We start from the raw sequence: 55,083 nt of genomic DNA, 5'->3' as shown, positions 1-55,083 counted from the left end.
CCTACGGGAGCCGGGCGGTGACCAGTTCGCCGGGCTCGGTGCCGGCCTGGGCGGCCGGCGCGCCGCCCGGCGCCCAGAAGCCCGATCCGCCCGAGGTCGCCGGGAACTCGCCGCTGGCCCCGGCGGAGGTGGAGAGCACGCTCCACACCCCGTGGGCGGCGGAGCGGTCCCGGAAGTGGCCGTCGCGGCGGGCGGCGGACTCGGGCGCGGCCCCGTACAGGGTGGACGCGACGTAGGCGTCGATGCCGAGCGCGGCGGTCTCCTCGGCGTGCCCGGGGTCGGCGGCGTCCGCGCAGATGGCCAGGCCGAGCCGGACCCCGTCCACCTCCAGGACGACGGGCTTGTCGCCGGCGGCGAAACGGTTCAGCTCGTCCCCGTGCAGGCGCATCTTTCGGTAGGCGACGGACGCGCCCTCGCCGGTGACCGCGAGCGTGGCAATGGACTCGCGCCCGTCCGGCGCCGCCACCGGCGCGCCGACCAGGGCGGTGGCGCCGGTCTCGGCGCAGGCCGCGACCAGCGGCGCGAGGCGGGCGTCTGCCGGGTCGAGGGCGGGCGCGGAGAGGTCGTAGCCGGTCAGCGACAGCTCGGGGAACACCACCAGCCGCGTCCCGGCCTCCCGGACGGCGTCGGCGTGCCGCCCGACGTTGACGGCCACGGTGTCCGGGCGGCCGCCCTCCGCGCAGGCGGGCTGGGCGACGGCGACGGTCAGGGACGCGGGCATGGCGGTGCCTCCGGGGGCGAGGGTGGAAAAGATCAAGGTATGCGGTGGTCCGGGCCGTGGACAAGAGTGGACAACGAGACGAGGGGGCGCTAATCGGGTGGCTGTGCGCCCGTCAGGACGCCACGATGGGCGGCATGACGAGCAACGAAGACGCCACCGCCCGATACGAGGCCATCGCCGACGAACTGGTGCCGCGCGGCGCCCGCCGGAGCCAGATGTTCGGCATGCCCTGCCTGAAGGACGTCAACGGCAAGGCCTTCGCCGGGCTGCACAGGGGCGAGCTGGTCTGCCGGCTCGGCCGGGACTCGGCGGAGCACGCGGAGGCCCTCGCGACGAAGGGCGCGCACCTGTTCGACCCGGCGGACGGCCGGCCGATGAAGGACTGGGTCTGCCTGCCGGGCTCGGCAGCCGGCGAGTGGCAGCGCTACGCGGAGGCCGCCCTGGCCGCGCCGCGCTGAGCCGCTGCTCCGGGAGGCCGGTGGGCGCTTCGGCCGTGATCACTCGTACGAGTGATTGACCGGCTGGAGCGCTTCAAACGGCCGTACGTCTCTTCGTACGCTCCTGCCCGGGCCGGGTGGACACCCGGCGGCGACGAGCGCAGGGGGGCGGGACGGTTGACCACGGGACGGCGCGAGGCAGGCGGGGGCCGGGGTGGCGGAGGGGCCGACGAGGAAGGGGCTCACGGGGGAGGGGCTGATGCGGGAGGGCCGCACGGCGGCGGGCTGACGAGGCGCCGGCTGCTCGGCGCGTCGGCGGCGCTCGGCGCGGGCGCGTGGCTGCTGCGCGGCACGGTCGGCCCGGACAGCGCCGAGGCCGTCACCCCCGTACCGCCCGGGCTGCCCGCCGGTACCGAGCTGTACCAGCGGGTCTTCCAGAACTGGTCCGGCGAGATCTGCACCGACCAGCTGTGGACGTGCGGGCCCCGCACGCCCGAGGAGGTCCCCGCCCTCGCCGACTGGGCGCACGCCAACGGCTGGCGGCTGCGCGCCACCGGCTACCGGCACACCTGGGCCCCGCTCACCGTCGCCAACGGGACGCCCGCCGGCGCCCGCGTCCTCCTGGTGGACACCAGCCGCTACCTCACCGCGATCACCGCCGACTCGCCGACCACGGTCCGCGTCCAGACCGGCGCCACCATGGAGAACCTGCTCGCCCACCTCGCCGGCCGGGGCCTCGGCCTCACCGCCTGCCCGGCCCCCGGCGAGCTCACCGTCGGCGGCGTCCTCGCCATCGGCGGCCACGGCACCGCCGTCCCCGCGGTCGGCGAGACCCGCCCGGACGGGCACGGCTACGGCTCGGTCAGCAACCAGGTCACCCGCCTCACGGCGGTCGTCCTCGACCCGGCCACCGGGCGCTACACCCTGCGCACCTTCGACCGGTCCGAGGCCGACAGCGCGGCGTTCCTGGTCCACCTCGGGCGGGCGTTCCTCACCGAGGTCGTGCTGCGGGCCGGGGCAGACCGGCCGCTGCGCTGCGTCAGCCGCCTCGACATCCCGGCCGGCGAACTCTTCGCCCGCCCGGGGAGTGGCAGCGGCAGCGGCGGCGGGTTGCTCGGGGGCCTGCTCGGCGGCGGTGGCCCGCGCACCTTCGCCGACTTCGTCGACCGCGACGGCCGCGCAGAGGCGATCTGGTTCGCCTACACCGAGTACCCCTGGCTCAAGACGTGGAGCGTCACTCCGGCCAAGCCGCTCGCCGCCCGCGCCGTCGACCAGCCCTACAACTACCCCTTCTCGGACAGCATTCCGGAGCCCGTCGCCCGACTCGCCGGCCAAATCGTCTCCGGCGCCTGGGGATCAGCCCCGCTGTTCGGCCAACTCCAGTACCTCATCGCCAAAGTGGCGCTCACCGGCGACCTCACGGACGTACTCCTCTCCGGTGGACTGCTCCGCGACCTGCTCACCGGCGACCTCGTCACCCACCTGCTCGCCGGCGGACTGCGCTCCGACCTCTGGGGCCCCTCGCGCACCCTGCTGCAGTACGTCCGGCCCACCACCCTGCGGGTCACCGCCAACGGCTACGCGATCCTCGCCAAGCGCGCCGACCTGCAGTGGGTGGTCGGCGAATTCGCCGCCTACTACCGGCAGTTGCTCGCCGACTACCAGGCGCGCGGAGAGTATCCGGTGAACGGCGCGGTGGAGATCCGGGTCACGAGCCTCGACGACCCGGCCCACTCCGGCATCCCCGGCGCCCGGCCGCCGCTGCTCTCCGCGCTGCGCCCGCGCGCCGACCGCCCGGAGTGGGACACCGCCGTCTGGCTCGACGTCCTCGCCTTCCCCGGCACCCCCGGCCTGGAGCGCTTCGCGCGCGACCTGGAGCAGTGGCTGCTGTGCACCTTCGACGGCACTCGGGCGGGGCTGCGCGTCGAGTGGTCCAAGGGCTGGGCCTACACCGCCGACGCGGCCTGGTCCGACCCGGACCTGCTCGGCCGGGTCATCCCCGCGAGCCTGCGCGACGGCGGCGGGCCCGGCTGGGACGAGGCGGTCGCCGTCCTGAACCGGCACGACCCGCACCGGGTGTTCGGAAACGCCTTCCTGGACGGGCTGTTGAAGTAGCTGGTTCTGTGTGGGTACTTCTTGACGATGCGTCAGATGTGCGTCAGATGTGCTCCATCACGATCACTGCCAGGGTGTCCGGGGCGAGCGCGCGGAACACGTGCGGGGCGTCGCCCGGGTAGCTCACATAGTCGCCCGGGCCCAGCTCGACCGGGGCCTCCGTCGGCCCGGCCAGCGCCCGGCCCGCGCCGAGCATCACATGCTCCACCGTGCCGGGCATGTGCGGGTCGGACGCCCGGGTCTCGCCGGGCTGCGCCTCGATCCGGTAGATGTCGCGCCGGGCGTTCGGCGGGCAGGAGGACAGTACGGTGGCCGCGTAGTCGGCCCGCTCGGAGTGCGTGACCGGGCCCTCGCCCGCCCGGATCACCCGCACCGCCGGACGCGGTGGGTCGACCAGTCGGCTGAACGGCACGTTCAGTGCCACACCGAGCGCCCAGAGCGTCTCCACGCTGGGGTTGCCCGCGCCCGACTCCAGCTGCGAGAGCGTCGACTTGGCGATCCCCGCGCGCCGGGCCAGCTCGGCCATCGACAGTCCGCTGCGCTCGCGCTCGCGCCGGATCGACGCGGCGATCAGGCCGATCAGCTCCGTGCCGGAGCCTGCTGGTGGGGTGGGGGTCGGGTCACTCATGCTTGCCACTCGCTTCCTCGCGCCTTCGCGTCTTCTCGCGCCCTTCTGGCGCCTCCGCGGCGCTGCTCATGCTGCCATGTGTGGCGTTCGCGGTGTCGGTCCATTCGTTCGCCTTGACGAACGCAGCCCGCGGGTTCATTCTAATGGACATGCGTTCGTTCCTCCGAACACTGGAGCATGCCACCCTCCGTGACATCGCTCTGGTCTGCCTGGCCGACGCCCTCGTCGGCGCCTCCTTCGGCGCGATCAGCGTCTCTGGCGGCCTGCCCCTGTGGGTGCCGGTCGCCATGTCCCTCCTCGTCTTCGCGGGCGGGTCCCAGTTCGCGGCCGTCGGCGTGGTGCTCTCCGGGGGCGGCGCGCTCGCCGCCGTCGCCACCGGGCTGGTGCTCAACGCCCGACTGCTGCCGTTCGGCTTCACGGTGGCCGACGTGCTCGAAGGGCCGTGGTGGCGGCGGCTGTTCGGCGCGCAGCTCATCACCGACGAGACTGCTGCCTTCGTGCTCCAGCAGGATGATCGGCGGCGTCGCCGGGCCGTGTTCTGGTTGTGCGGGATCGCGCTGTTCGCGGTGTGGAACGTCTCCGTGCTGCTCGGCGCCGTCGCGGGCGGGCTCATCGGCGACACGGACGCGCTCGGCCTCGATGCTGCCTTCCCCGCGGTGCTGCTCGCGCTCGTGCTGCCTTCGCTCACGGACCGTCGCATGCGTACCGCCGCCGTGGTGGGCGCGGTCGTGGCGGTCGTGGCGGTGCCGTATCTGCCGGCCGGGCTGCCGGTGCTGTTCTCCCTCGTCGGGCTGGTGTTCGCAGGGAGGCCCCGGGTGTCGGAGGCCGGGGGCGTCGGGGACGGCGAGAGGGTGCCCAACATCGTGAAGGAGGAAGTCCGTTGATGCCGCTGTATGCCGTGCTGCTGCTGGCCGTCGGGACGTACGCCTACCGTCTCGCCGGGCCGCTCCTCGGGCACCGGCTCGCTCTGTCCGAACGGGTGCGACACCTGCTCACCGTCGCGGCTGCCGTCCTGCTGGTCGCTCTGGTCGCCACCGGCGCGCTGACCCAGGGGCACGGCTTCGCGGGGTGGGCCCGCCCGGCCGGCGTGCTGGTCGCCGGCGTGCTCGCGCTGCGCCGCGCGCCGTTCCCGGTCATCGTCGTCGCGGGCGCGGCGACGACGGCGGTGCTCCGGCTGTGCGGGGTGGGGTGAGCTGCGGGTCGGCGAACAGGTAACAGATGACAGATTTCGAAATCTGTCACCTGTCATCTGCTGGGCGTGCCGCTGGACATGTCGCTTTCCTCACTCGCTCGCGCCCACCCGTCGCCCGGCCGCGTACGCGATACTCGCGGCGTATCCCGCCGAGATTGCAAGGAGCTTCAATGAGGAAGCCGACCCGGATCGACCCGGCCGACCTGCTCGCCGTCGGCGACCTCCTCACCGACGAGGAGCGGCTGATCCGCGACACCGTCCGGAAGTTCACCGACGAGCGGATCCGCCCGCACATCGGCGACTGGTTCGAGCGCGGCGTCTTCCCGGCTCGCGAACTCGCCCCCGAACTCGGCGCCCTCGGCGTGCTCGGCATGCACCTCGACGGCTACGGCTGCACGGGCGCCGGCGCGGTCGCCTACGGCGTCGCCTGCATGGAACTGGAGGCCGCCGACTCCGGGCTGCGCAGCTTCGTCTCGGTGCAGGGCTCGCTCGCGATGCGCTCCATCCACGCCTACGGCTCCGAGGAGCAGAAGCAGCGCTGGCTGCCCGGCATGGCCGCCGGCGAGCTGATCGGCTGCTTCGGCCTCACCGAGCCGGACTTCGGCTCCGACCCGGCCAACATGCGCACCCGGGCGGTGCGCAAGGGCGGCGAGCGCGGCGACTGGGTGCTCTCCGGCAGCAAGATGTGGATCACCAACGGCAGCATCGCGGACGTCGCCGTCGTCTGGGCGCAGACCGAGGAGGGCGTGCGCGGCTTCCTGGTCGAGCGCGGCACCCCCGGCCTGACCGCCACCGACGTGCACGGCAAGCTGTCCCTGCGCGCCTCCGTCACCAGCGAACTCGCCTTCGACGACGTGGTGCTGCCGGCCGACGCCGTGCTGCCCGGGGTCACCGGCCTGCGCGGACCGCTCTCCTCCCTCAACGAGGCCCGCTACGGCATCCTCTGGGGCACCGTCGGCGCCGCCCGCGACTGCTACACCGCCGCCCTCGACTACGCGAAGAGCCGCATCCAGTTCGACCGCCCGATCGCCGGATTCCAGCTGACCCAGCAGAAGCTGGTCGAGATGATGCTGGAGGTCGAGAAGGCGTACCTGGTCGCGCTGCGGATCGGCCGGCTCAAGGACGAGGGCGCGGCCCGTGCGCCGCACATCAGCTTCGGCAAGCTCAACAACGTCCGCGCCGCGCTGGAAATCGCCCGCAGCGCCCGGACCGTCCTCGGCGCCAACGGCATCACCACCGAGTACCCGGTGCTGCGGCACGCCAACAACCTGGAGTCGGTGCTCACCTACGAGGGCACCAGCGAGATCCACACCCTCGTGCTCGGCGAGGCCATCACCGGCGAGTCCGCCTACCGCTGACGGGCCGCAGTCCGTCCGGGGAGTCCGCCGAGGGAAAACCGGTGGCCGGGCCGGCGCGCGCCCGGCTACCGTCCCGATCATGAACAGCCAGGCCACCGACAGCAGCCCGACCACCACCCTCTGGCGCCCCATCGGCCCCGAGGAGCTGGCCCTGGTCGAGGCCGCCGACTGGCGCGCCTGGCCGCCCCGCCTGCCGGAGCAGCCGATCTTCTACCCGGTCCTGAACGAGGACTACGCGATCCGCATCGCCCGCGACTGGAACGTCCCGGCCTCCGGCGTCGGCTACGTCACGCGCTTCGAGGTCGACGCCGCCTTCCTCGCCCGATACCCGGTGCAGCAGGCCGGCGGCCGGACCATCCTCGAACTCTGGGTACCGGCGGAGGAGTTGGACGAGTTCAACCGGCACATCGTCGGCCGGATAGAGGTCGTCCACGAGTTCCGGCCCCAGCCGTGACGGCCCCGGAGGTGGTGCCGGTTCCAGCCGCGACGGCCGCGGCTGCCGCAGCCATGACTGCCGCAGCCGTGACGGCAAGCACCCCGGTCCTTCTGACCTCCGCCCAGGAGACCAGCACCACCACCCTGCTCACCGAGGCCGCCGCCCGGCGCGGCCTCGCCACCGCCGTCCTCACCGGCCCCGCCACCGTCGAACGGCTCACCGGGCGGCCCGTCCACTGGTACGGCGGGCCGCTCACCGCCGCGCGCGTCGCCGCGCCGCTCGGCCTCGCCCTGCTCGAACCCGACGACGACTGGCTCACCCGGCTCCCCGCCGAGTTCACCCGCCGTCGGATCGAACTCACCACCCTCGCCGAGGCGTGGACGCTGCGCCGGCCCGCGTTCGTCAAGCCGCCCGCCGACAAGTCCCTGCCACCCGCCGTCTACCCGGACGGCTCCCGGCTGCCGCGCACCGGCGAGCGGATCGGTCCGGACACGCCCGTCCTGGTCAGCGAGCCGGTCACATTTGCGGCCGAGTACCGGCTGTTCGTCCTCGACGGCGAGGTCCGCACCGGGAGCCGCTACGCCCGCTTCGGCCGTCTCGACCCGGGCCCGCTGACCGCCGAGGCCACCGTCTTCGCCCGGCGCCTGCTCGCCGCCGCCGGCGACACCCTGCCGAGCGCCGTCGCCCTGGACGTCGGCCCGCTCGCCGACCCGTACGACCCGGCCGAGCACTGGGCCGTGGTCGAGGCGAACATGCCGTGGTTCGCGCACTGCTACGCCGCCGACCCCGACGGCGTCCTGGACGTCGTCCTGCGCGCCGCCGGACCGTCCGCCGCCCTCACCCCCGCCGATCGGCGGTTCGCCAGGACAGCTGCCTGACACCTGGCGGACACCACGCGTACGGTGACCGGACACCGGACGGTACGGCGGGCGGTGAAGCATGGCGCGGTCGGCGGCGCCCTCGGCGGGCGCGCCGGGTGTGCACGACCGAAAGGAACCCCCATGTCCACTGCCTCGTGGCCCCGCCCCCGGGTACTCGTCGTCGGGATCGACGGCGTCCGGTACGACTACCTGGAGCGCGTGCCGATGCCGCGGCTCACGGAGGTCGCCGAGGCCGGGTTCCTCGTGCCGGTGACCGTGGCGGACTCCACCCCCACCATGTCCGGGCCCTGCTGGGCCACCATCGTGACCGGCGTCGAGCCCGCCAAGCACGGCGTGTGGGGCAACCACCTGGCCGGCAACCGGCTCGACGTCTTCCCCGACTTCGCCACCCGGCTCAACCGCGGCGACCGCCGCCGCACCTTCGTCGCGGCCGGCTGGGACCCGCTGATGATCAACGAGTCCGGTGGCCCGCTCTTCCGGGCCCCCGGCCGACTGTCCTACATAGCCCCCGCCGAGGACACCCCCGAGGCCTGGGAGGCCGTCGACGAGGAGGTCACCCGCGAGGCCGTCCACGTCCTCGGCACCGCCGACCCGGAGGCCTCCTTCGTCTACCTCGGCGCCGTCGACGAGACCGCCCACTTCCTGGGCTGCGGCGACGAGTACCGCGCCGCGATGCGCACCGCCGACGAACGCCTCGGCCGCCTCCTCGACGCCGTCCGCAGCCGCGCCACCTACGCCGACGAGCAGTGGACCGTCATCGTCGTCACCGACCACGGCCACGTCGACGCCGGCGGCCACGGCGGCCGCACCGTCGAGGAGCGCACCGCCTGGGTCGCCTGCGCCGGGCACGACATCCCGGCCGGCCCGCCCACCGGCGAGATCCGCCACCCCGACGTCGCCGCCCAGGTGTACGCCTCGCTGCTGCGCCCCATCGACCCGCACTGGACCCTCGACGGCCGCCCCTTCCCCGTCTTCCGACCGGTTCCCGCCGCTGTCTGACGGGTGTACGGTGCGGCCGATGCATCCGTGTGCAGCACGCCGGGCTGCGCCTGGGCCGGACCTGAGTGACGCTCTATCGGGGCTCGGGCTACGGTCCGGAGCGGCCCGTAGCCCCGAGGACGGGTGGCGGCACATACCTCTGAAGGTGGAGAAGCCACCCCGTGGGATGGAGGCGTGAGCGCTACCTCGTGGTGACGCTACGACGAGGTGGCGCGGGCCAGGATGGTGACACCGGTCGGCGGACCCCGCGGGCCGGACACGGACAGCGGTATGCACGGCGGTACGGACAGCGGTTCAGACAGCGGTACGGACAGCGGTACGGACACGGAGAGGGCAGGCGGGCATGAAGGGCATCGTGAGCAAGGTCGCGCTCGGAGTCGCGGGCACGGGCATGGCCGTCGCCGTGGCCGCCGTGGTCATCGGCCCACGGGTGTCCGAGTGGTACGACGGGCGCCACCAGGAGCAGGCCTCGTACGCCACCGGCAGCGACGCCAAGGCCGACCGCCGCTCGATACCCACCTGGCTGCCCGACAACGCCGCCTCGGTGCACTACCTGATGTCCACCACCGGCGACGACCGCCTGCTGCGCGCCACCCTCCCGGAGGGCCGGCTGCCCGCCGGGTGCACCACCGGCCTGCCCGGCAAGCGCGCCCACCCGGTGCCGGAGTCGCTCAAGGCCGGCTGGTTCCCGGAGGGCGTCGCCACCAAGGTCAGCGGCACCTGCGGGCACTACAACGTGACGCTCACCGGCAACCAGCTCTTCGCCTGGCAGGACGGCGCCGCCGTCCAGGCGGCCCTGCGCGCGGAGCGGCCGGCCAAGCACTGACGGGGGAGCTGTTCGGGGGGCTCCGGCGGACCCCTGCTGTCGGGACAGGGCGCGGCTGCGATAGGACGGGGCGTGGACAAACCCGTCCCGCGCCCCCGTCCTGTCCGTCCAGCAAGGAGCTCCATGCCTGGCCCTGGCCCGACCGCCGGCCCGTCCGACGACACGTCAGCCACCCCCGACGCCTCGGACGCCTCCGACGCCTCCGTCACCGGCTGGGCCGGCTCCGGCCGGGGCACCGTCGCCGTGCTCGGCGGCCTGGTCGCGCTCGGTCCGCTGACCACCGACCTCTACCTGCCAGGGCTGCCCGCCATCGCCGACGATCTCGTCGCCGAACCGGCCGCCGTCCAACTCACGCTCACCTTCTCGATGTTCGGCGTGGCCGCGGGTCAGCTGCTGTTCGGGCCGCTCAGTGACCGCTTCGGCCGCCGTCCGCCGCTGCTCGTCGGGCTCGTCGTCTACACGCTCGCCAGCGTGGTGTGCGTGATCGCGCCCACCCTGCCGGTGCTGATCGCCGCCCGCTTCGTCCAGGGCGCGGCCGGGGCCGCGGGGCTTGTCATCGGACGGGCCGTCGCCCGGGACCGCTTCCAGGGTGTGGCGATGCTTCGCTTCCTCGCCTCGATCACTCTGATATCGGGGCTGGCGCCGATCCTCGCGCCGATCGTCGGTGCGCAGCTGCTCCAGGTCACCTCGTGGCGCGGCACCTTCGGCGCGCTCACCGCGCTCGGCCTGCTGCTCGTGCTGGCCGCGCTCGGCGCGCTGCGCGAGACGCTGCCGGCGGAGGCCCGGCACGGCGGCGGGTTGGGCGCCACGCTACGGACGATGGGAGGGCTGCTGCGGCACCTGCCGTTCCTCGGGCTGATGCTGACGAGCACGTTCGGGTTCGGGGCGCTGTTCGGTTACATCAGTGGGTCGTCCACGGTGCTGCAGCACGTCTACCACGTGTCGCCGCAGACCTACAGCCTGCTGTTCGGGGTGAACTCGCTGGCCATAGTCGCCATGTCGCAGCTGAACGGCCGGGTGCTCGCGCGCCGGTTCACGTCGGGGGCGCTGATGCTGGGCGGGCTCGGTGGGGCGGTGGCGGCGGGGGTGGCGCTGGTGCTGGTGACGGCGGTGTGGGACCTCGGGCTGGCCGGGGTCTGCCCGGCTCTGTTCGTGCTGATGGGCAGCATGGGCGTGGTGCTGCCGAACTCGGCGGCACAGGCGCTCAGCCTCGTCGAACCGCGGGTGGCCGGGACGGCGTCGGCGCTGCTCGGGACGGGCAACTTCCTGTGCGGGGCGGTGGTCGCGCCGCTGAGCAGTCTCGGCGGGCAGCCGTCCGCGGTGCTGCTGGCGGTGGTGGTGCTGACGTCCGGGGTGCTGGCGGGCGTGGCATACCTGGTGCTGTGCCGGCCGTGGCGGGAGCGGGCGGCGGACGGCGTCGAGGCCGCGCAGGGCGTTGAGGCCGCGGCCGGGAGCTGACGGGCGACAGCGAACAGCTGACAGATAACAGATGTTGAAATCTGTTATCTGTTAGCTGTCATCTGAAACCTGTTACGTGTTAGCCGCCGACGGCCACCCGCCGCCCGCCCCCGTCAGGCGATCGCGAAGTCGTCCCCGTAGACGTTGCCCTGCCCGTACCACCCGTGCAGGTACACGGTGACGGTGCCCGAGGCACCAGTGGTGAAGGGGACGGTCAGCTTGGTCCAGCCGGTGGAGTTGGTCCAGGTGCTCGCGTTGGCCCCGCCGCCGACGCCGAGGTAGGCGTAGTTGCCCTGCACCCAACCGCTCAGCGTGTAGCTGGCGTTGGGCTTCAGGGTGACGGTCTGGGAGCAGTCGCCGGTCTGGCTCTCGGTCGGGGCGGACTGCAACGCGTACGAACCCGAGTGGACCGGGGTGGAGACCACGGCGCCGCCGCTCTGGCAGGTCCACGGCGCGAGGCTGCCGGTCTCCAGGCCGCCGTTGGCGAGGCCGCCGGGCGGCGGGGTGGTGCCGGTGACGGTCAGCGCGTAGGTGGCGGTGTGGGTGCCGGACGGCGCGGTCGCGGTCACGGTGAGCGGGTAGGTGCCCGCTGCAGCCGCCGAGGCAGTGGCGATGTTGAGCGTGGCGCTGCCGCCCGCCGTGACGCTGCCGGGGGTGACGGTCGCGGTCACGCCCGCCGGGGCGCCGCTCACCGACAGGTTGACGCTCTGCGCCGAACCGGCGGTCACGGCCGTGGCGATCGTCGCGGACGCGGACGAACCCGCCGTCACCGTCGCCGAGTTCGGGTTCACAGCCACCGAGAAGTCGTTGGTCACCGGCGAGCCGCTGGTGAACGCCGCGAAGATGTGCGTGAAGTCCCAGGTGCCCTGGCTGATTCCGGAGCAGGCGTCGTTTCCTGCCGTGCCCGGGCAGCCCCCGTTGTCGCGCTGGAGCGCCCAGAACGACAGCGTGTTGATGCCCTTCGACGCCGCCCAGTTGTACACGGTGGTCGCGTTGGCGACGGTGAACGTCTCGGCCGCGCCGTAGTCGTCGATGCCGACCATCTCGGTGATGCCGATCGATCCCCACAGCTGCGCCGGGGTCTTGGCCGGGTAGAGCGCGGCCAGCTGGTTGTACAGGCCCTGCGCGGAGGTCTGGGTGTCGGCCGCCATGTCGTGGGTGGCGCCGTCGTAGTAGTCGAAGGTCATCATGTTGACGACGTCGATCCGCGCGTTGTTGCTGACCGCGTTCTTCAGCACGGCGAGCCCGCCGGCCGCCAGCCCGCTCGTGGTGGTCGGCAGCGTGTAGGAGAACTGGACGGACCGGCCGTTGGCGGCGGCCCAGTCCTGCACCAGCTTGATCGCCTTGTTGCGGCGGTCGATGCCCGCCGTGTTGGTGAGCGAGTTGTCCTCGATGTCGAGGTCGATCCGGCTGATGTCGTACGTGGAGATGACGTTCTCGAAGGCCGCCGCGATCTGGGAGACGTCGGTGCAGCTGTCGGCGATCTCGGCGCCGGTGTTGTCGGCCGTGTAGCCGCCGAAGGAGGGGATCACGTCCCCGCCGTTGGCCCGGATGGTGGCGATGTCGGCGCCGAAGGTGGACGAGGCGACCGGCTTGGCGGTGTCCCCGTTCCAGTACGGGGTGCACGAGCCCTTGGTGGCGGCCTGCAGGAAGGCCATCGTCAGGTGCTTGGCGCCGGACTGCGCGGCCAGGGTGGCGGGGTTCTGGCCGGTCCAGGCCTCGAAGTAGGGGGCGAAGACTCGGCTGGGGAGCGGGGTCGTGGCGTGGGCGGAGCCGGTCCCGGCGGCGACCAGGCCGGCCGAGGCGGCCAGCGTGGCACAGGCCGTCAGGGCCGCCTGGATGGTTCTGCGTAGACGCATGGATTCTCCAACAGGCGTGGTGGGGCAGGACGTTGGGGAGCTGCAGGACGTGCGTGACGTACAGCGGGCCACCCTGGGGCGGCAGGGGCCCACGGACTCGCACGGCGGCGAACGGCGGTGCGGATGCGCGCACGCCGGGCGGGTCGGGGGTGGAGCGGAACAGGGCAGGGCGGTGCCTCAGCCGCCGGTGGTCACACCCCCACAGTGCATCCCGGTCGGATCGACATGCTTATGGTTGGACTAGACCACTTCTCTGTCAATACGCCTGACAGTTCGCCATCGGACGGCCCGGTCGCCGCCGCGTACGACTGGCTCGGCTGCGGCCGGGCAGGGCCGGCAGCAGCGGTCAGGTTATTGGTTTGTAGGTGCCGGGGCCGGTCCGTCATGATCGGACCTTTGACCGACACCACCCCCGGAGGACCACCCCTGTGACGACCCCTTCGCTGGACACCGCCTGGCACCACCTGGAAGCCGGCGACCCGCACGCCGTCCTGCGCGAACTGCGCGGCCTGGCCGACGACGTGCCCGCCGCCCAGGTCGCCTCGCTCGTCCAGCGGCTGGCCGCCGACAGCGGCTTCGACGACCTGGCCGATGCCGCCGGCCGCCTCGCCGCCGGAGCCGGCGGCCCCGTCGCCCTCTACAAGTACGGCTACGCCTGCGTCGAGCGCGGCGTCTCCTACCTCGCCGCCCCCGCCCTCGCCGAGGGGCTCGGCCTGGCCGCCGCCGAGGCCCGCGAGGGCGAGAAGACCAAGCGCGGCCTCTTCGGCCGCAGCAAGCCCCGGCCCGACAGCCGCCTGCCGATCCTCAGCGAACTCGCCACCGCGCTTGAGGACGAGGAGCGGCACGCCGAGGCCGCCGCCGTACTGCGCGAGCACGAGCCGCTGCTGCGCGACTGGCCCGGCCGCTACCTGCTCGCCTACAACGCGCTGATGTCCGGCGACCGGACCACCGCCCGCGCCACCCTCGACCGCCTCTCCGCCCCCGACGACCAGTGGCGGCCCGCCGCCGACCGGGTGCGCCGCGCGCTGGACCGCGCCGACGCCGTCGAAGCCGGAGCCGGAGCCGGATCCGCCGAGGTCGCCACGCTCACGCCGACCCCGCTGAGCCACCAGGACCTGCGCGGCTGGCACTTCGCCCTCACCGGCGGCCTGCTCGCCACCCTCTCCCCGTACGGCTTCGCGGCGGGCATGACCGGCCGCTACGCGTTCCTCCAGGACTCCTACGGGCTGTGCCGGCACGGGCTGGAGCGCCTGCGGCTGGTCCTCGACGCGACCGGCACCCGCCCGCGGTCGGTCTCGCTGCTGCCGGGCCGGGCCGACCGCGCCCTCGGACTGGCCGCGGCGGAACTGTTCGGCCTGCCCGCCGAGTCGTACCGGCCGGGCACCGGGCACACGCTGGTGGTGGCCTACGACCTGAACGACGTCGACGGCATCGGCCACGAGACGCTGGCGGCGCTGCGCGAGCGCGCCACGGGCGAGGTGCTGTACGAGCACGCCACCTGCTGGACCGACACGCCGCCCGTCACCGCGGACGTGAGCGGACTGCTCGGCCAGACCGTCGCCCCGCCGTGGCGGATGCTCGGCGACGAGCCCGACGAGCGGCCCGCCGAGGCGCTGGCGGCCGAGATCGTCGCCGCCGACCCGACCCAGGACGAGGGCGACGGCGACACTCCGCCCGACCCGGACGACGCGCTGACGGCCTTCGCGCGCGTCGCCCGCGAGCACTGGCTGAACGGCCCGCGCGACCGCTGCCGGTCGAGTGGCCCGGTGCCCAGTTCCCGTTTCCGGTAGGGGAGTTGCCGAAAGGTGCCGTGGCCGCGTGCCTGCTGACGGCACACGGCCACGGCCGCCCGGCGCTCAGGACACCGGGCCGTTCGAGGCGCCGCGCAGGGTCAGGCCGGCGGCGGGCAGAGGGTGGCGTGCAGGGCGTCGTTGATCTTCGCGGCCTTGTCGGGGCCGAAGCCCTGCGGGTGGTCGGGGGAGGTGAAGCGCTGGTTGGCCAGGTCGACCAGCTTCGCCTTGTCCTTGGGGAACTGGTACATCGACTGGCACTGGGTGCGTGCGCGGTCCATGGCCTGGTCGGGCTTGCCGCCGACGATCGCCGGGTCGATCGCGTCCAGCGCGGCGACCAGTTTGCCGGTGAGGTCGGCGCCCGGCTTGCCGGGCATTCCGGCGTCGGTGGGTGGCGCAGGCTTGGCAGGCGCGGTCGCACCGGGTGAGCCGGGTGAGCCGGGCACGCCGGGTGAGCCGTCGGCGGGGGCGGGCGTGGAGGCGGGCGCGGACGCCGTCGGGGAGGCGACCGTACCGGACCCGGACGCGGAAGGCGTGCCGGCGGCGGCCGAGGTGGGGGAACCGGCCGCGGCGGTGGACGTGCCGGAGCCTGGTCCGGAGCTGGAGCAGGCAGCGAGGCTCACCGCGGCGAAAGCCGTGAGGGTGGCGGCGAGGAGACGAGTACGCATTGCGCCACACTGTCATGTTCGCGGCGCCGAAGGGAAGATCCCCCGAAGCCCGGAAGATTCCTCCGGGAAACCGGACGGCGGCCCGGGAGGACTTCCTCCCGGGCCGCCGTCCGTTCCTGCCCCAAGGCCGCCGACCGTACGCGCCTACGCCGTACGCGCCCGCGCCGTACGTCAGCCGAGGCCGTTGGACTTCAGCCAGTCCTTGGCCACCGCCGGCGGGTCCTCCTTGTCGACCGCGACGCGCTTCATCAGCGCCGTCAGCCCCGCGGTGTCGAGCTTGGCCGACACCGCGTTGAGCGCGGCGGTTGCGGTGGCGTTCACGCCGGCCTTGTTGACCAGCGGGGTGACGTTCTGCGCGCCGAACACGTTCTTCGGGTCGGCGAGCGGGACGAGCTTGAACTGGACGATCTTCGGGTCGGTGGTGAACACGTTGCCGATCTGGACGGTGCCGTCCTTGAGCGCGTTCGCCGTGGTGTCGGAGGTGGGCTTCCACTCCTTGAAGGTCAGCCCGTAGACGTCCTTGAGCTGCTGCTCGCGCCGGGACTTGAACTCCGGCGGCCCGCCGATGGTGAACTCGCCCGCCTTGGCAGCCAGGCCGGCGATGCTCTTGAGGCCGTACTTGTCGGCGGTCTCCTGGGTGACGCTGAGCGAGTCCTTGTCCTCGGCGGACGAGGAGTCCAGGATTCCGAGCGAGGACGGCAGCGCCTTCGTCAGCGCCGCGTTCACGTCCTCCGTGGTGACGGCGGAGGACTTGGCGTCCAGGTACGCGAGCAGCGAGCCGTTGTACTCGGGCAGGACGGTGAGGTTGCCGCTCTGCAACTGCCCGTACAGCACCTCGCGGCTGCCGATGTTGAACTTCTCCTCGACCTTGACGCCCTTGGCCTTGAGCGCCTGCGAGTAGATCGAGCCGAGCAGCACGTTCTCCGGGAAGTTCGCGGAGCCGACGACGACGGTCGACCCGTCGCCCGCGCCCGCGCTGCTGCCGGACGGGGCGGCAGTTGTGGAGCCCGCCGCCGAGGAGGAGCCGCCGCCGCTGAGCGGGTCCCCACCGGAGGAGCCGCAGGCGGTGGCGCCGAGGGCGAGGGCGGCGAGGGTGCCGAGGACGGCGGCGCGCCTGGTTCTGTGCATTGTCGACATGGTGACAGATGTCCTTCCGGGATGGTGGAGAAGGGAGGTTCAGGTGGGGCCGGCAGATGGGCCCGACACACAGGTCCGGCGCGCAGGCCCCGTCAGCGGGTCCGGCGCTGGGCGCGCACCCCGGGCGGGAGCGCGTACCGGGCGAGCAGGGCGAAGAACAGCTGGGCGCCGATCGCGAGCAGCACCACGAGCACCGCCCCGCCCGCGGTCACCGCGTACTTGCGGGTGGCCAGCCCGTCGAAGACGTACCGGCCCAGGCCGCCGAGCCCGACGTACGCGGCCACCGTGGCGGTCGCGATCACCTGGACGGTGGCCGTCCGGAAGCCCGCCAGCAGGGTCGGCGCCGCGGACGGCAGGCAGACCTGCCACAGCACCTGCGGATGCGTCAGCCCGATGCCGCGCGCCGCGTCCCGGACGTCCGGGTCGGTGCCGCGCACCCCCTCGACGGCCGCGACCAGCAGCGGCGGCGCGGCGAGCGCCACCAGCGGGATCAGCACCGCCGTGTCGTCGACCCTGCCGAGCAGCACCGCCAGCGTGACCAGCCCCAGCGTGGGCAGGGCGCGGGCGAAGCCGGCGATGCCCGTGACGATGGTGACGCCGCGCCCCGTGTAGCCGATCAGCAGCCCGAGCGGGACGGCGATCAGCGCCGCGAACAGCAGCGCCTCGCCGCAGAACACCAGGTGCTCGGAGATCCGGTGCACGATCGAGTCCGGGCCGCTTCGGTGGTCCGGGTCGGAGAAGAAGTCGCTCAGCCAGGAGAGCCAGTTCACCGGCCCGCTCCCTTCTCCCGGACGGCCCACGGCGCGAGCAGCCGCCGGGCGCCGACCAGCGCCAGGTCGACGGCCACTGCGAGCGCGGCGATCAGCACGATGCCGGCCACGATCGGGGTCGGGAAGGTGCGCTGGAACCCGTCCATGAACAGGTAGCCGAGCCCGCCTCGCCCGACCAGCGCGCCGACGCTCGCCAGCGAGATGCTGGACACCGCGGCGACCCGCAGTCCGGCGATCAGGTATGGCAGGGCGGAGGGCAGTTCGACGGCGGTCAGCCGGTGCCACGGCCCGTAGCCCATCGCGGTGGCGGCCTGCCGGACGGCGTCCGGGACGGCGCGCAGCCCGTCCACGATGGTGGGCAGCAGCACGGCGAGCGCGTAGAAGGTGAGCGGGATCATCACGGTGGCCTGTGTGGCGAGCCCGGTGTACGGGATGAGCAGCATGAAGACGGCCACCGCGGGCAGCGCGTAGACGATGTTGAAGACGGCGGCGAGCGGTTGGTAGAGCCGGGGGAAGCGGGCGCAGGCCAGGCCCAGCGGCACGGCCAGCAGTAGGCCGAAGAGCACCGGCAGCAGGGCGATCACGGCGTGGTCGGCGAGCAGGTTGCCGAGGTAGCCGAGGTGGTCGCCGATCCAGTACCAGCGGACGATCGGTTCATCGTCCACCGGTGGCTCCGCCCGTCTGGCCGGTGGCTCGGTCCGTGCTGTCCGGCTCGTCCCCGGTAGCCCCGCCGGTAGCTCCGTCGGTCTCGCCGTCTGTCTCGCTGTCGGTCCCGCCGGTAGCCCCGCCGGGCGCGGCCAGGGCGGTGAGGACGGCCTCGCGGCTCGCCGTGCCGGTGGCCCGGCCGTCGGCGTCCAGGGCGACGGCGACCCCGGCGGGGGAGAGGACGGCGGCGTCCAGCGCGGTGCGCAGGGTGTCGGTGTCGGGCCGGTAGCCGGCGGCCGGGTGCAACTCGGCGGCGACGGCGTCACGGTCGATCCAGCCGATCGGGCGGCGCTCGTCGTCCAGCGCCAACTCCCAGCCGCCGTACCGCAGTCCGTCGTCCACCGGGCGGACGGTGACGGCGCTCGCGGCGCGCAGGCCGAGGCCGCGCAGGCCGCGGTCGCGGCCGAGGAAGGCGGCCACGTCGTCGTCGGCGGGGGCGGTGAGCAGGGTGTGCGGGTCGGCCAGCTGGGCGATCCGGCCCTGCCCGCGCAGCACGACGACCTGGTCGCCGAGCCGCACGGCCTCCTCGATGTCGTGGGTGACGAACAGCACCGTCTTGTGCAGCTCGGACTGGAGCCGCAGCAGCTCGTCCTGGAGCCCGGCGCGCACCACCGGGTCGACGGCGCTGAACGGCTCGTCCATCAGCAGCACGGGCGGGTCGGCGGCGAGGGCGCGGGCCACGCCGACGCGCTGCTGCTGGCCGCCGGAGAGCTGGAACGGGTAGCGCTTGCCGGTCTCGGGTGCGAGCCCGACCAGTTCGAGCAGTTCGGCGGCCCGGGCGCGGGCCTTCTTGCGGTCCCAGCCGAGCAGGTAGGGGACGGTGGCGATGTTGTCGATCACCTTGCGGTGCGGGAAGAGTCCGGCCTGCTGGATCACGTACCCGATGCCGCGGCGGAGCTTGGCGGGTTCCAGCTCGGCGACGTCCGTGCCGTCCAGCAGCACCCGGCCCGAGGTGGGCTCGACCATCCGGTTGACCATGCGCAGGAGGGTGGTCTTGCCGCACCCGGACGGTCCGACCAGGACGGTTATCCGTCCGGTCGGCACGTCCAGGTCGAGGCCCTCGACGGCGATCGTGCCGTCGGGGTGGCGCTTGCCGGCGCCGTCGAATCTGATCACGGGGAGTTTCCTCGTTCGGGCGCCCCCTGGTGGCGGCGCCTGTGTCGGTCTTTCGGTTGTTGGCGGTATGTCGACAAAAGGTGGCGGTGTGGACCGCGATGCCATCTGTCTGATCAACTGCCCGGGCGTTCTTCCGCCCGCGTGGCTGCCCAGCTTCGGACCGGCGGAAACTCCGATCAGCCTATGACCTGCATTATCTCCTGTCCCTGATTTACCATCCGGCACGCGGCGCGGGCGGCGTCCAGCGGGCTTCGAGCCGGCGTCGAGCGGACGTCCAACGGGCATCGAGTGGACGTCCAGCGGGCTGTTCCGGACCCGCTCGGCCGCTCAGCCGCCCTGACGCGTCGCCAGCCCGGCCGCCGCCCAGCCGACGAACCCGCCGTCCAGGTCTGTCGCCCGGTGCAGCCCCAGCTCGCGCAGCGAGGCCGCGGCCAGACTCGACGCGTACCCCTCCGAGCAGACCACGATCACCTCGACGTCGTACCCCGACGCCTCGGGGATCCGGTGACTGCCCGTCGGGTCCAGCCGCCACTCCAGCACGTTGCGCTCGATGATCAGCGAGCCGGGGATCTCCCCCTCCGCCGCCCGCTGCGCCGCCGGACGGATGTCCACCAGCAGCGCACCGTCCAGCTGGGCCTGGTACGCCTCCCGGGCGCGCGGGCGGTACACGCCCTCGCGTGCCCGATCCACCAGGTCGTCGATCGTGGTCACCACTGCTCCGGTCCTTCCTCCGAGGTGCGAACGAGCCCGCCGGCCCGCAGGTCGTAGTGCGCCATCGAGCCCAGCGGCGGCGAGTAGGCGTGCAGGGTTACGGCCGGGCCGGAGGCCGTGTTGCGCACGTCGTGCACATACTCGGGGCCGAAGGCGCGGGCGGTGCCCGCCGGGACCTGTCGGATCAGCAGGCCCTGGTCGGGCCCGCCGAGGGACAGCTCCTCCAACTCGCCGAGGGCGACGGTGAACGCGCCGCGCGAGCCGCCGTGGTCGTGGAAGCCGGTCGACTGGCCGGGCAGCCAGCTGATAAGCCACACCTCGTGGTCGTCGTCGGCCACCAGACGCCGGTACCAGCGCTCTTCGGTGGACAGGCGGACGTGGTGGATCCACTGGTCGGGCTGTTCGGCCAGCTCTCGGACGATCGTGCGCAGGGCGTTCGGCGTGAGTGGCGCACGGGTTTCCTCAGGGGAGGGGACGGTGTCGGCCGTGGCCGGGCGGTCGGGGGCGAGGTCCAGGCTCATGTGGGCGTCCTCGGGTGCGACGGGAACGTCGGGGGATGCGCCCTGGTCCGGGCGGCCGGGGCGGGCACGGGCCGACGGAGCGGCACGGCACGCACGGGTACGCCGGGCTGGGCGGGATCAGAACTGCGGGTGCGGGTGCGCGGCGCGGGCCCTGGCAGACGTCACAGGGCGGAACCGGCGCGGAGAGACAAGGTCAACAGGCACAGATGGAACTTGCCTGGCGTCGCAGATCGACGTGCAGGCGGCAGACCAGAGTGGCGCCGGAGTCCATGCGTCGGATCCTTCCCGACTGAAGCGGCGGGAGTCAAGCCGGACCTGCGGCCTGCTCGCCCCTTGGGCCGGGCCAGGCCGTTCGCCCGTCAGACGCTCACCCCTCGGCCGGGCGCCGTGGAGCCGGGGGAGTCGTGGTCGACGTGGCCGGCCCCGTGCCGGCCGGCCAGGGCCGCCTCGATCACCGGCGCCGCCTGCTCGCCCAGGTAGCGGCCGAGCGCCTGGTAGGCGTCGAACTGCCGGTGGTCGAACCACTGGTCGCTGGTGCCGTCGTTCGGGAACGCCGCGTTGGCCACCGCGTACGAGTGCAGCTCGTACGGCATGGCGGCGGTGAGGACGGCCTGCACGACGACCAGCGTGCTGTGTCGGCCGTCGGCCCCGTCGGTGTCTGTGCCTGGGCCGCCCGATGAACCGTCGAGCGGTACCGGGTAGTTGATGTCCCCGGTGATCACCGCCCGGGCCGAGAGCCGCGCGGACAGCTGCTCCGCCAGCCCGCGCAGCGGTGGCTGCTCGCCCAGCCCCTTGCGGCCGGTGGCCTCCTGCTCGGCGGCGCTGCCGGGGATCAGCACCTCGGGCTCGTGCAGCGTGATGACGATGCCCAACTCCTCGCGCGCCAGGGTGATCGCGGCGGCGAGGTTGGCGGCGTACCCGGAGTCGCCGCTGGCGTCGATGCAGACCGCCGTCCGCACGCCGTGCCGCAGCAGCTCGACCAGGCCCAGGTTCTCGTAGTGGCCGCCGTCGGTGGTCAGCAGGAAACGGTCGTCCATCGGGAACCGCCCGGTCAGCTCGCGCAGTTGGTACGGCAACCGGCGGACGGCCGGCTGTGTCGGGCGGCGCCAGTCCGGCACGCCGGACCAACTGGGTCCCAGCACGGCAGGGTTGGGCAGCCAGGTGCCGAGCCTGGCGTTGGTGACGGCGAACAGCCCCTGGTAGGCCTTGGATTGACGGCCCATGGCCGAGGAGAACGCGGCCCCGGAGACGGCCATCGCCGACTGCACGGTGAGATCCCGGGCGATGTGCCGCCGGGTGCGCCGCTCCAGCAGGTCGGTGCGCGCGTAGCCGACGTCCGGACCGCCCACGTAGTCGTGCGAGAGCGTGAAGGAGACCGCCCGGCGCCCTGGCGGAGTGCGGGCGTCGCCGGACAGGTTCGCCGCCGCCGAGAAGATCACCTGAGGGAAGTCCGGGTGCCGGGCGGCGTAGTGGCTGAGCCAGGTCTGCTCCCGGAAGAAGTCGTACGGCCGGGCCACCACCGCGCCGCCCTCGGCGACCCGCCGGACTGCGAACGCCGAGGCCAGCCGCAGCCGGTAGAACGGGTGCAGGCTCATCCACGTCTGGTCCAGATTGAGCCCGACCGCGCCCAGTACCAGCGGCAGCAGCACCTGGACGGCCGTCGGCCAGGCGTACCCGGTGGCGACGGCCCAGCCCAGCGCGAGCAGCGCCCCCGTCGACAGCGCGGCCAGCGCCGCCCACAGCACGACGTATTGCGGGAGGTCGGCGGTGAGGCCGCCGCCGAGGCGGCCCGCCCCGCGCAGTGCCCCGGTGACGGCGGTCGCGCCCCGGCGGATCGTCCGGCGGTCGCGCCAGAGTATGCCGAGCAGCAGCGCGAGGTAGCTGAGCACGACGGTGAGGCTGAGCCCGGCGCCCGTCAACTGCGGGCCCGCCGCCAGTGCCTGCTGGAACCGGACCGCGCCCCAGGCCAGCCCCGGCACCACGAGCACCCCGACGGCCAGCAGCCCGGCCAGCGCCAGGGCGCCGTGGAACAGCCGGCGGAGCGTGCGCGGCAACAGGGCGTCCCAGCCGAGCGGCGGGAACGCCAGCAGCCAGAGCAGCCAGCACGCGGCGGCGGTGACCAGCAGCGCGGCCAGGGCGACGAGGGCGGGCGTGCGGAACTCCAGCGCGCTCGCCGTGCCAACGCCGCCCGTGCGCAGACCGACCGCCGCCAGGCCGTCCAGACGGGTGAGCGGCACGAGGTGGTAGTACCAGCCGAGCCCGAGGCCGAGCACCAGAACGCCGGCGAGCAGCAGTGTGAACGCCGAGATCAGGCCGCGCAGCAGAGTCCCGAGGGCGACGAGCCACTCGCCCGCGCCGTCGGCGATGTACTTGCTGTGGCGGCGGAGGTGGTCCTCCTCCGGGGAGCCGGGCTCCAGCACGGTGTCGGCCGTCAGACCCGAGACGGCGTGCACGGGGCCGCCCGGCGCGGAGTCGCTGAGCGCGAGCTGCATCGCGCCGACCGCGTAGCCGCCGCCGGAGACGGAGACCAGGTAGCGGGCGCGCTTCAGCCACGGCCGCAACGACTGGAGCGCGCCGAGGGTGACGCAGGCCGAGCGGATGCCGCCGCCCGAGGCGCAGAAGCCGAGTTCGGCGGGTTCGCGGCCCGGAGGCACCCGGGCGCCGTCGTGCCAGCGGGTGTGGGGCTCGGCCGGGTCGCCGGTGAACGGGCCGGCCGGCCAGAGCCCGCCGTGCGCCGTGGCCACCGGCCAGGGCGGGATCAGCGCGGGGCGGTCGGGGGAGCCGCCGTCTCTGTCTCTGTCCTCGGCCCCGCTCCTGTCCGGGGCCTCCGGGCGTACCAGGAGCCCGCGGACGGCCCGGGCGGCGGTGACGGTGAGGACGCCCGCCGTGATCGCCCCGGCGGGCAGGAGCAGCAGCCACTTGACGGTGGCGAGTGCGGCGGCGACGGCGAACGGCGCGTCGGACCCGTCCGGGTGGTCGAGGCCATGGGTGATCAGCGCGTCCGCGCCGAAGCCGCAGCAGGCCGCGAGCAGCCCGGCGCCCCCGGTGGCAAGTGCGGTGAGCCGCCGGCGGGCCCGGCCGAGCACGTACCCGCCGAGCAGGGCGGCGGCCGGCAGCGTCAGGGCGGCGCCGCCGGTGAGCCAGGCGTCGGCCCGCAGTGCGGCCAACTGGTCCTCCACCCGCCCGTCGGCCACGACCGCAGCGGCGGCCCGCGATCCGGCCAGCTGGAGCGCCACCCCGGGTGCGCCCGGGGCGAGATGGCGGAACAGCAGGCCGCCGACGACCGCGGGAAGCAGCGCGCCGAGAGCGAGCAGCAGACCCGCCCACGCGGGCACGGCGGGCGGCCGGACGGAAGGATCGGTGCGCCGCGCCCACGCGAGCAGGCGGCCGAGGCCGCGCTCGGGCGGCGCCCCCGGAGCCGTCGCTCCAGGAGCCGTTGCTGCCGTCATGTCCACCACCCCCTGAGCGAGCCCGTTTCCCGCGGGCGAAGTCGCGCTGCGCGGCCGCCCGGTGACGGTCCGCGGCGGCATCCACGCGCGTTTTACCCAGTCCGGCTGGATCCCGCACACCGAACGCCCGGTTTCACTCGAATGAGTAAGGAGCGCACTCCCGGGGTAGATGACCGTTTCATCCCATCCATGAGGACCTGCGTGTCCGCGTAACAAGGTCGCCCCAGACGCGTTACGTCCAACGTATTGTCAGGCGACCAAGGCCCGGCCTACGGTCTACAGATCACTTTCTACGCACGTAGACCAGCAGGTGAGATCGCCCCGTCAACCCTCAGACCGCAGGCCCGACCCCACGGGCGGGCCACGGAGTTGCGGAGGTACCCATGTCGCAGATCGTCCGTGCCGCGCTCGTCCAGACCCGCTGGACAGGCGACCAGGAGAGCATGATCGCCCTCCACGAGCGGTACGCCCGCGAGGCCGCCGCCCAGGGCGCGAAGATCATCGGCTTCCAGGAGGTCTTCAACGCCCCCTACTTCTGTCAGGTCCAGGAGCCCGAGCACTACCGCTGGGCCGAGCGCGTCCCCGACGGCCCCACCGTCCGCCGGATGCAGGACCTCGCCCGCGAACTCGGCCTCGTGATCGTCGTCCCGGTCTACGAGGAGGAGCAGACCGGGATCTACTACAACACCGCCGCCGTCATCGACGCCGACGGCAGCTATCTCGGCAAGTACCGCAAGCACCACATCCCGCAGGTCAAGGGCTTCTGGGAGAAGTACTACTTCAAGCCCGGCAACCTCGGCTGGCCGGTGTTCGACACCGCCGTCGGCCGGGTCGGCGTCTACATCTGCTACGACCGCCACTTCCCCGAGGGCTGGCGGGCCCTCGGCCTCGCCGGCGCCCAGATCGTCTACAACCCCTCCGCCACCAGCCGCGGCCTCTCCGCCTACCTCTGGCAGCTCGAACAGCCCGCCGCCGCCGTCGCCAACGAGTACTTCGTCGCCGCCATCAACCGCGTCGGTACCGAGGAGTACGGCGACAACGACTTCTACGGCACCTCCTACTTCGTCGACCCGCGCGGCCAGTTCGTCGGCGAGGTCGCCTCCGACAAGGAGGAGGAACTCGTCGTCCGCGACCTCGACCTCGGCCTGATCGAGGAGGTCCGCCAGCAGTGGGCCTTCTACCGCGACCGCCGCCCCGACGCCTACGGACCGCTCGCCGAGGCGTGAGGAGCACCTCGATGACCACCCGCGACCCGAACGAGCGCACCGTCATCCGCGGCGGTCTCGTCATCACCGCCGCCGACGAACTCCACGCCGACGTCCTCATCGAGGGCGAGCGGATCGCCGCCCTCGCCACCACCGGCAGCGCCGCCGCCGAGGCCTGGACCGCCGACACCGTCATCGACGCCACCGGCCACTACGTCATCCCGGGCGGCGTCGACGCGCACACCCACATGGAACTGCCCTTCGGCGGCACCGCGGCCTCCGACACCTTCGAGACCGGCACCCGCGCCGCCGCCTGGGGCGGCACCACCACCATCGTCGACTTCGCCGTCCAGCCCGTCGGCGGCTCCCTGCGCGAGGGCCTGGACGCCTGGCACGCCAAGGCCGACGGCAACTGCGCCATCGACTACGCCTTCCACACCATCGTCTCCGACGTCACCGACGGCGTCCTCAAGGAGATGGACGCGCTCGTCGACTCCGGCGAATCCACCTCCTTCAAGCTGTTCATGGCCTACCCCGGCGTCTTCTACAGCGACGACGGCCGCATCCTGCGCGCCATGCAGCGCGGCGCCGCCAACGGCGGGCTGATCATGATGCACGCCGAGAACGGCATCGCCATCGACGTCCTCGTCGAACAGGCCCTCGCCGCCGGGCACACCGACCCCCGCTACCACGGCGAGGTCCGCCGCGAACTCCTGGAGGCCGAGGCCACCCACCGCGCCATCAAGCTCGCCCAGGTAGCGGGCAGCCCGCTCTACGTCGTCCACGTCTCCGCCGCCTCCGCCCTCGCCGAACTCGCCCAGGCCCGCGATGCCGGGCTCAACGTCTTCGGCGAGACCTGCCCGCAGTACCTCTTCCTCTCCACCGACAACCTCGCCGAGACCGGCGCCGACGGCTTCGAGGGCGCCAAGTACGTGTGCAGCACGCCGCTTCGGCCGCGCGAGCACCAGGAGGCGCTGTGGCGCGGGCTGCGCGCCAACGACCTCCAGGTCGTCTCCACCGACCACTGCCCGTTCTGCTTCGTCGGGCAGAAGGAACTCGGCCGCGGCGACTTCTCGAAGATCCCCAACGGCCTGCCCGGCGTGGAGAACCGGATGGACCTGCTCCACCAGGCCGTCGTCGACGGGCACATCACCCGCCGCCGCTGGATCGAGATCGCCTGTACCACGCCGGCCAGGATGTTCGGCCTGCACCCGCGCAAGGGCACCATCGCGCCCGGTGCCGACGCCGACCTCGTCGTCTACGACCCCACCGCGGTGCAGACCGTCTCCGCCGCCACGCACCACATGAACGTCGACTACTCGGCCTACGAGGGGCGCCAACTCACCGGCCGCGCACGGACGGTGCTCTCGCGCGGCACCGTCGTCCTGGACGACGGCACCTGGCTCGGCCGGGCCGGGCACGGCGCCTTCCTGCGGCGCGACACCTGCCAGTACCTGGTCTAGCACGCGTTCTCTTCCTATTGGCCTGCCGCCGCCCGGGTCCGACCGGTTGTCGGGCGGCGGCCCCACCCTCTCCGGAGCCACCCATGGACATCGGCCTCGTCCTGCAGACCGACCCGCCCGCCCGCCTGCTCATCGACCGGATGATCCGCGCCGAACAGGCCGGATTCAGCCACGGCTGGACCTTCGACTCCTGCGTCCTGTGGCAGGAGCCCTTCGTCATCTACAGCCGCATCCTCGCCGAGACCCAGCGCCTGACCGTCGGCCCGATGGTCACCAACCCCTCCACCCGCACCTGGGAGGTCACCGCCTCCCTCTTCGCCACCCTCAACGACATGTACGGCAACCGCACCGTCTGCGGCATCGGCCGCGGCGACTCCGCCATGCGCGTCGCCGGCCGGCACCCCGCCACCCTCGCCCGTCTCTCCCAGGCCATGCACGCCATCAAGGAGTTGGCCGAGGGGCGCACCGTCGAGGTGGACGGCACCGAGATGCACCTGCCGTGGGTCCGCCCCGGCGCCTCGCTGCCTGTCTGGATGGGCGCGTACGGCCCGAAGGCGCTCGCTCTGACCGGGCATCAGGCCGACGGCTTCATCCTGCAGTTGGCTGACCCTTACCTCACCGAGTTCATGATCAAGGCGGTCCGCGCCGCCGCCGTCGAAGCCGGCCGGGACCCGGACTCGGTCACCATCTGCGTCGCCGCCCCCGCCTACGTGACCGCCGACGACTCGCCCGCCGCGCTCGCCCACGCCCGCGAACAGTGCCGCTGGTTCGGCGGCATGGTCGGCAACCACGTCGCCGACCTGGTCAGCCACTACGGCGAGCACTCGGACCTCGTGCCCGACGCCCTCACCGACTACATCAAGGGCCGCCAGGGCTACGACTACAGCCACCACGGCCGGGCCGGGAACCCCGACACCGCGTTCGTGCCGGACGAGATCGTCGACCGCTTCTGCCTCATCGGGCCCCCGGACGCGCAGCTCGCCCGCCTCGAACAGCTCCGCTCCCTCGGCGTCCACCAGTTCGCCGTCTACGCCATGCACGACGCCGTCGAGGCCACCATCGACGCCTACGGGGCCGACGTCATCCCGCAGTTGTGAGCGCTCGCGACACCTTGTCGGCAGCTTGTCACCGCTGTGACCGCTCTTGCCTTGGCTGCCCCTGTTCGACTGTCCTGTTCGACTGCTCTTGACTGTGACTGAGGGAGGAGCGCGCCCATGGCCGACGCCGCGACCACCGACGGCAGACAGCGGCAGCACCCCGACGGACGGGTCGAACTCGACCCGTCCGCCGAGGAGTTGCCTCCCAACGGCTTCACCAACGACGACCTGCGGCCGGTCCCGGTGGCGCGGCGCACCTGGAGCACCTACAACTTCCTCGCCCTCTGGGTCGGCATGGCCCACAACATCCCGTCCTGGACGCTGGCTTCGGGCCTCGTCGCGCTCGGCATGGACTGGAAGCAGGCCGTCCTCACCATCGCCCTGGCCAACCTGATCGTGCTCGTGCCGATGCTGCTCACCGGACATGCGGGCACCAAGTACGGCATCCCGTTCCCGGTGTTCGCGCGCGCCGCCTTCGGGCTGCGCGGCGCCAACCTGCCCGCCCTTGTGCGGGCGGCGGTGGCGTGTGCCTGGTTCGGCATCCAGACGTGGATCGGCGGCGAGGGCATCTTCCTGCTCGCGGGCAAGCTCCTCGGCGAATCCTGGCGCACGGCGGGGGAGTTCGGCGGGTATCCGTGGACGCAGTGGCTCTCGTTCCTGCTCTTCTGGCTGGTCGAGATGGCCATCATCGCGCGGGGGATGGAGACACTGCGGCGCTTCGAGAACTGGGCCGCGCCGTTCGTCATCGTCGGCGCGCTCGCGCTGCTGGCGTGGATCACCGTCAAGGCGGGCGGGTTCGGGCCGCTGCTCGACCAGCCGTCCAGACTGGGCTGGGACGGCGACTTCTGGAAGGTCTTCTTCCCGGCGCTGATGGGCATGATCGGGTTCTGGTCCACTCTCTCGCTCAACATCCCCGACTTCACCCGCTTCGGCGGCAGCCAGCGCGCCCAGATCCGCGGCCAGGCCCTCGGTCTGCCGACGACGATGACGCTGTTCGCACTGCTGTCCGTGCTGGTCACGTCCGGCTCGCAGGCCGTCTACGGCAAGCCGGTGTGGGACCCGATCGAGCTCGCCGCGAAGATGGAGAACCCGGTCGGCATCCTGTTCGCGCTGCTCACCGTTCTTGTGGCGACACTGTCGGTGAACATCGCCGCGAACGTCGTCTCGCCGGCCTACGACCTCGCCAACCTGGTGCCCAGGTTCGTCAACTTCCGTACCGGGGCTCTTGTTACGGGTGTCGTCGGGATCGCGATCTTCCCGTGGAAGCTGATCTCCGACCCGCACGTGTACATCTTCACCTGGCTGGGCGTGGTCGGCGGCCTGCTCGGCACGGTCGCCGGGGTGCTCATCGCCGACTACTGGGTCCTGCGGCGTACCCGGCTCCAGCTCGCCGAGCTGTACCGGCCGGGTGGGGCCTACTGGTACGCGGGCGGCTGGAACTGGCGGGCCGTCGTGGCCCTGGTGGTCGGCGGCGTACTCGCGGTCGGCGGGTCGTACGGCGGGCCGTTCCCGACGGGCGGGCTGTTGCCGGCGCTCAAGCCGCTGGCCGACTACGGGTGGGCGGTCGGGTTCGGGGCGGCGCTCGTGCTGTACGTGGCGCTGAGCTGGGGGCGGCGGGCCGGGGCGGCGGCGGAGGGCTGACGGGGGGACGGGCGGCGGCGAACCCGCTCCACCCCGACTGGAGGACAACGCGCACCCGGGCGGCGCGGACGGCCGCGAGGAGGGTGGCGGTGAGCCGTTCGGCGTCGGGGACGACGAGGCTGCCGAAGCCGACGAAGACGGGCTTCGGTCCGGCGGCGAGGAAGTCCAGGAGGCGGGTCGGCGGCTGCCACCGCAGATCGCGGGACGGCCACCAGTACCCGGCGACGTCCAGGCTTGGGCGCCAGTCGGCCGGGCGCGGGATGACGGCGGTCGAGAACCCGTGCAGGACCGGGTGGCCCTGCCGGGCCTGGGCGATCCGGCGCGGCGGCAGACCGAGGCGGCGGCGCAGTCCGTGGACGGCGGGCGCGAACAGTTGGTCGGTCGCGGCCTGGACGGCATGGCCCGCGAGCAGGTTGCCGGGGCCGCCGAGCGAGCGGGTGCAGGTGACGGCGGGCGCGAACTCGCGAGTGGGGGCCAGGGGTTGGAGGTACAGCCCGATGCTGGGGATGCCGGCGGCCTCGGCGGCGACCTGGCCGAGCGCGGTGGTGGTGCTGGTTGTGAGGAGGAGGTCGGTGCCGAGCGCGGTGGCGTCGGCGATGCCGTCCCCGAGTTCGGGCATGAACCTTCGCCCGAGGCGCAGGAGTTGGAGCATCACGCCTGGCCCGCTCCCCGCCTCCAGGAGGCGTCGTCCGGCGGCGGAGGCGAGCGCGGCGCGCGGGTCGACCGGCAGGGCGCGGAATTCGAGCCCGGCGGCGCGGACCGAGTCGGCGAAGGTGGCGTGGGTGGCGACGGCGACCCGGTGGCCGGCCGCCCGCAGGCGGGTGCCGAGCCCGGTGTAGGGGGCCACATCGCCCCGGGATCCGGCGGTGGCGATCAGGATGCGCATGGCCGCAGTATCCCGGCGGCCGGGCCCCGCCGGGAGGGTGCCACGCCAACCCGCGCGGCCGGACCGGGGTCGCCCGCCCGCAGGCTCCGGAACCGGCGGGCTCGGCGCCTGCGTCCTTCCAGGTAGGGCGGACGGACGGGGCCGTCACGCCGTTGACGGGAGGGACACATGAGCATCATCGCGTGGATCGTGCTGGGACTGGTGGCGGGTGCCCTGGCCAAGCTGCTGCTGCCGGGGAGGGACCCGGGCGGCCTGATCGTGACCACCCTGATCGGCATTGCCGGGTCCTTCGTCGGTGGCTGGATCTCCTCGCGCTTCCTGCACCGGTCGGTCACGGCGCACTTCTTCGACCTGGCTACCTGGGCGTCGGCGATCGGCGGCGCGCTGGTGCTGCTGATCATCTACCGGCTGCTGTTCGGCAACTCCCGGCGCTGACAGCAGCTGGGGCTGGGGCCTGCGGCGCCGCTCAGGGCGCCGTGGACACTTCGGCGACCCAGTCCGGCAGGTCCTCGCGGGCGGCCAGCCAGGCCGCCGGGACGTCGCCGAGTCCGGTCCGGGCGGCGACCACACCGGCGGCGATGGCGCACGTGGTGTCCTTGTCGCCCCAGCCCTCCAGGGTGTGCCAGATGGCATCGGGCAGCGAGTCCAGGTGCCCGGCGGCGGACCAGAGCGCGAACGGGACGGTGTCCGGCGCGGACAGCAGCAGGCCCGACCCGAGCACGTTCGCGGCCTGCCGGACGCTGGTGTGCTCGGGCAGCCGCGCGGCGATCCGCAGCCCGGAGCGGACATCGCTGTCCGGCAGCCGTCCGGCGACCTCGGTCAGCAACTCGGCCCTGGTGGGCGGGGTTTGGCCCCGGCTGCGACCGACGATCGCCGCCGCGAGGGCGACGGCCACCGCGCCGGTGACCGCCTCGGGGTGGAAGTGCGTGGTGAGCGCCTGGAGTTCGGCCTGACGGGCGGCCTCGGCCAGGTCGTCCGCGAACCAGGCGCCGAGCGGGGCCACCCGCATGGCGGCGCCGTTCCCGTGCGAGCCCTGGCCGCCGAACTGGCCGGAGGTGACGGTCCGCCAGTCCTCCCCGCGGCCGATCCCGCGCAGCACCCGGTGCATCGACGGGCCGTACTTTCGCCCGTACGCGGCGGCGTATTCCTCGGCGAACTCCCGTGCCAGCGCGTCCTGCTGGACCTCGCCGTGGGTGAGCAGGTGGCGGACGAGGACGAGCGCCATCGCGGTGTCGTCGGTCCAGTGCCAGGGAGCCGGCCGGACCTGGCGGGTGGCCAGGGCGGCGGGCGCCTCGTCCAGTCGGACCGAGAACCACCGGTCGCCGAAAGCGTCGCCGAGGGCGAGCCCGTGCAGACTGTCCAGGACGGTACCGGCCGCGCGCATGTCATCCTCCAAGTGAGATCAACTGTGCGCGCCAGTCTGCCGGGTGGCCGGGCCGGCCGGCGACCGGATTTTCGCCCGGTGCCGGCCGGAGTCGGCCGGAGTGCCGATCTGCCGTCAGCCGGTGGTCACTTGGCGCGCAGGCCGCTGACGATGAGCGTCCACACGGCCTCGAAGCGCTCGTCCACCCTCGGGTCGGACCACTCGGCCGCGTGCGCCGGGTCGTGGAAGTGCGCGGTGGCCTCGAAGACGGCCCGGGCCGTCGTGAGGATGTGGGCGAGCCTGAAGTCCTTCTTCTCCATGCCGTCCTGGACGATGTGGGCGATCTGGTCGACCATCGTGTCGATGTGCGCCTCGACCGTGCCGCTGTTCTCGGCGGCCAGCGTCAGGTAGGTCGCGAACAGCTCAGGGTCGTCGAGCGCCTTCTTTCGCTTGGCCGCGAACAGCGTCACCAGCCAGCGGTGCAGCCGCTCCTCGGCGGGGCTGCCCTCGATCGAGATGTTCGCGAGCTGGAAGTGCGCCTGGTCGAGCCAGCGCTGGGTGACCGCCTCGCGCAGGGCGGCCTTGCTCGGGAAGTGGCGGTAGACGCTGCTGTGGCTGACGCCGAGGATCCGGGCGACGTCCACGACGGTGGCCTTGGCCGGGCCGAACCGCCGCAGGACGTCCTCCGCCGCGATCAGGATCTGCTCGGCGGTGAGGGTGGTGTCCGTAGTCACGGGGAGGTACGTCCTTACGGGTGGCCCGCTCGCCGTGGGGGCGGCGGGCGGTGGTGCGGTCAGGGGGTGGTGCTGCCTGCGCGGCTCCGGCTCCGGGCCGATACCGGCTGTGGACCGGTTCCGGCTGGTCAGCGCTCGCTGTCGAGGTGCTCCATCTGGGCGGCAGCGTACCGGTCGCCCGCGGCGGAACCGGCGGGCACGGCTGCCTCGATGGCCGCGAGGTCGGCGGCGGTGAGCGTGACGTCCAGCGCGCCGAGGGCCTCGGTGAGGCGGTCGCGGCGGCGGGCGCCCACCAGCGGGACGACGTCCTCGCCGCGCGAGGCGACCCAGGCGATCGCGACCTGCGCCACGCTCGCGCCCTTCGCCGTGGCGACCTCGCGGAGCGCCTCGACGAGCGCGAGGTTGTGGGCCAGGTTGTCGCCCTGGAAGCGCGGGCTGCGACCGCGGAAGTCGGTGCCGGCGAGGGCGCGGTCGTTGTTCCAGTGGCCGCTGAGCAGGCCGCGGGAGAGCACGCCGTAGGCGGTGATGCCGATGCCGAGCTCGCGGGCGGCGGGGAGGATGGCCTCCTCGACGGAGCGGGAGATCAGCGAGTACTCGATCTGCAGGTCGCTGATCGGGTGGACGGCGGCGGCCCGGCGCAGGGTGTCGGCGCCGACCTCGGACAGGCCGATGTGGCGCACGTAGCCGGCCTTCACCAGGTCCGCGATCGCGCCGACCGTCTCCTCGATCGGGACGTTCGGGTCCAGGCGGGCGGGGCGGTAGACGTCGATGTAGTCGGTGCGCAGACGGCGCAGGGTGTAGGCGAGCGCGGTCTTGGTCGCGGCCGGGCTCGCGTCGTAGCCGAGCCACTGGCCGTCCGGGCCGCGCTGGGCGCCGAACTTCACGCTGATCTGCACGCTCTCGCGGTCCCGTCCGCGCAGGGCGTCGTGGATGAGCAGCTCGTTGTGGCCCATGCCGTAGAAGTCGCCGGTGTCGAGGAGGGTGACCCCGGCGTCGAGCGCGGCGTGGATGGTGGCGATGCTCTCGGCCTCGTCGGCCGGGCCGTAGAGGTCGGACATGCCCATGCAGCCGAGGCCGAGGGCGGAGGTGACGGGGCCGGAGGCACCGAGGGTGCGGTGGGGGATGCGGGCGGACGCGGACATGAGGGCTCCAGGGGTCGAGTGCGGCGCCGGGTGGTGATGGGCGGGGTGACCCAGGTGCAACTATGGCATGACCGCGAACAGATTTCAAAGTCTGTTCGCTGTCGTCTGTTATCTGAAATCTGTCATCTGTTACCTGTCACCTGTCGGCCCTGCACGCCCTGCGCCGCTCGCAGGGCGCAGCAGATACGCCCGGGCCGGCGGCAGGTTGCGCCAGACCGTCCGCTCGCCCAGCCCGTACGTCGCCTCGAACCGCCGCAGCAGCCGTACCACCGCCCGGTGCCGGGCGCCCCACCGCGCGCCCGTAGCATCGAGCCGGACGGACGGAGGTGGCTCGGGGAGCGGACGGGAGGTGGGCGATGCGCACACGGGTCATGCGCACGCGGGCCGAGCACACAGGCCTGCTGGGCTGGTACGGGCCCGGCCGTCGCCCGTGGACCGACACGCTCCTGCTGCTCGCCGTGCTCGCCCTCACCGTCGAGGAGGCCCTCGTCCACTGGGCCCGCGCCGACGACCCGCTGCGCTTACTGCGGGCGGTCGCGGCCACCCTCGCGTCGCTCTCCCTGCTCTTCGCGCGCCGCTACCCGGTGGCGTCGGCCGTCCTGCCCGTGCTCACCGGCGGGTTGCTCAACCGAGCCTTCCCCGGGCTGTTCAGCGTCTACTACCTCGCCTTCCTCGGTCGCACCGGGCCTGCTGTCGTCGGTGGCGCCACCATTGCCGTGGTCAGCGCCACCCGGGCCGACTCGTTGGTCGGCTGGGCGGGCACCACCGGCTCCCAATTCCTCGTCCAGGCCGCGGCATTGTCCGTCGGCCTGTGGCTGCACGGCCGCCGCGTGCTGATTCGCACCCTGCACGAGCAGGTCGAAACGCTGCGCCGCGAACGGGAGTTGCGCGTCGAACAGGCGCGGTCCGCCGAACGCGCCCGGATCGCACGGGAGATGCACGACGTGCTCGCCCACCGCCTCAGTCTGCTGGTGCTGCACACCGGAGTGCTGCGCGACCAGGCCCGCCGCAGACCGTCCCCGGGCCTGCCGGGCCGCTCCTGAACCACGAAGTTCACGAAGCGCAGGCCCCGGACCACGAAACGCCGACCCCGACCGTCCCCCCGACCTCGCTCCCGAAGGACGCCCGATGATCCGCACGATGGTGGTCGACGACGACGCGCTGGTGCGGCTCGGCCTCGTCGACCTGCTCGCTCAGGACCCGGGCCTCACCGTCGTCGCCGAGGCCGCCGACGGGCTCCAGGCCGTCGAACTGGCCCGTATCCGGCCGATCGACGTCGCGCTGATGGACATCCGGATGCCCCGGCTCGACGGCATCGCCGCCACCCGCCGCCTGCGCGAACTGCCCGACGCCCCGCGCGTCATCGCGCTCACCACGTTCGACCTGGACGAGTACGTGTACAGGGCACTCGCTGCCGGCGCCGACGGCTTCCTGCTCAAGGACACGCCGCCGGCCGAGATCGCCCGGGCCGTCCACGTCGTCGCGGGCGGCCAGGGCATGCTGCACCCGGCCGCCGCCCGCCGGCTCATCGACCGGTACCACCGCACCGGCGCGCCGCGGTCCCTCGCCGCCCGCAACCGGGTCGCCGGGCTCACCCCGCGCGAGACCGACGTGCTGCGCGAACTCGCCGACGGGCTCTCCAACGCCGAGATCGCGGGCGTCCTCGGGACGCGAGAGAGCACCGTCAAGGCACACGTCAGCCGGATCCTCACCGGGCTCGGTGTCGGCAACCGGGTCCAGGCCGCGCTGCTCGCGCGCGACGCCGGGCTGGTCGGGGGCGGCGCCTGAGCCGCGCGCGGTCCGGCCGGGACGGGGGTCCTGTGGCCGGGGACGACTCCGGTGACCCCGGCCGTGCCTCCGATTCATACCGCGCGCTGAGTTGATGTCACCCATCCGGCGTGGAAATCCGGCGCCTTGGCCGTTTGCGCTGCCGAACCCGGGCGGCGGGTCCATGGTGGAGGTGGGCGCGATCCGGCGACCGCGCCCGCGCGCCGATCAGGCCCGCGCGCCGAGCGCCCGCCGCCGTTCCCCGACGGGTGCCCGAGGCTGGGCCCGGCCCGGCACGCTAGGAGCAGGGCCACCTCGCAGGAAGCCGAACGGTTCTTCTAGGCTCACATCTCGGCTTCCCTGTGGGGGTGCGCTCTCTGCGCCCGCCGCAACGAAGCCGCCGTCCACGGGGCTCCGGGTGGACCGGGGCCACCGGATCGAGCGAGGAGGACGCAATGCCAAGCACGCCGCCCAGCCGTTCCACCGCACTTGGGCCAGACGGGCCGTCCCGACGGATCGCCCACCATTCCGGCCGCCCGGCGCGGCCCGGCCGGGTCTGGCACCCCGGATGGACCGGTCGGCTGGTACGGCCGCTGAATACCGGCGGCGGCCGCGGAGGCGAGCGTTGAGTCCCCAGATCGTAGGGTCGCCGCGGGCGACCACCGCTGCCGCTTCCAAGGCGGTCGCGGCCGTGACCGTGCCGGCCGCCACCGACGGTGAGGCCCTCTCCGGCGCCGCCGCCCAACCCGCGGCCACTGCCACCCAGCCTCAGGCCGCCGCCGCGCAACCTGCCGCTACTGCTGCGCAACCCGCTGCCACCGCCCCGCAACCCGCCACCGCCGCGCTTCCCGGCCTCCCGCAGGCGCTCAGCACCCGTGCCCGGACCCTCGCGGGCGCCGTCCGGCGCCGCTGCACCGACCTGGCCCGGATCGAGTCCCCGAGCGGTGATGCGCCCCGACTCGACGCCCTCGCCGAGGAGTTGGCGGACGGCTTCCGTGCCACCGGCGCCACCGCCCGCCGCGAACCCGGCCCGGCGGGCGACCACCTCGTCCTGGAGTGGGAGGGGCAGGACGAGACCCTGCCGCACCTGCTGATCGTCGGCCACCACGACACCGTCTGGCCCGCCGGAACGCTCGCCGACTGGCCCGTCACCGAGCAGAACGGCACCCTCACCGGGCCGGGCGTCGTCGACATGAAGGGCGGACTCGCCATCCTGGAGGGTGCGTTCGCGCTGCTCGCGGATCTGGGACAGCGCCCGCACCGCAGCGTCCAGGTGGTCGTGGTGTCCGACGAGGAGGTCGGCAGCCCGGACGGGCGGCGCCTGGTCGAACGCCAACTGCGCGGCGCCGCAGCCGTCCTGGGCCTCGAACCGCCGCATCCGGACGGCCGGCTCAAGACCGCCCGGCGCGGCAGCACCCGGGTCCGGCTCACCGTCACGGGCCGCGAGGCCCACGCGGGCAATGACGCCCACGACGGGGTGTCCGCCGTCGACGAACTCGTCGACCAGCTCGTGGTCGTACGCGGGCTCGCCGGCCAGCCCGGGACGGAGCTCAACGCCGGGCGGATCAGCGGTGGTTCGCGGGCCAACGTCGTCGCCGGCCGGGCCGAGGCCGAACTCGGCCTGCGCTTCTCCACCGCCGAGGCGCAGCGCCGGACGCTCGACAACCTGGCCCGGCTCACCGCGCTGCGGCCGGGGGCGCGGGTGCGTACGGAGGTGCTGTCCAGCCGTCCGGCGTGGCCCGAGCGCTCCGGCAACCCGCTGCTGCGGCACGTCCGTTCGCTCGCGGCGGTGCTCGGTCAGCAGCTGGACGGCGGCCCGGCGGGCGGGGCGGGGGACACCAACCTCCCGGGCTCGCGCGGGCTCCCGACGCTGGACGGCTTCGGCGCGGTCGGTGCCGGGGCCCACGCGCGGCACGAGTACATCCGGATCGACCAGCTGGCGCCCCGGATCGCCCTGCTGGCGGCGCTTCTCGCCGTACCGCTGCCGAGGCTGCGCGACCGCACGGAGGGCTGACAGGTAACAGAGGGCGGGTAACAGAAGACAAGTAGCAGATAACAGCGAACAGATTTCAGAGTCTGTTCGCTGTTATCTGTTTGTCGTTCCCTGCGGCCGCCCCCGCCCCCGCAACCCCCGCAACCCCCGCGGCCCCTCCACTGCTCGTCCCTTGCCAGCCACCCGCCTCCCCGCGCAGAATGGTACCGACCGAACGGTCAGTCGGTTGGCCGCAAGCGGCCGGGCGACCAGGCAAGCAGGCGAGAGGGGACCGTGGTGACAGCAGAGGTGGCCGAACCGGTCCCTGCGAGCACGCAGGAGGACCGGTTCGAGGCGGTCGTCGCGGCCGAGCAGCGGATCGAGCCCAGGGACTGGATGCCCGACGCCTACCGGGCGACCCTGATCCGCCAGATCGCCCAGCACGCGCACTCCGAGATCATCGGCATGCAGCCCGAGGGCAACTGGCTCACCCGCGCCCCGTCCCTGCGCCGCAAGGCCATCCTCCTCGCCAAGGCCCAGGACGAGGCCGGCCACGGCCTCTACCTCTACGCCGCCGCCGAGACCCTCGGCGTCGACCGCGCCGAGCTGACCGAGAAGCTGATCTCCGGCCGCCAGAAGTACTCCTCGATCTTCAACTACCCGACCCTGACCTTCGCCGACGTCGGCGTGATCGGCTGGCTGGTCGACGGCGCGGCGATCTGCAACCAGGTGCCGCTGTGTCGCTGCAGCTACGGCCCGTACGCCCGCGCGATGGTCCGGATCTGCAAGGAGGAGTCCTTCCACCAGCGCCAGGGCTACGAGCTGCTCATGACCCTGATGCGCGGCACCGACGCCCAGCGCCGGATGGTCCAGGACGCGGTGGACCGCTGGTGGTGGCCGTCGCTGATGATGTTCGGCCCCTCGGACGCCGACTCCCCGAACACCGCCCGCTCGATGGCCTGGCGGATCAAGCGCCACACCAACGACGAGCTGCGCCGGCGCTTCGTCGACATGACCGTCCCGCAGGCCCAGCACCTCGGCGTCACGCTCCCCGACCCCGAGCTGCGCTGGAACGAGGAGCGCGGCGGCTGGGACTTCGGCGAGCCCGACTGGGCCGAGCTGACCCGCGTCATCCACGGCCAGGGCCCCTGCAACGCCCAGCGCATCGAGCGCCGCCGGGCCGCCCACGAGGAGGGCGCCTGGGTCCGCGAGGCGGCCGTCGCCTACGCCGCCAAGCGCAGCGCCGAGCAGACCGCCGTACGGAGCGGGCACCCGGAAAGCGAGCACACGGAACACGTGCGGAGCGAGCACACGGAACAGGAGAACGGAAAGTGACCGAGTCCAAGGCCGGCTGGCCGCTGTACGAGGTGTTCGTGCGCCCCCGGCGCGGGCTGAACCACGTCCACGTCGGCTCGCTGCACGCGCCCGACGACCGGATGGCCCTGCTCGCCGCCCGCGACCTCTACACCCGCCGCAACGAGGGCGTCAGCCTCTGGGTGGTCCGCTCGGACGCGATCACCGCCTCCACCCCGGACGAGCGGGACCCGTTCTTCGAGCCCAGCGGCGACAAGGTCTACCGCCACCCGACCTTCTACGACATCCCCGAGGATGTCCCGCACATCTGACGGGGGAACCGCCATGCACGCCATGCACGATCACACCGCACCGGCCACCACCGCACCGGCCACCGGCACAGCAGCGGACGCCGACGACCACGTCTACCTCAGCCTCGCCGAGGCCACCCCCGGCCCCGAGGGCGAGGGCCGCTGGGCCTATGGGACGGGCTTCGCCGACCCGCTGCTCGGTGTGGACACCGCTCTGCCCCCCGGCCTCGACGGCGCCGACCTCGCCGCCTACTGCCTGATGCTCGGCGACGACGCCCTGATCCTCGCCCAGCGGCTGACCGAGTGGTGCACCCGGGCGCCGGAGCTGGAGGAGGAGGTCGCGCTCGCCAACCTCGGCCTCGACCTGCTCGGCCAGGCCCGCCTGCTGCTCACCCGGGCCGGCCAGGCGGACGGTTCCGGGCGCACCGAGGACGACCTGGCGTACTGGCGCGAGGAGCACGAGTTCCGCAACGTCCGCCTGGTCGAGACCCCGAACGGCGATTTCGCGCACTCGATCGCCCGGCTGCTCCTGTTCGCCACCGCCCGCGGCGCCCTGTACGAGGCGCTGAGCGCGCACCCGGACCCGGTGCTGGCGGCGGTGGCGGCGCGTGGTGTCAAGGAGCTGGCGTACCACCGCGAGTACGCCACCGCCTGGACGCTGCGGCTCGGCGACGGCACGCCGTACTCGTCGGCGCGGATGCAGGCCGGGCTGGACGCGGTGTGGCCGCTGCTGGACGAGCTGTTCACGGCACACCCGGCGGAGCTGCGGGCGGGCGTCGACCCGGCGACGTTGCGCGAACCGGTGCTGCGCTCGCTCGCCGCCGTCCTCGCCGAGGCCGGGCTGACCGTGCCGGACGTCCCGCCGCTGGCCACCGTTCTGGGCCTGGGCGGCCGGGACGGGGTGCACACCGAGGCGCTCGGTCCGCTGCTCGCGGAGCTCCAGGTGGTGGCCCGCGCACACCCGGGGGCGACGTGGTGACGGACACGATGACGACCCGCGACCTGGCCTGGGAGACCGCCGCTGCCGTCCCGGACCCGGAACTGCCCATGCTCACCCTGGCGGACCTGGGCGTGCTGGCCGACGTCGAGACGGCGGACGGGACCGTGACCGCCTGGCTGACCCCGACCTACTCGGGCTGCCCCGCCGTCGCCGAGATGGCCGCCGACGTGGACCGTCGGCTGCGCGCGGCCGGCTACCGGGACGTCCGGGTGAGGCTGCGGCTGGACCCGCCGTGGTCCACCGACCTGATCACCGCCGAGGGCCGCCGCAAGCTCGCCGAGGCGGGCATCGCCCCGCCGCGCCACACCTCCGCGGTCACCGGGCCGGTATCGCTCGTCCTGGGCCCCACCCGCGCGGCGACAACCGGCACTGCCTCGCCCGCTTTCGCCCCGGTGCCCTGCCCGCACTGCGGTGACACCGACACGGAGGAGCTGTCCCGCTTCGGCTCCACCGCCTGCAAGGCCCTCTGGCGCTGCCGCGCCTGCCGCGAGCCGTTCGAACGCGTCAAGGAGATCTGAATGCCCGCCACCCAGACGGATCCGCGCCCGGACATCCGCCCCGCCCGCCGCCCGGCCTTCCACCGGCTGCGGATCGAGCGGATCGAGCGGCTCTGCGAGGACGCCGTGGCGGTCACGTTCGCGGTGCCGGACGGGCTCGGGGAGGACTTCGCGTTCCGGCCGGGCCAGACGCTGACGCTGCGCAAGGTGGTGGACGGCACCGACGAGCGCCGCTCGTACTCGATCTGCGCCCCCGTCGGCGGCCCGCTGCGGATCGCCGTGCGCGAGGTGCCGGGCGGGCTGTTCTCGCGCTGGCTGGTGCGGGAGGCGCGGCCCGGCGAGGAGGTCGACGTGCTGACGCCGACCGGCCTGTTCACCCCCGACCTCGGCGTCCCTGCCGACCACGTGCTGCTCGCGGCCGGCTCCGGCATCACCCCGATGCTGTCCATCGCGGCCTCCGTGCTGGCCGCCGACCGCCGCTCCACCGTCACCCTCCTCTACGGCAACCGGCGCAGCGACACCGTCATGTTCGCCGACGAGCTGGCCGACCTGAAGGACCGCTACCTCGGCCGCTTCCAGCTGGTCCACGTGCTGTCCCGGGAGACCCGGGACGCCGAACTGCTCAGCGGCCGCCTGGATCCCGAGCGGGTGCGGGCGCTGCTGAACGCGCTGGTGGACGTCGAGGCGGTCGGCCACTGGTGGCTCTGCGGGCCGTTCGGCATGGTCGCCGGGGCGAAGGAGCTGCTCGCCGACCTGGGCGTGCCGGGGGAGCGCGTCCACCAGGAGCTGTTCCACGCCGAGGACGAGCCGGTCGCCGAGCGCGCGGACGACCGGGACGCGGCCGACGCGGCGGACGGCGGCGCGCACTGCGAGGTCACCGTCGTCCTCGACGGCCGCGGCAGCACGCTCACCCTCCCGCGCGACCGCTCGATCCTGGACGGCGCCCAGCGCTCCCGCCCCGACCTGCCGTTCGCCTGCAAGGGCGGGGTCTGCGGCACCTGCCGCGCGCTCGTCACGGAGGGCGAGGTGGAGATGCGCCGCAACTTCGCGCTGGAGGAGAAGGAACTGGCCGCCGGCTACGTCCTCACCTGCCAGGCCCGCCCGCTGACCGACCGGGTGACCGTCGACTACGACCGCTGATACGCCTGGTACGCCGCTCGCGTCGACGCTCGCCAGGCTGGGGCTGGGCAGTTGGGCAGGGGTCGGCCGGGACTGAATCGGTGCTGGCCGTGCCTACGCCACGACCGGGGCCAGGAGCTCCGCCGGATCGCCGAGCAGGCGGACCAGGTCGTTGACGGCGGCGCGGCCGGCTCGGTTGGCGCCGATGGTGCTCGCCGACGGGCCGTAGCCGACCAGGTGGACGCGCGGATCGGCGGTGGCGCGGGTGCCGGTGAGGGCGATGCCGCCGCCGGGGGAGCGCAGCCCGAGCGGGGCCAGGTGCCCGACCTCGGGGCGGAAACCGGTGGCCCACACGATGGCGTCCACCGCCAGCTCCTCGTCGCCCCACGCCACCCCGCGCTCGGTGAGCCGGTCGAACATCGGGCGGCGGTGCAGCGCGCCCAGCTCCTCCGCGCGCCGGTAGGCGACGGACGGGCCGAGCCCGGTCACGCTCACCACGCTGCGCACCGGCAGGCCCTGGCGGACCCGCTCCTCGACCTTGGCGACCACCGCGCGCCCGTACTCGGGGGTGAACGGTCCGTCGTGGTAGACCGGCGGGGTCCGAGTGACCCAGATCGTCTCGCCGACCGCCGCGACCTCCGACAGCACCTGGATCGCGGACGCACCGCCGCCCACCACCAGCACGCGCTTCCCGGCGAACTCCTCCGGGCCGCGGTACTCGGCGTAGTGCAGCTGCCGTCCGGTGAAGTGGCCGGGGTAGTCCGGGAGGAAGGGGCGGTTCCAGGTGCCGGTGGCGTTGATCAGCGCCCGGGTGGACCAGGTGCCGCGGTCGGTCTCCACCAGCAACCGCGAGTCCGGGCGGTCCGACTCGGCGCGCACGGCGCGGACGGTGACGGGGCGCACGACGGGGAGCGCGTGTCGCGCCTCGTACGCCTCGAAGTACCCCGGCACCACCTCGCGGGCGGGGGCCTGCGGGTCGGGCACCGGCAGTTCGGCGTCGGGCAGGTCGTGGAAGCCGTGCACGGTGGCCATCCGCAGCGACGGCGAGCGGTGCGCCCAGGCGCCGCCCGGGCCGGTGCCGGCGTCGAGCACGACGAAGCCGCCATCGGCGTCCGCCCGGTAGGGGGTGAAGCCGCGGCGGCGCAGGTGGTAGGCGGCGGACAGGCCTGCCTGCCCGGCGCCCACCACCAGGACGTCCACGCGCCGGACGTCCATGCGCCGCTGCCGGCCGTCGTTGGTTGCGGCGTTAGTTGCACCGTAAACAGTCACGCCGGTGAAACATCGGCGGTGCGGCGGGTGTTCCCGCGACGGTCGGGGGCGGCGGACGTCCATGCCGGCGGCGCCGCCCTCGTCGCGTCGAAGCGAACAGCCGAAGCGAACCGCTGCCGTGCTGCGGTCCCGCGCTGCGGTCGGACCGTCAGGCGGCCGGGGAAACCACGACGGCCGTGCCGTACGCGCAGACCTCGGTACCGACGTCCGCCGCCTCCGTCACGTCGAAGCGCATCATCAGCACCGCGTTGCCCCCGCGCGCCTTGGTCTGCTCGACGAGCCGCTGCATCGCCTCGTTGCGGCTCTCCACCAGGGTCTTCGTCAGACCCTTCAGCTCGCCGCCGATCAGCGACTTCAGGCCGGCGCCGATCTGGCTGCCGATGTGCCGGCTGCGCACCGTCAGCCCGAACACCTCGCCGATCACGTGGTCGACCCGGAACCCCGGGATGTCGTTGGTGGTCACGACCAGGACGTCGGCGTTCGGGCCCTGCCCGCCGCCGTACTCGTTGATGTCAGCCATGGGGTCATCCTGCCGGTGTCGTGCGTCCGAGTGACAGAGGCGTGGCCGGGGCGTGGCCGAGAAGGAATCCGGAAGCTGGTTCAGACCGGTGATCGAGCGGCCGAAAAGCCGTACCGTAGCCCCATGGGCGAGCGAAGCGATCATCCACAGGGGCCGGGCGCGGCGGAGGACTCCGGTGCGCAGGAGATCGAGGCGACGGTGGTGCTGGGCCTGCGGATCACCGACTGGCCGGCGCTGCGCGCCGCGGCGATCGCGGCCGTGGAGGAACTGGACTTCGACGGCATCGACCCGGCCGGCCAGCGCCGCGACCTGCTGCGCGAGGTGGCCGAGGACGCCAACGCGGCGCTCGGCGCGCTGCTGCACCCGGACCGGCTGGTGGCCGCGATCCCGGGCGTCGAGGCGATCGGCGGCACGCTGGAGATCAGCGTCACCGAGGACTTCGCGCCGGACTTCGCCGAGCTGTTCCCGCTGGAGGGCGACGAGGACGACGACGGCGGCGCGGGTGCGGACTGGACCCTCACCCCGCGCACCGCGTGCCTCCTCCACGCCCAGCTGATCGGGCTGGCCGACGCCGCCTACGACGACCTGGACGAGCACGGGGACGACCCCGTCGCCGAGGGCGAGGACGCCGACTGGACGGTCTTCTCGCGGCTGCCCCAGCGCACCTGGCGGCTGCACCGGGGATGGCGCCGCGCGATGGCCCGGACCTTCGACGACCTCGCCGACGACCTCGCGCTCGGCGAGTGGCCCCTGCCGCGCTGCCTGGCCGAGGATATTGCGCTGCGGATGGCCCTCGTCGACGCTCGCGTGTTGCTCGGCGCCCAGCCCGAGTCGGTGGCCGACATGATGGGCGACCTGCCGGCCGACCTGTACGACTACGACTGGGACGGCTGCCACGACGAGCTGTTCGGCGTCTTCGGCCCGGACGACGGCGACCCGGAGCTCGCCGCCGAGCAGCGCACCGAGCTGCTGCTCGCGGCGACCCACCCGGAGGGCTGGTTCCTGGTCTACGAGGACGCGGAGGAGCGCGACGCCCAGCGCGGCTACCGGCGCTGACCCGTCGTCCGGCGGGTTCCCGGGGTGACGGCTAGGCTGCGGGCATGTCCGATGTATCTGATGTGCGCGATATGTCCGGGGATTCGGGGCCCGGGGATGCGGGACTCGGGGATTCAAGTGGCCGTCGGGGTGTGACCGGGGACGACCCGGTGCTCGCCCGGATCGCGCTCGGACTGGAGGGTGTGCAGGCAGCGCAGCGCGGACGGACGGCCGAGGCGCGGGCCAGCTTCGAGGCGCTGTGGGAGGCGCTGGGCGAGCGCGGCGACGTCTTCCACCGCTGCGTGCTCGCCCACTATCTGGCCGATCTGCAGGACGACCCGCGGGCCGAGCTGGAGTGGGACCGCCGGGCGCTGGCCGCCGCCGACTCGCTGACCGCCGAGCGCGCCCAGACCTACGAGTCCGCCCTCCAGGTACGGGCGTTCTATCCGTCGCTGCACCTCAACCTGGCGTCCGACCACCTGAAGCTGGGCGAGCCCGACCTCGTGCGGGAGCAGTTGGAACGCGCCGTCCGCAGCCTGGACGCCCTCCCCGAGGACGACTACAGCGCGGGCATCCGTACGGCCGTCGACGAGCTGCGGCAGCGGTTGCGCTGAGCGGTTGCGCTGAGCGGTTGCGCTGAGCGGTTGTGCTGAGCGAGGCGGGAGGGGGCAGACCGGCGTGATCACCCGGCTTGCGGGGCTGGCATGCTGGACGGGTGACTTCTCCGTTCGACGCACCGGCCCCCGCTTCCGCCTCCGTCCCTGCGCCCGATGACCGTGACACGCGGGATCAGTACGTGCTGCCGCTGGTCGTGCGGCTGGAGCGGGCCATGCCGCCCGGGCGGACCGACGCGCTGGAGACCTCGGCCCGGGCGGTCCTGACCTTGCTGGCCGACCCGCGGGTGACCGAGCCGGACGGCGAGTGGGCCGAGCGGGTCGCGGCCTGGGAGGACGCCCGGATCCGCAAGGTGGTCCGGCGTGCCCGGGGCGGGGAATGGCGGCGCGCGGGCGAGCTGCCGGGGATCACCGTGCATGGGCGGGAGGCCGAGGTGCGGGTGTTCCCGCCGATCCCGCTGGACGGTTGGCCGAAGGACCTCGCCAAGCTCCAGGTCTCCGGGACGGACCTGGAGGATGTCGCCGAGGTTGACGCCCCCGAGCCGGGCGTCCCGGTGCTCTGGCTCAACCCGGAGCTGGAGATGAGTGCCGGCAAGACGATGGCCCAGACCGGGCATGCCGCCCAGCTCGCCTGGTGGCGGCTCGACGAGGCGCAGCGCAAGGAGTGGGCGGAGAGCGGGTTTGCGCTCGCCGTCCGGACGCCGGCGCCGGAGGCGTGGGTGGAACTGGTGGCGAGCGGCCTGCCGGTGGTCCGGGACGCGGGCTTCACCGAGATCGCGCCGGGGAGCTGCACGGTGATCGCGGACCACCCGGGGCTGCGGTAGGGCGAACAAATGACAGATGACAGATGACAGATTTCGAAACCTGTCATCTGTCATCCGAAACCTGTCATTCCACCGCGCCGCCGCCCTCGTCCCCCTCCGGCGGCACCGCACCGCCGCTCTCGGCGAGGTGCTTGATGGCGAGCAGGCGACGGTCCCAGGCGTCGGCCAGGCCGGCCATCCAGCGGGCGGTGGCGGCGAGGGCAGGGGTGGCGGGCCGGTAGCGGACCTCGCGGCCGACTCGGTGGGCGGTGACGAGGCCGGCCTGGTCGAGGACGGCGAGGTGCTTGACCACGGCCTGCCGGGTGACGGGGAGTTCGGCGGCGAGCGTCGTCGCCGTTGCGGCGCCCCGGGCGGCGAGGGCGTCGAGGATGCGGCGCCGCGTCGGGTCGGCGAGTGCGACCAGGACGGCGGCGGCCGGATCGTCCTCGTACTCCGCCGTCATGCCGCCAACTTCTCCGCCTGCCGGGCGAGTTCGGGGAGCTTGCGGTCCCAGCCGGCGCTGTTCTGTTCGTGGCGGGCCCGGGCGGCTTCGGCGGGCAGGGCCGTCAGGGCCGCGAACCCGCTCTCGACCATCCGCAGGCGGGTGCCGCCGAGTTCGGGCGTGAGGGTGAACTCGACCAGGGTGGCGTTGCCCTCGGCCGGTTCCTCCCCGGCCGCGCCCTGGGGCCAGCGGTAGGAGAACACCTCCGGCCGCTCGACCCGCTCGATCCGGGCGGGCAGGATGCCGTGCACCCCGTGGTCGAAGACCAGTCGCCCACCCGGCCGCAGGTCGATCTCGGCCGGGGTGCCGCTGCCGAACCAGGCGCCCAGGAACTCGGCCTGGGTGAGGATCTCCCAGACCCGCTCGCGGGGTGCCGCGATGACGATCTCACGCTCGATGCTGTCGGCGACCATGCCGTGAACCTCCTCGATTCGCTACCTCAGGGTTGCACATCGGCGCGGCAACGTGCAACCGATGGGTTGCTAATCGCGCGAGGCCTCCTACCGAGCACGCCCGCCAGGAAGCTGCGGGCGAGGCCGGGGGACAGTCGCGGCTCAGGCCGGATAGGCGTGCGTCTGGGTGGCCTTGACCGAGACCCACACCCTCGTGCCGGGCGCCAGATCGAGCTCCGCGACGGCGGCCGGGGTGAGGTCCGCGGCCATCGGCAGGTCGCCGGTGAGGTCGGCGCGGACCTGGTCGCCGTGCAGGTCCAGGCCGGTGACCTCGGCCTCCCACACGTTGCGCGCGCTGGAGTCGGGCCGCTCCCGGTGCAGGGTCACGGCGGACGGCGGGAAGACGACGAACGCCGAGCCGGACAGCTCCTCGGTAGTGGCCAGCACCGTGCCGTCCGCCAGCGTCACCCGGTGGCCGTCGGCCTGCCCCTGATACAGGTTGAGGCCGACCAGGCGGGCGATGTAGTCGGTGCGCGGCCGGCGGGCGATCTCGGCCGGAGTGCCGGACTGCACCTCGCGGCCGCCCTCGATCACCACCAGCCGGTCGGCCAGCACCATGGCGTCCAGCGGGTCGTGCGTGACCAGCACCGCCACTGCCTCGAACTCGGCCAGATGGCGCCGGAGTTGGGCGCGCACGTCGAGGCGGGTGCGGGCGTCCAGGGCGGCCAGCGGCTCGTCCAGCAGGAGCAGCCGGGGCCGGACGGCCAGCGCCCGGGCGAGAGCCACCCGCTGCGCCTGGCCGCCGGAGAGGCTGCCCGGACGGGCGGCGGCGTGGTCGGCCAGGCCCATCCGCTCCAGCCAGGCCGCGGCCTCGGCCCGTGCGGCGCGCTTCGGGCGGCCCTGGCAGCGCGGGCCGAAGGCGACGTTGTCGAGCGCGCTGAGGTGCGGGAAGAGCAGGTAGTCCTGGAACACCACGCCGACCGGGCGCTCCTCGGCGGGGGTGTGCAGGTGTTGCCCGGGGTGCGCGAGCAGGCGGCCGTCCAGGCGCAGGTGGCCGCCGGTGAGCGGGAGCAGCCCGGCGAGGGCGCGCAGGGCGGTGGACTTGCCGGCGCCGTTCGGGCCGAGCAGGGCGATCACCTCGCCGGGCGCGGCGGTGAGGGCGAGGTCGAGCGTGAACGCGGCGCGGTCCACCCGCAGTCGGGCGTCGAGGGCGGGGACGGTGGTCATGGGGGCTCTGGTCATGGGGCGGCCGTCCAGAGGATCGGGGCGGTCATGATGGCCGCGGCCATGGTCGCTGCGGTCATGGCGGCCGTGGTTGTGGTCGCTGTGGGCGTGGCGGCGGCGGTCATGGTGGCTGGGGCGGCCGTCATGGCGTCGACATCCACCGGTCGCGCAGGCCGACCAGGACCGCGACGGAGACGACCAGCAGGACCAGGGAGAGTGCGATCGCCGCCTCCGGGTCGGACTCCATGGCGAGGTAGACGGCCAGCGGCATCGTCTGCGTCCGGCCCGGGAAGTTGCCCGCGAAGGTGATCGTCGCGCCGAACTCGCCGAGCGCCCGGGCCCACGCGAGGACGGCCCCGGCGGCGATGCCCGGGGCGATCAGCGGCAGGGTGACCCGGCGGAACGCGGTCAGCCGGGACGCGCCGAGCGTCGCGGCGGCCTCCTCGTAGCGGGGGTCGGCGGCCCGCAGCGCGCCCTCGACGCTGATCACCAGGAACGGCATCGCCACGAACGCCTCGGCGATCACCACCCCGGTGGTGGTGAACGGCAGCGTGATGCCGAACGTCGAGTCCAGCCAGGAGCCGACGATCCCGCGCCGGCCGAGGACCAGCAGCAGCGCCACACCGCCGACCACCGGCGGCAGCACCAGCGGCAGCGTGACCAGCGCCCGGATCACCCGGCGGCCCGGCAGCTCGGTGCGGGCGAGCAGCCAGGCCAGCGGGACGCCGAGGACCAGCGACACCGCGGTGGCGGCCGTCGCGCAGACCAGGGACAGGCGCAGCGCCTCCCACACGGCGGTGCTGGTGAGCTGGTCGGACAGGGTGCTCCAGGGGGCCCGGATCAGCAGGCCGACCAGCGGGAGGATCAGGAACGCCAGCCCGAGCAGCGCCGGGAGCAGCAGCGTGACCGGGACGCGCTGCGTATGCCGTCGCCGGCGTGGCAGGGCCTTCCGCGCTCGTGCTGCGCCTGGCGGGAGGGCTTCGGTGCCCGTGCCCGTGCCGGGGCCGGTCTCGTTGGGGTTGCCGACGCCGGCCCCGGGGGCGCCCCCACGGTCGTCCCCGGGGCCGGCGTCGGAGCCGGTGGTGCGGTCGCTCACGGCGCCTGGAAGCCCGCCGCGGTCAGCACCTGCTTGGCCTCGGGCGACTGCACGTACGCGACGAAGGCCGCGGCGCCGTCCTTGTTCGGGGCCTTGGCGAGGGCGGCGATCGGGTAGTCGTTCACGGCCTTGTCGGCCTCGGGGAAGTCCACGCCGTCGATCTTGCCGGCGTCGGCCTTCACGTCGGTCCTGTACACCAGCGAGGCGTCGACCTCGCCCAGCTCGACCTTGGTGAGCGCGCCCTTGACGTCCTGCTCCAGGGTGACCGGGGTGAGGTTGACGTTGGCGGCCTTGAGCGCGGTCAGGGCGGCGGCGCCGCAGGGCACCTCCTTCGCGCAGAGGGCGACCTTCACGCCGGAGGCAGTGAGGTCGTTCAGGCCGGTGATGTGCTTGGGGTTGCCCTTGGGCACGGCGATGGTGAGCGTGTTCTTGACGAAGGTCGCCGGCTGGCCGCTGGCGCCGCCCGGGTCGGTGACGGTCTTCATGGTGGCCGGGCTGGCGGCGGCGAAGACGTCGGCCGGGGCGCCCGAGTTGATGCTGGTGGCGAGGCTGGAGCTGCCGCCGAAGTTGAACTTGACCTTGGCGCCCGGGTTCGCGGCCTCGAACTTCTTGCCCAGCTCGGTGAAGGTCTCCTTGAGCGAGGCGGCGGCGAAGACGGTGATGTCGCCGGTGGCCTTCGGGACGCTGCCGCCGGTCGCCGCGCCGCTCGCTGTGCCGGTCGGGGCACTGGCGGACGATGAGGACGCCCCGCCGGAGGACTTGCTGCCGCCGTCGCTGCCGCACGCGGTGACCCCGAGGCTGAGGGCGAGGGCCGCGGCGGCGACGGCGAGTCTGCGGGTGGCGGTCGTACGGGGGCTCATCGGCGCTTCCCCTTCTGGGCACGCGCCGGAAGGGGCGCGGAGGTGAGGCCGCAGGTGCGGCCATTACGGTGATCATAGTGCCGCAAATGCGAGTGAGAAATCGTCTGTCGCATTGCACAGGCGGGGTGTGGCGGGGGTGTCTGCCCAGCTGTGGGAAGGCTCAAACGTGCACGGACGGTAGTGCCGGGGGTGGGTGGGGCGTGTGGGGGTGCGTGGCGGCGTGAGGTGGACGCGCGTCCGGCGCGCATCCGGCGCGCGTCGGACGGGTGGAAATTGCGTCGCGCCGAGGTGGCCCGAACGGCCAGAGTGGTGGCCGTCCGTGCTCTGGCCGACCTGCCGAGAGTGCCGAGCCAAGGGGGAGGAGTCCGTCCATGTCCACACTGCGCGTGACCGCCGAGAAGCTGATCATCCTGGAACACCCGAATGCCGATGCACTGGAGCTCGCGCAGGTCGGCCTCTACCGGGCGGTGGTCGCGAAGGGCAGGTACCGGACCGGCGACTACGCCGTCTATATTCCCGAACAGTCCGTGCTCCCGGCCGAGTTGATCGAGGATCTGGGCCTGACCGGCAAGCTGGCCGGCAGCCGGGCGGACCGGGTGAAGGCTGTCCGGCTGCGCGGCGAGCTGTCGCAGGGCATCGTCTGCCTCCCGGCCGCCCTGGCCGGCACCGACCTGGCCGCCGCCGCCGAGCGCGGGGACGACTTCGCCGAGGCGCTCGGGGTCGTCAAGTGGCAGCCGCCGATCCCGACCTCGATGAGCGGCGACGTGGTCAGCGCGCCGGACCTGCTGCCCTGGGTGGACATCGAGAACCTCAAGCGCTACCCGGACATCTTCGAGCCCGGCGAGCCGGTGGTGCTGACCGAGAAGCTGCACGGCAGTTGCTGCCTGGTGACGTACGTCGCCGCCACCGGCGAGGTGCAGGTCTCGTCCAAGGGCATCGGCGCGCAGGGGCTCGCGCTGGCCGAGGACGAACGCAACCTGTACTGGCGGACGGTGCGCGCCCACGGCATACCGGCCGTGGCGGCCCGGCTGGCCGAACGGCTCGGCGCCGAGCGGGTCGGTATCTTCGGCGAGGTCTTCGGCGCCGGCGTGCAGGACCTGACGTACGGCGCGTCCGGCCGGACCGAACTGCCCGGCTATGCCGCGTTCGACGTGTCCGCCGTGGTGGACGGGCAGCTGCGCTGGCTGTCGGCGGCCGAACTGCTGGACGGCGAACTGCCGTTGGTGCCCGAGCTGTGGCGCGGACCGTTCGACCCGGACGCCGTGCTGGCGCTCGCCCAGGGCAAGGAGACCGTCTCGGGGCGTGAACTGCACCTGCGCGAGGGCGTGGTGATCCGGCCGGTGACCGAGCGCTGGAGCATGGTCGTCGGCGGACGGGCGATCGCCAAGGTGGTCAGCGACGCCTACCTGACGCGCAAGGGCGGTACCGAGTACGAGTAACCGAGGGCGAGTAGGCGGTCCTTGGGCCTGCGGGGGGCTTGGCCCGGAAGGGGCCTGCGGGTGGAGGGGGGCGGACGCGGGCAGATCGGCGTCCGCCCCCTTCGTGAGCCCTTCCGCCACTGATCGACCGTCAGTTAGGTTGGTGGGTCGCCCGCGGAGAAGGAGACCCGATGACCACCACCACCGCCACTGTCACCCGCTCGATACCCGGCCCGCCCGGGCTGCCCCTGATCGGGTCGGGGCTCGACCTCGGCCGCCGTCCGCTGCGCACCCTGCGCGCCGCCCGGCGCGACTACGGCGACGTGGTCCGCTTCCACGTGGGGCCGATCGGGCTCGGGACCGACCTCTACGCGGTGTTCTCCCCGGAGGGCGCCCACCAGGTGCTGGGCAGCGAAGCCGCCAACTTCCGCAAGGACAACGCCTTTTACGACGAGCTGCGGACCAGCGTCGGCAACGGCCTGCTGACCAGCCAGGACGGCGACTACCAGCGCCAGCGCCGGCTCATCCAACCGCTGTTCACGCGCCGCCGGGTGGACGGCTACGCGGACGCGATCGCGCTGGAGACGCAGGCGCTCACCGAGCGCTGGCACACGGTGCCCGGCGGCGTCGTGGACGCGGCGGACGAGATGTCACGGTTCGCGCTGCGCGCGGTGTCGCGGATCCTGTTCGGCGCGGATGTGGAGGAGGCGGTGGCCGTCGTGCACAGCAGCTTCCCGGTGCTCGGCGCGTACGTCATGGACCGGGGCTTCGCCCCGATCCGGCTGCCGCGGCGCTTTCCGGCCCCGGCCAACCGGCGCGGCACCGAGGCGCAGCGGGCCCTGTACGCGGTCTGCGACCGGATCATCGCCGAGCGGGCCGTGCGCGGCCAGGCCGACGACGAAGCGGACGACCTGCTGGCGCTGCTGCGCCGGGCCCGCGGCGAGGACGGGGAACGGCTCGATCCGGCCGAACTCCGCGACCAGGTCCTGGTGTTCCTGCTCGCCGGGCACGAGACCACGGCCACCTCGCTCGCCTTCGCCCTGCACCTGCTCGCCGGGCACCCGGAGCAGCGCCGGCTCGCCCAGGAGGAGGCGGACGCGGTGCTGACCGGCCGCGCGCCGACCGCCGCGGACCTGGAGGCGCTGCCGTACATCACGCGAGTGCTGAAGGAGGCGATGCGCCTCTATCCGGCGGCGTCGCTGATCGGGCGGCGGTCGGTGGCGGAGACGGTCATCGACGGGCACGTCCTCCCGGGCGGCTCCCAGGTGCTCGTCGTGCCGTGGGTGACCCACCGGCACCCCGACCACTGGGACGAGCCGGACAGCTTCGACCCGGACCGCTTCCTGCCCGAGCGGGAGAAGGACCGGCACCGGTACGCGTGGTTCCCGTTCGGCGGGGGCCCGCGGGCGTGCATCGGGCAGCACTTCTCGATGCTGGAGGCGGTGCTGGCGCTGGGCGTGCTGCTGCGGGACTTCGACGTGGAGGTCGTGGACCGGCGGGTGGCGCTCGCCCAGGGCATCACGCTCCGGGCGGCGAGCCCGATGCGGATCCGGGTGACGGCGCGGTAGCGGGCGACTGCTGACGGCTGACAGATTTCAGCAGACAGATCACAGATTTCAAACTCTGTCATCTGTCTGCTGTCATCTGTTCGCTGTCGTCTGCCGGCGCTCAGTCCTCAGGGGCGCCGCCCCGCTGGGCGGCGCCCCTGGTTGGATGGTCGGGCGGTCAGATGGTCGGATGACGAGCCGGTCAGCCCCGGCTCTGGAACACGATCCGGGTCCAGGTGGAGCCCGGGCAGTTGCCCCACACGTCCCACGCCTCCGGCCGTGCGCCGATCCACAGGCCGGTGGTGTGCGAGCCGTCGGCGCAGTAGGTGATGGTGCGCATCTCGCCGGAGTAGACGTTGCAGTAGCCCTCCCAGCGCCAGCCGTAGTTGGCGGTGATGACGCAGTGGTAGGAGGCGGTGGCGACGGAGGGCAACGCGGCGCTCGCCCCCGCGATGACGGTCTGGTCGGTGGCCGGTTCGGCGGCGGCCGGCAGGGTGGTCGTCCCGAGCACGCCGAGGGCGGCGGCGGCCGTCACCCCGAACGTGGCGATCTTCCTGGCGATGCAACCCGACATGGGTGGTTCTCCTCGTTCAACGGTTCTCATCGGGCGGTGCGCCCCGACCGTGCGGAGCCGGTGGTCGGTGGTGAATTCCCGCTCCTCATGCGGCCGATGACGTATTGCACACGAATGACTGCGAAGAGTGAGACGACGAACTATGATGTGACCTGAGTCACAGTTGTGCGCCTGGTCGAGGTGAGCCCAACTGGGCCTTCGGGGTGCCGATTTCCGGGGAGAGCGGCATGGTGGAATTCAGCGATCGCTGTGCGGGTGGGTGCGAGCCGGGCGTCGAACCGGCCGATTTCAACCGGGTGTTCACGGAAATGCTGCCGAGACTCCACCTGGCGGCCGCCTCGCTTGCCGGAAGCCCGTGCGCGGCCGGGGACGTCGTGCACGACGCGTATCTGCGGATCGCCCGCCGCCCGGAGCGGTTCCTCGGCCATCCGCAGCCGTACGCCTACGTGTTCACGACGATGGCGAACATCCTGCGCGACCAGTGGCGCCGGGACCGCCGCCGGGCGACGTTGCCCGATCCGGTCGAGCGGGAGCAGGACCGCGCGGCGGCGGCCGACCCGCTCGGCGGGGGGATGGCGGAGCTGCAGGCGCGCTGGGAGGTGGTCCGGCTGCTCGGCTGTCTGACCGCCAAGCAGGCCCGGGTGGTGGTGCTGGTGGACCTCGACGGTTACAGCGTCGACGAGGCGGCGGAGCTGCTGGGGCTGCATCGCAGCACCCTGGCGGTCACCCGTCGGCGTGCCCACGCGCGCCTGCGTGCGCTCCTTGCGCGTGAGCGCGAGGTCGATGGGGGCGGTCGGCGGCCCGGCCCGGGCGGCCCGACGCACCGAGCTGACGACAAGTCAGCTGATGGGCCACCCCGGCCCGTACGCTGAAAATCGTGATCACGTACGAGGACCATTGCCTGCGCGCCCTGGCCGACGACGGCCGCTGGCCCGAACTGCTGGCCGCCTACCGGCAGACCCGGGCGGAAGCGGTGGAGCGCGTCGGCGAGCCGTACGGGCCGGCGGAGGCCGCACCGCTCGGTCACCTGATCGCGTACTCGGCGCCGCCGGAGCTGGCCGTCCGGCTGTTCGACCGGGACGGCGGCCCGGACACCGCGGCCGGGGCCGGCGACCACGACGCCGGACCGCTGTGGGAGGTGCTGGCGACCCGGCACTCCTGGCTGCGGCTGGCCCCGCTGCTCGGCCCGGCCCCCGTGCGCCGGCTGGTCGCGCACACCCGGGTGCTGGTCGGCGAGGACCTTTCTTACGGGGCCGAGCCGGACCCGGAGGGCGTGCCGCTCCGGCTGGAGCCGTGGGAGGCGGCGGGGTGGGGCGAGGGGGCTCGGGTTCGCGACTACCTGCCGGGCGGGGGTGCGCGCAGCGCGCTGCTGACGCTGCCGGCCAGCCGGGAGGGCCTCGGGTCGGTGGCGCTGCCCGAGCCCGGCCTGCGGCTGCGCGGGCAGCGGGCCACCCGGGCGCTGGCGGCGCTGGCGGACTGGGCGGAGGTGGCGTGTGTGCGCGGCCCGGCTTCGCAGGCGGCTGCCCAGCTGGCCCGTGGCCCGCTGGTCACCGGCGGGTACCTGCCGTTCGCGCTCGCCGTGCCGGCGCTGGTGCAGGCGGGGGTGGTGGACCGGGCGCGCGGCGCGGCGCACGGACGGCTGGCGCTCTGGCGGGCGCTGGGCGCCATGGCGGGTGCGGAGGGCCCGGTCCGGGCCGAGGTGAACGCGCTGGTGGCCCGGATGCGCTGCTTCACCTGGCACGAGCCGGCGGCCGGGCTGCGGCACCTTCATGTGGCGCTGGAGGATCCGGCGTGCGGTCTGGCCTGGGCGGTCAGTGGGTCCGAGGAGCTGTGACGGTGGTGGGTGGTGGGTGATGGACGGCGAGGGGATGACAACGAACAACTGACGGATAACAGATGTCGAAATCTGTCTTCCGTCAGTTGTTCGTTGTTACGGGGGCGGGGTGTCAGGCGGCCGTCGCC

The 55,083-nt window shown here is 73.5% G+C and carries 57 protein-coding genes (1 of these 57 only partly in view); 31 read left to right on the top strand and 26 right to left on the bottom strand.

The genetic code is table 11. The features are described from left to right. Nucleotide 1: 1 nt before the first annotated feature. A complete protein-coding gene (locus tag KV557_RS09010; protein WP_218199249.1) occupies nt 2-721 on the bottom strand; it encodes a carbon-nitrogen hydrolase family protein in 720 nt (239 codons plus the stop codon). Between the two features lie 134 nt (nt 722-855). Here KV557_RS09010 and KV557_RS09005 point away from each other — a divergent pair, with 134 nt between their 5' ends. Beyond that, nucleotides 856-1,179, top strand: coding sequence for a hypothetical protein (locus KV557_RS09005; protein ID WP_218199248.1), 324 nt, complete (start codon nt 856-858; stop codon nt 1,177-1,179). A 318-nt stretch (nt 1,180-1,497) separates the two neighbouring features. Beyond that, complete coding sequence (locus tag KV557_RS09000) at nt 1,498-3,273, top strand: cholesterol oxidase substrate-binding domain-containing protein (protein ID WP_218199379.1); 1,776 nt, start codon at nt 1,498-1,500, stop codon at nt 3,271-3,273. Between the two features lie 43 nt (nt 3,274-3,316). Here the strand turns inward: KV557_RS09000 and KV557_RS08995 are convergent, their stop codons facing one another. Then, on the bottom strand, nt 3,317-3,901 hold the full coding sequence (locus tag KV557_RS08995) for a helix-turn-helix domain-containing protein (protein ID WP_218199247.1): 585 nt from the start codon (nt 3,899-3,901) through the stop codon (nt 3,317-3,319). Nucleotides 3,902-3,981: 80 nt separating this feature from the next. Here KV557_RS08995 and KV557_RS08990 point away from each other — a divergent pair, with 80 nt between their 5' ends. The 8 genes from KV557_RS08990 to KV557_RS08955 all read left to right on the top strand — a co-directional run bounded on the left by KV557_RS08990 (nt 3,982) and on the right by KV557_RS08955 (nt 11,051). Continuing rightward, nucleotides 3,982-4,785, top strand: a complete 804-nt coding sequence (locus KV557_RS08990) for an AzlC family ABC transporter permease (RefSeq protein ID WP_445156340.1) — start codon at nt 3,982-3,984, stop codon at nt 4,783-4,785. Continuing rightward, nucleotides 4,785-5,093 (top strand): AzlD domain-containing protein, encoded by a 309-nt coding sequence (locus KV557_RS08985; RefSeq protein WP_218199246.1) that lies wholly within the window; start codon nt 4,785-4,787, stop codon nt 5,091-5,093. The genes KV557_RS08990 and KV557_RS08985 overlap by 1 nt, the downstream gene beginning before the upstream one ends. Before the next feature lie 170 nt (nt 5,094-5,263). Further along, the gene (locus tag KV557_RS08980; protein ID WP_218199245.1) at nt 5,264-6,451 is read left to right on the top strand and encodes an acyl-CoA dehydrogenase family protein; all 1,188 of its coding nucleotides are present in this window, start codon (nt 5,264-5,266) and stop codon (nt 6,449-6,451) included. Nucleotides 6,452-6,530: 79 nt separating this feature from the next. Continuing rightward, the gene (locus tag KV557_RS08975; RefSeq protein ID WP_218199244.1) at nt 6,531-6,905 is read left to right on the top strand and encodes an ADP-ribosylation/crystallin J1; all 375 of its coding nucleotides are present in this window, start codon (nt 6,531-6,533) and stop codon (nt 6,903-6,905) included. Between the two features lie 53 nt (nt 6,906-6,958). Further along, nucleotides 6,959-7,765 carry an ATP-grasp domain-containing protein gene (locus KV557_RS08970; RefSeq protein WP_218199243.1) on the top strand — a complete coding sequence of 269 codons (807 nt, stop codon included), beginning with the start codon at nt 6,959-6,961 and terminating at the stop codon, nt 7,763-7,765. Nucleotides 7,766-7,888: 123 nt separating this feature from the next. Then, nucleotides 7,889-8,767, top strand: a complete 879-nt coding sequence (locus tag KV557_RS08965; RefSeq protein ID WP_218199242.1) for an alkaline phosphatase family protein — start codon at nt 7,889-7,891, stop codon at nt 8,765-8,767. A 343-nt stretch (nt 8,768-9,110) separates the two neighbouring features. After that, on the top strand, nt 9,111-9,593 hold the full coding sequence (locus KV557_RS08960; protein WP_218199241.1) for a hypothetical protein: 483 nt from the start codon (nt 9,111-9,113) through the stop codon (nt 9,591-9,593). A 123-nt stretch (nt 9,594-9,716) separates the two neighbouring features. After that, nucleotides 9,717-11,051 (top strand): multidrug effflux MFS transporter, encoded by a 1,335-nt coding sequence (locus KV557_RS08955; RefSeq protein WP_218199240.1) that lies wholly within the window; start codon nt 9,717-9,719, stop codon nt 11,049-11,051. Nucleotides 11,052-11,164: 113 nt separating this feature from the next. Here KV557_RS08955 and KV557_RS08950 read toward each other — a convergent pair whose 3' ends face one another. Then, nucleotides 11,165-12,910 carry a glycosyl hydrolase family 18 protein gene (locus KV557_RS08950; RefSeq protein ID WP_218199239.1) on the bottom strand — a complete coding sequence of 582 codons (1,746 nt, stop codon included), beginning with the start codon at nt 12,908-12,910 and terminating at the stop codon, nt 11,165-11,167. Between the two features lie 428 nt (nt 12,911-13,338). On the opposite strand from KV557_RS08950, the gene KV557_RS08945 reads away from it, so the two are divergent. After that, complete coding sequence (locus tag KV557_RS08945; protein WP_218199238.1) at nt 13,339-14,700, top strand: hypothetical protein; 1,362 nt, start codon at nt 13,339-13,341, stop codon at nt 14,698-14,700. A gap of 101 nt (nt 14,701-14,801) precedes the next feature. Here KV557_RS08945 and KV557_RS08940 read toward each other — a convergent pair whose 3' ends face one another. The 9 genes from KV557_RS08940 to KV557_RS08905 form a co-directional block, all read right to left on the bottom strand. Then, entirely contained in the window at nt 14,802-15,368 is a 567-nt protein-coding gene (locus KV557_RS08940; protein WP_218199237.1) for a hypothetical protein, read from the bottom strand. A gap of 171 nt (nt 15,369-15,539) precedes the next feature. Next, nucleotides 15,540-16,496, bottom strand: a complete 957-nt coding sequence (locus KV557_RS08935; RefSeq protein ID WP_218199236.1) for an ABC transporter substrate-binding protein — start codon at nt 16,494-16,496, stop codon at nt 15,540-15,542. Between the two features lie 101 nt (nt 16,497-16,597). Then, nucleotides 16,598-17,275: an ABC transporter permease gene (locus KV557_RS08930; RefSeq protein WP_218199235.1), complete on the bottom strand. Its 678-nt coding sequence runs from the start codon at nt 17,273-17,275 to the stop codon at nt 16,598-16,600. Continuing rightward, the gene (locus KV557_RS08925; RefSeq protein ID WP_218199234.1) at nt 17,272-17,940 is read right to left on the bottom strand and encodes an ABC transporter permease; all 669 of its coding nucleotides are present in this window, start codon (nt 17,938-17,940) and stop codon (nt 17,272-17,274) included. Before KV557_RS08925 ends, KV557_RS08930 begins: the two co-directional genes overlap by 4 nt. Beyond that, nucleotides 17,930-19,096: an ABC transporter ATP-binding protein gene (locus tag KV557_RS08920; protein ID WP_218199233.1), complete on the bottom strand. Its 1,167-nt coding sequence runs from the start codon at nt 19,094-19,096 to the stop codon at nt 17,930-17,932. Before KV557_RS08920 ends, KV557_RS08925 begins: the two co-directional genes overlap by 11 nt. Nucleotides 19,097-19,423: 327 nt before the next feature. After that, nucleotides 19,424-19,810 carry a rhodanese-like domain-containing protein gene (locus KV557_RS08915; RefSeq protein WP_218199232.1) on the bottom strand — a complete coding sequence of 129 codons (387 nt, stop codon included), beginning with the start codon at nt 19,808-19,810 and terminating at the stop codon, nt 19,424-19,426. Then, nucleotides 19,804-20,328: a cysteine dioxygenase gene (locus KV557_RS08910; protein ID WP_218199231.1), complete on the bottom strand. Its 525-nt coding sequence runs from the start codon at nt 20,326-20,328 to the stop codon at nt 19,804-19,806. Before KV557_RS08910 ends, KV557_RS08915 begins: the two co-directional genes overlap by 7 nt. Nucleotides 20,329-20,521: 193 nt before the next feature. Next, the gene (locus KV557_RS44825; RefSeq protein ID WP_107086570.1) at nt 20,522-20,599 is read right to left on the bottom strand and encodes a putative leader peptide; all 78 of its coding nucleotides are present in this window, start codon (nt 20,597-20,599) and stop codon (nt 20,522-20,524) included. Between the two features lie 88 nt (nt 20,600-20,687). Beyond that, entirely contained in the window at nt 20,688-23,777 is a 3,090-nt protein-coding gene (locus tag KV557_RS08905) for a hypothetical protein (RefSeq protein ID WP_218199230.1), read from the bottom strand. Nucleotides 23,778-24,160: 383 nt separating this feature from the next. Here KV557_RS08905 and KV557_RS08900 point away from each other — a divergent pair, with 383 nt between their 5' ends. The 4 genes from KV557_RS08900 to KV557_RS08885 all read left to right on the top strand — a co-directional run bounded on the left by KV557_RS08900 (nt 24,161) and on the right by KV557_RS08885 (nt 29,183). Next, a complete protein-coding gene (locus KV557_RS08900) occupies nt 24,161-25,003 on the top strand; it encodes a nitrilase-related carbon-nitrogen hydrolase (RefSeq protein WP_218199229.1) in 843 nt (280 codons plus the stop codon). A gap of 11 nt (nt 25,004-25,014) precedes the next feature. Then, nucleotides 25,015-26,445 (top strand): dihydropyrimidinase, encoded by a 1,431-nt coding sequence (hydA, locus tag KV557_RS08895; protein WP_218199228.1) that lies wholly within the window; start codon nt 25,015-25,017, stop codon nt 26,443-26,445. Nucleotides 26,446-26,528: 83 nt separating this feature from the next. Then, nucleotides 26,529-27,542, top strand: coding sequence for a TIGR03842 family LLM class F420-dependent oxidoreductase (locus tag KV557_RS08890; protein WP_218199227.1), 1,014 nt, complete (start codon nt 26,529-26,531; stop codon nt 27,540-27,542). Between the two features lie 117 nt (nt 27,543-27,659). Next, nucleotides 27,660-29,183, top strand: a complete 1,524-nt coding sequence (locus KV557_RS08885) for an NCS1 family nucleobase:cation symporter-1 (RefSeq protein WP_218199226.1) — start codon at nt 27,660-27,662, stop codon at nt 29,181-29,183. Here KV557_RS08885 and KV557_RS08880 read toward each other — a convergent pair. Next, complete coding sequence (locus KV557_RS08880) at nt 29,077-30,069, bottom strand: glycosyltransferase (RefSeq protein WP_218199225.1); 993 nt, start codon at nt 30,067-30,069, stop codon at nt 29,077-29,079. The genes KV557_RS08885 and KV557_RS08880 overlap by 107 nt on opposite strands. Before the next feature lie 168 nt (nt 30,070-30,237). Here KV557_RS08880 and KV557_RS08875 point away from each other — a divergent pair, with 168 nt between their 5' ends. Next, the gene (locus KV557_RS08875; protein ID WP_218199224.1) at nt 30,238-30,504 is read left to right on the top strand and encodes a GlsB/YeaQ/YmgE family stress response membrane protein; all 267 of its coding nucleotides are present in this window, start codon (nt 30,238-30,240) and stop codon (nt 30,502-30,504) included. A 31-nt stretch (nt 30,505-30,535) separates the two neighbouring features. On the opposite strand, the gene KV557_RS08870 is transcribed toward KV557_RS08875, so the two are convergent. The 3 genes from KV557_RS08870 to KV557_RS08860 form a co-directional block, all read right to left on the bottom strand. Next, nucleotides 30,536-31,453, bottom strand: a complete 918-nt coding sequence (locus tag KV557_RS08870; protein ID WP_218199223.1) for an ADP-ribosylglycohydrolase family protein — start codon at nt 31,451-31,453, stop codon at nt 30,536-30,538. A gap of 125 nt (nt 31,454-31,578) precedes the next feature. Then, nucleotides 31,579-32,166 (bottom strand): TetR family transcriptional regulator, encoded by a 588-nt coding sequence (locus tag KV557_RS08865; protein WP_218199222.1) that lies wholly within the window; start codon nt 32,164-32,166, stop codon nt 31,579-31,581. A gap of 128 nt (nt 32,167-32,294) precedes the next feature. After that, on the bottom strand, nt 32,295-33,308 hold the full coding sequence (locus KV557_RS08860) for an aldo/keto reductase (protein WP_218199221.1): 1,014 nt from the start codon (nt 33,306-33,308) through the stop codon (nt 32,295-32,297). A 356-nt stretch (nt 33,309-33,664) separates the two neighbouring features. On the opposite strand from KV557_RS08860, the gene KV557_RS08855 reads away from it, so the two are divergent. From KV557_RS08855 to paaE, 8 genes are all read left to right on the top strand, one after another. Further along, complete coding sequence (locus KV557_RS08855) at nt 33,665-34,351, top strand: histidine kinase (protein WP_256177139.1); 687 nt, start codon at nt 33,665-33,667, stop codon at nt 34,349-34,351. Between the two features lie 85 nt (nt 34,352-34,436). Further along, nucleotides 34,437-35,096, top strand: a complete 660-nt coding sequence (locus KV557_RS08850; protein ID WP_218199220.1) for a response regulator — start codon at nt 34,437-34,439, stop codon at nt 35,094-35,096. Nucleotides 35,097-35,700: 604 nt separating this feature from the next. After that, nucleotides 35,701-37,089 carry a M20/M25/M40 family metallo-hydrolase gene (locus KV557_RS08845; RefSeq protein WP_218199219.1) on the top strand — a complete coding sequence of 463 codons (1,389 nt, stop codon included), beginning with the start codon at nt 35,701-35,703 and terminating at the stop codon, nt 37,087-37,089. A 252-nt stretch (nt 37,090-37,341) separates the two neighbouring features. Further along, on the top strand, nt 37,342-38,382 hold the full coding sequence (paaA, locus tag KV557_RS08840; protein WP_374106605.1) for a 1,2-phenylacetyl-CoA epoxidase subunit PaaA: 1,041 nt from the start codon (nt 37,342-37,344) through the stop codon (nt 38,380-38,382). Next, nucleotides 38,379-38,672, top strand: a complete 294-nt coding sequence (paaB, locus tag KV557_RS08835) for a 1,2-phenylacetyl-CoA epoxidase subunit PaaB (protein ID WP_218199217.1) — start codon at nt 38,379-38,381, stop codon at nt 38,670-38,672. Before paaA ends, paaB begins: the two co-directional genes overlap by 4 nt. A 22-nt stretch (nt 38,673-38,694) precedes the next feature. Next, nucleotides 38,695-39,630, top strand: a complete 936-nt coding sequence (gene paaC, locus KV557_RS08830; RefSeq protein WP_218199216.1) for a 1,2-phenylacetyl-CoA epoxidase subunit PaaC — start codon at nt 38,695-38,697, stop codon at nt 39,628-39,630. Nucleotides 39,631-39,638: 8 nt separating this feature from the next. After that, complete coding sequence (gene paaD, locus KV557_RS08825; RefSeq protein WP_218199215.1) at nt 39,639-40,169, top strand: 1,2-phenylacetyl-CoA epoxidase subunit PaaD; 531 nt, start codon at nt 39,639-39,641, stop codon at nt 40,167-40,169. Further along, nucleotides 40,170-41,288: a 1,2-phenylacetyl-CoA epoxidase subunit PaaE gene (gene paaE / locus KV557_RS08820; protein ID WP_218199214.1), complete on the top strand. Its 1,119-nt coding sequence runs from the start codon at nt 40,170-40,172 to the stop codon at nt 41,286-41,288. A 93-nt stretch (nt 41,289-41,381) separates the two neighbouring features. Here the strand turns inward: paaE and KV557_RS08815 are convergent, their stop codons facing one another. Together KV557_RS08815 and KV557_RS08810 are read right to left on the bottom strand one after the other, a co-directional pair. Further along, on the bottom strand, nt 41,382-42,482 hold the full coding sequence (locus KV557_RS08815; protein ID WP_218199213.1) for an NAD(P)-binding domain-containing protein: 1,101 nt from the start codon (nt 42,480-42,482) through the stop codon (nt 41,382-41,384). Between the two features lie 202 nt (nt 42,483-42,684). Next, nucleotides 42,685-43,056 carry a YbjQ family protein gene (locus KV557_RS08810; protein ID WP_218199212.1) on the bottom strand — a complete coding sequence of 124 codons (372 nt, stop codon included), beginning with the start codon at nt 43,054-43,056 and terminating at the stop codon, nt 42,685-42,687. Nucleotides 43,057-43,179: 123 nt separating this feature from the next. Between KV557_RS08810 and KV557_RS08805 the strand changes: the two genes are divergently transcribed. The 3 genes from KV557_RS08805 to KV557_RS08795 all read left to right on the top strand — a co-directional run bounded on the left by KV557_RS08805 (nt 43,180) and on the right by KV557_RS08795 (nt 45,529). Beyond that, entirely contained in the window at nt 43,180-44,112 is a 933-nt protein-coding gene (locus tag KV557_RS08805) for a hypothetical protein (protein ID WP_218199211.1), read from the top strand. Between the two features lie 131 nt (nt 44,113-44,243). Further along, nucleotides 44,244-44,705, top strand: coding sequence for a hypothetical protein (locus KV557_RS08800; protein ID WP_218199210.1), 462 nt, complete (start codon nt 44,244-44,246; stop codon nt 44,703-44,705). Between the two features lie 101 nt (nt 44,706-44,806). Further along, complete coding sequence (locus tag KV557_RS08795) at nt 44,807-45,529, top strand: aminoacyl-tRNA hydrolase (RefSeq protein ID WP_218199209.1); 723 nt, start codon at nt 44,807-44,809, stop codon at nt 45,527-45,529. 64 nt (nt 45,530-45,593) lie between these two features. Here the strand turns inward: KV557_RS08795 and KV557_RS08790 are convergent, their stop codons facing one another. The 6 genes from KV557_RS08790 to modA all read right to left on the bottom strand — a co-directional run bounded on the left by KV557_RS08790 (nt 45,594) and on the right by modA (nt 49,582). Beyond that, nucleotides 45,594-45,971 (bottom strand): ArsR/SmtB family transcription factor, encoded by a 378-nt coding sequence (locus KV557_RS08790; RefSeq protein WP_218199208.1) that lies wholly within the window; start codon nt 45,969-45,971, stop codon nt 45,594-45,596. Further along, the gene (locus tag KV557_RS08785) at nt 45,968-46,423 is read right to left on the bottom strand and encodes an SRPBCC family protein (protein WP_218199207.1); all 456 of its coding nucleotides are present in this window, start codon (nt 46,421-46,423) and stop codon (nt 45,968-45,970) included. The genes KV557_RS08790 and KV557_RS08785 overlap by 4 nt, the downstream gene beginning before the upstream one ends. Nucleotides 46,424-46,564: 141 nt before the next feature. Then, nucleotides 46,565-47,644 (bottom strand): ABC transporter ATP-binding protein, encoded by a 1,080-nt coding sequence (locus KV557_RS08780; protein WP_218199206.1) that lies wholly within the window; start codon nt 47,642-47,644, stop codon nt 46,565-46,567. Next, the gene (locus KV557_RS42380) at nt 47,641-47,772 is read right to left on the bottom strand and encodes a hypothetical protein (RefSeq protein ID WP_256177137.1); all 132 of its coding nucleotides are present in this window, start codon (nt 47,770-47,772) and stop codon (nt 47,641-47,643) included. The genes KV557_RS08780 and KV557_RS42380 overlap by 4 nt, the downstream gene beginning before the upstream one ends. Beyond that, nucleotides 47,769-48,569 carry an ABC transporter permease gene (locus KV557_RS08775; protein ID WP_218199376.1) on the bottom strand — a complete coding sequence of 267 codons (801 nt, stop codon included), beginning with the start codon at nt 48,567-48,569 and terminating at the stop codon, nt 47,769-47,771. Before KV557_RS08775 ends, KV557_RS42380 begins: the two co-directional genes overlap by 4 nt. A gap of 149 nt (nt 48,570-48,718) precedes the next feature. Further along, a complete protein-coding gene (gene modA, locus KV557_RS08770; protein WP_218199205.1) occupies nt 48,719-49,582 on the bottom strand; it encodes a molybdate ABC transporter substrate-binding protein in 864 nt (287 codons plus the stop codon). Between the two features lie 371 nt (nt 49,583-49,953). Here modA and KV557_RS08765 point away from each other — a divergent pair, with 371 nt between their 5' ends. After that, complete coding sequence (locus KV557_RS08765) at nt 49,954-51,021, top strand: RNA ligase (ATP) (RefSeq protein ID WP_218199204.1); 1,068 nt, start codon at nt 49,954-49,956, stop codon at nt 51,019-51,021. A gap of 170 nt (nt 51,022-51,191) precedes the next feature. After that, nucleotides 51,192-52,568, top strand: a complete 1,377-nt coding sequence (locus KV557_RS08760) for a cytochrome P450 (protein ID WP_218199203.1) — start codon at nt 51,192-51,194, stop codon at nt 52,566-52,568. A 181-nt stretch (nt 52,569-52,749) separates the two neighbouring features. Here the strand turns inward: KV557_RS08760 and KV557_RS08755 are convergent, their stop codons facing one another. Next, entirely contained in the window at nt 52,750-53,121 is a 372-nt protein-coding gene (locus KV557_RS08755) for a hypothetical protein (RefSeq protein ID WP_218199202.1), read from the bottom strand. Nucleotides 53,122-53,324: 203 nt separating this feature from the next. On the opposite strand from KV557_RS08755, the gene KV557_RS08750 reads away from it, so the two are divergent. Next, nucleotides 53,325-53,993, top strand: a complete 669-nt coding sequence (locus KV557_RS08750) for an RNA polymerase sigma factor (protein ID WP_308129815.1) — start codon at nt 53,325-53,327, stop codon at nt 53,991-53,993. A 5-nt stretch (nt 53,994-53,998) separates the two neighbouring features. After that, nucleotides 53,999-54,955, top strand: a complete 957-nt coding sequence (locus KV557_RS08745) for a hypothetical protein (RefSeq protein ID WP_218199201.1) — start codon at nt 53,999-54,001, stop codon at nt 54,953-54,955. A gap of 112 nt (nt 54,956-55,067) precedes the next feature. On the opposite strand, the gene KV557_RS08740 is transcribed toward KV557_RS08745, so the two are convergent. Then, nucleotides 55,068-55,083 carry the end of a cation:dicarboxylate symporter family transporter gene (locus KV557_RS08740; RefSeq protein ID WP_218199200.1) on the bottom strand. The gene runs 1,454 nt beyond the window's last position, so only the last 16 of its 1,470 coding nucleotides appear in the window; the start codon falls outside the window, past its right edge; the stop codon is at nt 55,068-55,070.

This window comes from Kitasatospora aureofaciens (assembly GCF_019192735.1).
In the GTDB taxonomy this organism is placed as follows: domain Bacteria; phylum Actinomycetota; class Actinomycetes; order Streptomycetales; family Streptomycetaceae; genus Kitasatospora; species Kitasatospora aureofaciens_A.
This window is presented reverse-complemented; position numbering and strand designations above follow the sequence as displayed.

Bases quoted from the DNA above. Each gene is read 5' to 3' on its own strand.
- KV557_RS08950 (WP_218199239.1), bottom strand. From the start codon at position 12,910: ATGCGTCTACGCAGAACCATCCAGGCGGCCCTGACGGCCTGTGCCACG.
- paaE (WP_218199214.1), top strand. From the start codon at position 40,170: ATGCCCGCCACCCAGACGGATCCGCGCCCGGACATCCGCCCCGCCCGC.
- KV557_RS08875 (WP_218199224.1), top strand. From the start codon at position 30,238: ATGAGCATCATCGCGTGGATCGTGCTGGGACTGGTGGCGGGTGCCCTG.
- KV557_RS08860 (WP_218199221.1), bottom strand. From the start codon at position 33,308: ATGTCCGCGTCCGCCCGCATCCCCCACCGCACCCTCGGTGCCTCCGGC.
- KV557_RS08970 (WP_218199243.1), top strand. From the start codon at position 6,959: ATGACTGCCGCAGCCGTGACGGCAAGCACCCCGGTCCTTCTGACCTCC.
- KV557_RS09005 (WP_218199248.1), top strand. From the start codon at position 856: ATGACGAGCAACGAAGACGCCACCGCCCGATACGAGGCCATCGCCGAC.
- KV557_RS08935 (WP_218199236.1), bottom strand. From the start codon at position 16,496: ATGCACAGAACCAGGCGCGCCGCCGTCCTCGGCACCCTCGCCGCCCTC.
- KV557_RS08810 (WP_218199212.1), bottom strand. From the start codon at position 43,056: ATGGCTGACATCAACGAGTACGGCGGCGGGCAGGGCCCGAACGCCGAC.
- KV557_RS08885 (WP_218199226.1), top strand. From the start codon at position 27,660: ATGGCCGACGCCGCGACCACCGACGGCAGACAGCGGCAGCACCCCGAC.
- KV557_RS08870 (WP_218199223.1), bottom strand. From the start codon at position 31,453: ATGCGCGCGGCCGGTACCGTCCTGGACAGTCTGCACGGGCTCGCCCTC.
- KV557_RS08980 (WP_218199245.1), top strand. From the start codon at position 5,264: ATGAGGAAGCCGACCCGGATCGACCCGGCCGACCTGCTCGCCGTCGGC.
- KV557_RS08955 (WP_218199240.1), top strand. From the start codon at position 9,717: ATGCCTGGCCCTGGCCCGACCGCCGGCCCGTCCGACGACACGTCAGCC.
- KV557_RS08995 (WP_218199247.1), bottom strand. From the start codon at position 3,901: ATGAGTGACCCGACCCCCACCCCACCAGCAGGCTCCGGCACGGAGCTG.
- KV557_RS08765 (WP_218199204.1), top strand. From the start codon at position 49,954: ATGTCCACACTGCGCGTGACCGCCGAGAAGCTGATCATCCTGGAACAC.
- KV557_RS08815 (WP_218199213.1), bottom strand. From the start codon at position 42,482: ATGGACGTCCGGCGCGTGGACGTCCTGGTGGTGGGCGCCGGGCAGGCA.
- KV557_RS09010 (WP_218199249.1), bottom strand. From the start codon at position 721: ATGCCCGCGTCCCTGACCGTCGCCGTCGCCCAGCCCGCCTGCGCGGAG.
- KV557_RS08890 (WP_218199227.1), top strand. From the start codon at position 26,529: ATGGACATCGGCCTCGTCCTGCAGACCGACCCGCCCGCCCGCCTGCTC.
- KV557_RS42380 (WP_256177137.1), bottom strand. From the start codon at position 47,772: ATGACGGCCGCCCCAGCCACCATGACCGCCGCCGCCACGCCCACAGCG.
- modA (WP_218199205.1), bottom strand. From the start codon at position 49,582: ATGAGCCCCCGTACGACCGCCACCCGCAGACTCGCCGTCGCCGCCGCG.
- hydA (WP_218199228.1), top strand. From the start codon at position 25,015: ATGACCACCCGCGACCCGAACGAGCGCACCGTCATCCGCGGCGGTCTC.
- paaD (WP_218199215.1), top strand. From the start codon at position 39,639: ATGACGACCCGCGACCTGGCCTGGGAGACCGCCGCTGCCGTCCCGGAC.
- KV557_RS08960 (WP_218199241.1), top strand. From the start codon at position 9,111: ATGAAGGGCATCGTGAGCAAGGTCGCGCTCGGAGTCGCGGGCACGGGC.
- KV557_RS08965 (WP_218199242.1), top strand. From the start codon at position 7,889: ATGTCCACTGCCTCGTGGCCCCGCCCCCGGGTACTCGTCGTCGGGATC.
- paaC (WP_218199216.1), top strand. From the start codon at position 38,695: ATGCACGATCACACCGCACCGGCCACCACCGCACCGGCCACCGGCACA.
- KV557_RS08880 (WP_218199225.1), bottom strand. From the start codon at position 30,069: ATGCGCATCCTGATCGCCACCGCCGGATCCCGGGGCGATGTGGCCCCC.
- KV557_RS08805 (WP_218199211.1), top strand. From the start codon at position 43,180: ATGGGCGAGCGAAGCGATCATCCACAGGGGCCGGGCGCGGCGGAGGAC.
- KV557_RS44825 (WP_107086570.1), bottom strand. From the start codon at position 20,599: ATGGACTCCGGCGCCACTCTGGTCTGCCGCCTGCACGTCGATCTGCGA.
- KV557_RS08985 (WP_218199246.1), top strand. From the start codon at position 4,785: ATGCCGCTGTATGCCGTGCTGCTGCTGGCCGTCGGGACGTACGCCTAC.
- KV557_RS08975 (WP_218199244.1), top strand. From the start codon at position 6,531: ATGAACAGCCAGGCCACCGACAGCAGCCCGACCACCACCCTCTGGCGC.
- KV557_RS08785 (WP_218199207.1), bottom strand. From the start codon at position 46,423: ATGGTCGCCGACAGCATCGAGCGTGAGATCGTCATCGCGGCACCCCGC.
- KV557_RS08850 (WP_218199220.1), top strand. From the start codon at position 34,437: ATGATCCGCACGATGGTGGTCGACGACGACGCGCTGGTGCGGCTCGGC.
- KV557_RS08905 (WP_218199230.1), bottom strand. From the start codon at position 23,777: ATGACGGCAGCAACGGCTCCTGGAGCGACGGCTCCGGGGGCGCCGCCC.
- KV557_RS08790 (WP_218199208.1), bottom strand. From the start codon at position 45,971: ATGACGGCGGAGTACGAGGACGATCCGGCCGCCGCCGTCCTGGTCGCA.
- KV557_RS08755 (WP_218199202.1), bottom strand. From the start codon at position 53,121: ATGTCGGGTTGCATCGCCAGGAAGATCGCCACGTTCGGGGTGACGGCC.
- KV557_RS08760 (WP_218199203.1), top strand. From the start codon at position 51,192: ATGACCACCACCACCGCCACTGTCACCCGCTCGATACCCGGCCCGCCC.
- KV557_RS08780 (WP_218199206.1), bottom strand. From the start codon at position 47,644: ATGACCAGAGCCCCCATGACCACCGTCCCCGCCCTCGACGCCCGACTG.
- KV557_RS08910 (WP_218199231.1), bottom strand. From the start codon at position 20,328: ATGAGCCTGGACCTCGCCCCCGACCGCCCGGCCACGGCCGACACCGTC.
- KV557_RS08855 (WP_256177139.1), top strand. From the start codon at position 33,665: ATGCGCACACGGGTCATGCGCACGCGGGCCGAGCACACAGGCCTGCTG.
- KV557_RS08940 (WP_218199237.1), bottom strand. From the start codon at position 15,368: ATGCGTACTCGTCTCCTCGCCGCCACCCTCACGGCTTTCGCCGCGGTG.
- KV557_RS08900 (WP_218199229.1), top strand. From the start codon at position 24,161: ATGTCGCAGATCGTCCGTGCCGCGCTCGTCCAGACCCGCTGGACAGGC.